A 55,357-nucleotide genomic window follows, 5' to 3' on the forward strand; every position below is an offset into this window, starting at 1 on the left:
CGGCTGCTCGACCTTCCCGGCCGAGGAGATCGTGGAGGCGCACCACGTCGCCGAGCGGCGTGCGCTGGGCCGATTCCGCACCGAGCAGCCGCCGTACTCGATCCTGGCGCGCGGCGTCGAGACGTCGGTGCTGCCGGTGTGCCGCCGCTACCGGATGGGCGTGCTGGTGTGGAGCCCGCTGGCCTCCGGGTTCCTGTCCGGCCGCTACCGGCAGGGGCGGCCCGTCGACCTCGGCGCCGGCCGTCCGGCGCTCACCCCGGCCCGGTTCGACCCGGCGCTGCCGGGCAACGCCGCCAAGTACGCCGCCGTCGAGGAACTGGTCGCGCTCGCCGACGAGGTTGGCTGCACGCTGCCGCAGCTCGCCGTGGCGTTCACCGCCGTGCATCCGGCGGTCACGTCGACCATCATCGGGCCGCGCACGATGGACCAGCTGGACGCGCTGCTCGCCGGGGCGGAGCTGACGCTCGACGACGCGGTGCTGGACCGTATCGACGAGATCGTCCCGCCGGGCACGAACCTCTACCAGCCCGACGGCGCCTGGTCCCCGCCCACGCTGACCGACCCGTCCCACCGCCGCCGCCCCCTCCCAGCCCGAGCCGCTGCCTGACCCGTCCCGCCCACCCGCCCTTTCCCCGTCCCTCCTTCCTCGCCGCCCTCGGCTCCCCGCCCGTCGATCATGAAGTTCCGGCCCCGGCAAACAGCGCGATCCGGACACCCGAGGGGCGGAAACCGCAAGATCGGCGGCGCGGGGGCAAGGCGGGGAGGGCAGGTGGGGAACTGCGTCGACAGGGGGCGAGGGCGGCTCCACACTGGACGGGTGGAACATCGCGATCTTGTTCGGGTGAGCAAGCGGCTGTCGCTGGCGTTGCGGCACCGGCCCGACGCGTACGGCCTGCGGCTCGACCGGGCGGGCTGGGTGCCGGTCGCGGACGTGCTCGCCGGGCTGGGGATCAGCCGCGCCCACCTGGACGCCGTGGTCGCGGGCAACGACAAGCAGCGCTTCGCGGTGGAGACCGGCCCGGACGGGGCCGACCGGATCCGCGCCAACCAGGGGCACTCCGTTCCGGTCGACCTCGGCCTCACCCCGGCCGCGCCGCCGCCCCGGCTGTTCCACGGCACCGGCGAGGCCGTGCTGGACGCGATCCGGGCGCAGGGGCTGCGCCGGGGCGGGCGTCACCACGTACACCTGTCACCTGATGTGGCGACGGCCCGGCGCGTCGGCGCGCGCCGGGGCGGCGCGGTGGTGGTGCTGACCGTGGACGCGGCGGCGATGGCCGAGGCCGGGTACCTGTTCTACCGCTCGGCCAACGGAGTGTGGCTCACCGACACCGTGCCGCCGCCCTACCTCGGCACCACCTGAGCGGGCGTCAGCGGACGGTGACCGGGTGGGCCACCACGGCGTCGAACAGGTACGCGAGGTCGTTCACGGCGGCCCGGTCGGGCTGGACGACGCCGGTGCAGTCGGTGGCCCGGGCACGCAGCGTGTGCCGGCCCGTGGCCGGCGGGCGCCAGCGGACGGTCCAGCGCTGCCAGGCGCCGCCCCGGTCCGCGGTGACCAGGTCGGCCGGGCGCCACCCGTCGCCGGTGTCCACCTCGACGTGCGCGATCGGGCCGTTGCCGGACCAGGAGCGGCCGGTCAGCAGCACCTCCTCACCGGCCGGCAGCCGGGCGTCCCAGGGCAGCTCGAACGCGCTGCGCACCGGCTGGGCGGTGAGCGCGGTGCCGCCGGCGGGGTGGCCGGGGCCGAACATGCGGTAGAACTGCGTGTTCCACGGCGAGAACAGCGGGGTGGTGGAGACCTCGATCGCGCCCACCCACTTGATCGAGGCGATGCCGACCCAGCCGGGCACCACGACCCGCACCGGGAAACCGTGGTCGGCTGGGAGCGGCTCGCCGTTCATCTCGTACGCCAGCAGCACGTCGTCGAGCGCCTTCGCGACCGGCATCGGACGGCGTACCCGGCCGAGGTTGACCCCGCCGGAGACGTAGTCCGGGTCGAGGCCCTCGGGCATCACGTCGACCGCCTCGTCGCGCAGCCCGGCCAGGCGCAGCACCGTGCCGAGCCGCACGCCGCGCCAGCGGGCCACGCCGACGCTGCCCAGCCCCCACGCCACGCCCGGGGCGGGGTCGCCCTGCTGCTCGGCGAAGTAGCGCCGCCCGTTGCCGGCGCACTCCAGCAGTGCCGCGTGCTCCTCGGCGGGCAGCCGGCGCAGCTCGTCGAGGTCGAACTCGACCGCGTCGTCCCGGGTCGGCGCGCCGCGCAGCCCGTCGCCGAACAGGCGCAGCCGCCAGGTGGCCGCGTCCAGGTGCGGCGTGACCGTGTGGTTGCGGACGAAGAAGCGGTCGATCGGGACCACGTACCCCTGACCGGCCATCGACGGCCAGCGCATCTCGGCGTTGGTGTCCAGCGGGCGCAGCAGCTCCGCCGGCAGCGGCTTGACGATCGGCGCGCCGGGGTCGACGCCGACCGGCGCGGACGTCACCGCTACCGGCTCGCGCTCCGCGGCGGCGGCGGTCACCGCAGCCATCGCCGCGCCCACCTCCAGCAGCCGGTCGCGGTCGACGCCCGGCCCGTGTGCCTGCCCGGCGAGCCACTGCCGGCTCCGGTCGGCGTCGTGGACGGCTTCGGCTGAGGACGAGGACTGACTCACGGCTGACCTCCGGGGTGGGCGACGCTGCCTTTCCTATTCAACCAGTAGGACTTCCCGTCGATCCATAGCAGGTCGGCGGCACGGTCACGCCGCGCCGATCAGCGTCACCACCCCGGCCACCACGAGCACGCCGGCCCAGAGCCGGTCGACGTTGAACCAGGCCCGGCGCAGCACACCGACGCCGAGCACCTCGTACACGGCCACGGCCACGGCCAGCGCGACGCCGAGCATGGCGGCGGTGTGCACGGCCGCCGCGAACAGGCCGGTCAGCGCGCCGGCCGGCGCGGCGGCGAGGTGTCCGGCGTGCGGGCCGCCGCCGACCGCCGGTTCGGCGAGCAGCACCGGCAGCAGCATCAGGCCCGCGCCGTGCGCCGCCGACATCAGGAACGACCAGGCGGTGAGCTGCGCGGCCGACAGCCGCATCCCGGCCCACCGGAAGTGCCGGTCGGACAGCAGCCGCCACAGCCCGAACCCGACGAGCAGCACCCCGCCGGTGACCGCGACCGCAGTGCTCGCCGTCACCGACCGGGTGGCGCTGACCAGCGCGGCGACCACCGCCACCGACGCCAGATGACCGGCCGCGATCGGCGGCAGCGCCGCCAGCAGCGCCGCCCGGCGGCGCTCCTGCAGGCCCCGGGCCACCGCGAACAGCCAGCCCATCGCCGGGTTCAGGCCGTGGAACGCGCCGAGGCCGGCCAGCGCCGCCCAGGTCGCGCCGGTCACGGGAAGCAGTACGAGTCGGACGACGCGTCGCCCCCCTGCAACCGGGTCTGGTGCACGCGCAGGCCGCGGAACTCCTCCCCGCGCGGGAAGAACCGCGGATCCGGCACGAGGCCGCCGTGCTCCGGGTCGACGTCGAGCTTCGCCACCCAGGCACCCACCCCGTCGGGGTAGAACTGGTCGTCCCAGGCGCCGTAGAGCGAGTTGCTGACGTAGACGCGGCGGCCGTCGCGGCTGATCTCGACCATCTGCGGGCCGCCGGCCAGCGGCTCGTCCGGGTACGCCGGGTGCGGCGTGCGGTTGACGATGCCGCCCAGGCGCACCGAGCCGACGCGTACCGGGTGGAACGGGTCGCTGACGTCGTAGCGGATCAGCTCTCCGGTGCCCCAGCAGGAGACGTGCAGGAACCTGTCGTCCACTGACAGGTCGATGTCGGTGACCAGCGGCGGCACCGCCCCGAACGGCTTGAGCAGGTCCGGCAGGTCCGCCGGGTCGGCCGGCTCGGCCGGGATGTCGATCACCTTGGTCACGGCCCAGGCGTCGCCGTCGCGGTGCCACAGCCAGATCGAGGCGGACAGGTCCTCGACGCTGATCACCACGCCGACGAAGCCGTACGACTTCGTCGGGTCGTGCGCGGGGCGCAGCTCCAGCGGCATCTGGTACTGGTCGCCGAGGTCGACGCGCTGCACGTGCCGGCGCTTCGCCAGGTCCCAGAAGTGGATCGCGTGCCCGTACTTCCGCCCCAGCAGCAGTTCCCCGACGATGCCGTCCTCGATCATCGACGGCGTGCCCCACTCGCTGGTGACCAGCACGTCCTGCGTGTAGTGCCACCAGAAGTCGTACGCCAGGAACTGCGGCCCCCGGTCGGCCTCCCACGCGCCGCGTACCTCGAACGTGGTGTGGTCGAGCACGGCGATGCCGCCGGGCCCCTCCTGCCCGTCCGCGCCGCCGAGCGCGGAGACGTAGATGCCGTCCGGCCCGCAGTGCACGGTGTGCGGGCGGGAGTATCCGGCGCGCTTGCCGAGTTCCTCCGGGCCGATCACCTTCACCAGTTCGGGGCGGCGCGGGTCGGGCTTGGTTTCGAGCACGTGGATCCGGGACGAGCGCAGGCCCGGCACGATCAGGTAGCGGCGTTCCACGTGCGGGTGCGGCGCGGTGGGGCAGAGCGCGCTGCTGCAGGCGTTCCAGCCGAAGTGGTGCAGCTCGTCGCCGGTGTTCGGCAGCTCGGTCCAGCCCACCACCCGGCCGTACGAGTCGGAGTCCGGGTCGGTGTCGAGCACCGCGATGGCGTCGGGGCGCTGCCCGGCGCGGTCGAACGCGGCGACGTACGCGAGTTTCTCGGCCGGCGCGGTGGCGGCGAGCGCGGGGGAGGGGTAGAAGGTCGGGTCGGGGGTCCAGCGGGTCATCGGTTCTCCCTCGCGGTCAGCCGGCGGGTACGCCGAGGCGGTCGAGCAGGTGGCGGCGCAGCGCGCCGAGGGCCGGGTCGTCGGGGCTCGGGGTGGGGCCGAGGCGTACCGGCACCTCTTCGGCGATCACGCCGTCGTCGAGGAGCAGGACGCGGTCGGCGAGCAGCAGCGCCTCCTCCACGTCGTGGGTGACCAGCAGCGCGGCGAAGCCGTGCTGGGCGCGCAGCCGCCGCAGCAGCCCCTGCATGCGCAGCCGGGTCAGCGCGTCCAGCGCGCCGAACGGTTCGTCCAGCAGCAGCAGGTCCGGTTCGCGGACCAGCGCGCGGGCCACCGCGACCCGCTGCGCCTGCCCGCCGGACAGCTCGGCGGGCCAGGCCCGGCCCCGGTCGGCGAGCCCCACCTCGGCCAGCGCGCGGCCGACCCGGTCGCCCACGTCCGGCCCGGTCAGCCCGAGCGCCACGTTGTCCGCGACCCGCTTCCACGGCAACAGCCGGTGCTCCTGGAACACCACGGCGGCGGTGCCGTGCACCGCGTGCTCGCCGCCCGCGTCGCCGTCGAGCCCGGCGAGCACGCGCAGCAGCGTGCTCTTGCCGGATCCGCTGCCGCCCAGCAGCGCCACCGTCTCCCCGGCGCCGATGGTCAGGTCGACCCCGGCCAGCACCACCGCCGGGCCGAACGATCGGGTCACCGCGCGTGCGGTGAGCACCGGCCCGGTCAGGTCGCGCGCAGTCCGCGTCGCCACGCCAGCGTCCTCCTCTCCGCGTACCGGATGAGCAGGTCGGAGGCGAGCCCCAGCAGCGCGTAGATGAGCAGGCCGAGCACCACCACGTCGGTCTGGCTGAACTCGCGTGCCTCCATCATCAGGAAGCCGACGCCGGTCTGCGCGTTCACCTGCTCGCCGACGACCAGGCTGAGCCAGGCCGCGCCGATGGCCAGCCGCAGCCCGAGGAACAGCGACGGCAGCGCGCCGGGCAGCACCACGTGCCGCAGGCGGGCCGCCGCGCCGAGACCGCAGGTGCGCGCCGCCTCGACCAGGCGTTCGTCGATGTCGCGGATGCCGGCGTACGTGTTGAAGTAGATCGGGAAGAACGCGCCGAGCGCGACGAGCGTGACCTTCAGCGACTCGCCGATGCCGACCCAGATGATCAGCAGCGGGACCAGGCCCAGGTGCGGCAGCATCCGGGCCATCTGCACCGGCGGGTCGACCAGGTCGTCACCGAGGCGCAGCAGCCCCGCCGCCGCGCCGAGCACCAGCGCCAGGCCGCCGCCGATGAGCAGGCCGAGCGCGGCGCGGGTGAGCGAGTCGAGCAGGTGCACGCCGAGCGTCCCGTCGCGCGCCAGCCGCCACCCGGTCGCGAGCACCGCGCTGGGCGCGGGTAGCTTCTCCGCGGCGAGCAGGCCGGTGCGCGCGGCGACCTCCCAGGCGAGCACCAGCACGACCGGGCTCACCGCGCGCCGCCACCGCCGCGAGGCGCGGGCCCGGGACCGCCGCGGCGTCGCCCGATCGGGTACGACAGCGGGGATCGCCTCGGCCAGCGCCGGACCGCTCACTGGAACGCCTCGTTGAACCGGCCGTCCACCCGCCCGGCGATGTCGACCGGTCCGGGCACCAGCTTCAGCTCCACGAAGCTGTCCGCGATGGCCTGCAACTCGGCGCCGATCTCCGGGGTGACCGGGGCGAGCGGCTTGGCGCTGCGGGCCAGCGCCCGGGTGGCCACGTCGAGCGGGATCTTCAGCTCCGGGGCGAGGACGGCGGCCCGCTCGGTCGGGTGGGCGATGCCCCAGTCGGTGGTCTGCCGGTACGTGTCCAGGAACGCGCGTACGTCGGCGGTGCGGTTCTTCACCGCGTCCGGCGCGGCCAGCACGTACTCGCGGTTGCCGGCCAGGCCGGTGGCGTCGGCGAGCACCCGTACGCCGGGCTGCTCGGCCAGCGCGAAGTAGGGATCCCAGATGATCCAGGCGTCGACCTGCCCGTTGTCGAACGCGGGCCGTCCCTCGGCGGGCTTGAGGTACTTCACCTTGATGTCGGCGAGCGTCATCCGGTTCGCCTCCAGCAGCTTGACCAGCAGCCAGTGCACGTTGGAGCCCTTGTTCAGCGCGACCGTCTTCCCGCGCAGGTCGGCGAATCCACGATACGGGCTGCCCGCCTTGACCAGAACCGCCTCGCCCTGCGGGATCGGCTGGGACGTGCCGACCACGGAGAACGGGATCTTGCCGGCGGCGGCGAACACGGGTGGGGCCTCGCCGACCTGGCCGATGTCGATCGAGCCGGCCTTGAGCGCCTCGGTCAGCGCCGGGCCGCTCTCGAACAGCGACCAGGTGACGTTCTTCGCGTCGCCGCGCGCCTTGACCAGGCTGAGCCCGCCGAAGCGCTGGTAGCCGATCCGCAGCGGGCCGTCACTGCCGCCGCCGCTGGCGTCGGCCGCCTCGCCGCCGCAGGCCGTCAGCGCCGTCGCGGCCAGCAGCGCGAGGGTGGTGAGCAGCGCGGCCGCCGGCCGGCGGCGGGTTCTGGGGGTACGCATGGCGACTCCTCGGGGAGGGATGGACCCGGCCATCGACGGGCGACAGCAACCTACCAACCCGATAGGTTTTATGGGTAGTCTGTCGGCGCGGTCGTCCCACCACTCAGGAGACGGCCCGTCCGACGCGCACCGGAGGCCCCCATGTCGCTCACCTTCCACTGGTTCCTGCCGACCTACGGCGACAGCCGGGACATCGTGGGCGGCGGACACGGCGTACCGGTCGGCACGGCCGGTGGCGCGCGACCCGCGAGCGTGGCGTACCTGGGGCAGATCGCCCGCACCGCCGAACAGCTCGGCTTCGCCGGCGCGCTCACCCCCACCGGCGCCTGGTGCGAGGACGCCTGGCTGACCACCGCCATGCTCACCGAGGTCACCGAGCGGCTGAAGTTCCTCGTCGCGTTCCGGCCCGGCCTGCTCTCACCCACCCTCGCCGCGCAGATGGCGTCCACGTTCCAGCGCCTGTCCGGCGGGCGGCTGCTACTGAACGTGGTCACCGGCGGCGAGTCGGCCGAGCAGCGCGCGTACGGCGACTTCCTGGACAAGGACGCCCGCTACGCGCGTACCGACGAGTTCCTGCACGTGGTGCGGGCGCTGTGGCGCGGCGAGACGGTCGACCACGACGGCGCCCACGTGCGGGTCGAGGGCGCCCGGCTCGGCCGGCTGCCCGACCCGGTGCCGCCGGTCTACTTCGGCGGGTCGTCCGGCGCGGCCGGGCCGGTGGCCGTCCGCCACAGCGACGTGTACCTGACCTGGGGCGAACCGCCCGCGCAGGTGGCCGGCAAGCTGGACTGGATCCGCGGGCTCGCCGCCGAGGCCGGTCGCGAGCTGCGGTACGGCATCCGGCTGCACGTGATCAGCCGGGACACCGCCGAGGAGGCGTGGGCCCAGGCCCGCAAGCTGCTCGACGGCATCCCCGAGGCTGACGTGCGCGCCGTGCAGGAAGGGCTGCGGCGCAGCGAGTCCGAGGGGCAGCGGCGGATGCTCGACCTGCACGGCGGCTCCCGCGACGGGCTGGAGGTCTCGCCGAACCTGTGGGCCGGATTCGGGCTGGTACGCGGCGGCGCGGGCACCGCACTCGTCGGCAGCCACACCGAGGTCGCCGACCGGATCGCCGAGTACCACGCGCTCGGCCTGGACGAGTTCATCCTCTCCGGCCACCCGCACCTGGAGGAGGCGTACTGGTTCGGCGAGGGCGTGCTGCCGATCCTGCGGCGGCGCGGGCTGTGGCGGCACCCGGCCGGCGAGCCGGAGATCGAGGCGCCGGCCGCCGTGCCGTTCTCACCCCAGCCGGTTCCGGCCCGCGGCTGACCGCGCCGCACGCTGCCGGGGCCGGTCCGGTCAGAGCGGGCGTTGCCCGGCGAGGAAATCGGCGAGCACCCGGGTGTGCGTGGAGAAGGCCAGCTCGACCGGATCGGTGAGCACCAGCCACTCGGTGGCCTCCTCGGTCGGCGCCGACGGCGGCAGGTCACCGATAGCCCGCTCGGGCAGCACCCCGAAGACCATCATGGTGCCGCCAGCCGGAGCGCCGTGCACCGCGAACAGCCGCGCCTCGCCGGCCTCGGCCAGCAGCCCGGTCTCCTCGCGCAGCTCCCGCACGAGCGCCTCGGACCACTCCTCGCCGTACTCGACGAAGCCACCCGGGAGCGCCAGCAGCCCCCGGGCCGGTTCGATGTCGCGGCGTACCACGACCACGCCGAGCCCCTGCGGCGTGCGGACCGGCAGCACCGCCACCGCGACCGGCAGCGGGTTGCGCCACACCGTCTCGCCGCACGAGGAACAGACCCGCGGCCACCCGGCGCCCGCCGGGTAGGCCGCGCCGCAGAAGGAGCAGTGCGAGTACGGGGTCACGCCGCAGCACGTTACCCGCACCTGCCGCCCGAGGTCAGACGTCACCCCCTCTGGCCGGCGAGCTGGGCGCGCGCCTCCATCAGGGCGAAGCCGAGCAGGTTGTCGCCCCGCCAGGTCGCCGGGTCGGCGGCTCGCGGGTCGTCGGCGGTCAGGCCGATGCCCCAGACCCGGTCCGTCGGGCTGGCCTCGACGAGCACCCGGTCGCCGGTGCCGAGCAGGAACCGCCGCAACGGCTCGTGCTGGGCGAACTTGGCCACGCTGCCGGCCACCACGATCTCGTAGCGGCGGGCCGCCCAGGTCGCCTCGTCGAAGTCGCGCACCTGCCGGCCGAGCGCCTTGGCCCGGTGCGGGTGCCCGGCGGCCAGCACCCGCTCGGCGACCGCCAGGTCACCGAAGAGGGTGGCCTTGTGCCACATCATCCAGTGCTCGGCGGTGGCGAACTCCCGGCCGTCCACTGTGAACGCCGCCGGCCACCACTGGCTCAGGCAACCGGCGCCGACACCGCCGTCGCGCTGCGGCCGGTGCCCCCAGAAGCGCAGATACTTGAACGTCGCGCCGGTGTCGAGCGCGGCGGTCAGGTCGGCGACGGAACGGATCGGCATGCCCCGCAGTCTGCCCCACCCCACCGACATCCCACCGCCGCTTTTCGCCCCCGACAAGGCGCCGTCATCCACGCCGATCACCCGCATCTCCGCCGGGACAACGACGGATGTCCTGCTTGGAGAGGCCTGCTCCACATCACGAGATGCAAAGAGATCTTGGAAGGAAAAGGCTCCTATGGCGACCCTTTCCTTCCAAGATCTCGAAGAGCTCGACCGAGCCCGTCGATCTTGCGATTTGGTGCCCCGCAAACTCCGTCAAACGGACATTCTGAGGGCCCAAACCGCAAGATCGACGAGGAGGGGGAGGGGAGGGCGGGGAGAGGGAGGGAGAGGAGGGTCAGGGCGTGGGGGCGCCTGTGTAGAACGCGGTGACGCGCTCGCCCGCGGCGTGTGCCTCCTCGGCCGGGGTGCCGGCTTCGATGCTTGCCTCCGTCCAGCTCCTGCTGGACTCGGTGACGAAACGGAGGCCCTCGGGTGAGGCCATCCACTCGGCTGCGGCGGCCGGGTCGACGCCCGTGCCGTCGGCCGCGAAGTGGGAGGCCAGCCCGACCAGCGCCAGGTCCCAGCCGATGCCGACCGCGCCCGGGCCGTACTCGGCCCACCGCTGGTCGTCGACGTGTGCGACGTGTTCCAGCTCGAAGCGGGTACGCCCGGGGCCGGCCTCGCGCAGCCGCACCTCGATCCAGCTCACCTCGTCGCCGAACTCCCAGGTGGCGGCGAAGCCGTGCGGCGGGTCGCAGCGTTCGACGGTGCCACCGGCGTTGCCCTCCAGCTGGTAGCGGCCGCCGAGGCTCAGGTCGCCGGAGACGGGCAGGAACCAGCGCGGTATCCGTTCCGGGTTGGTGCAGGCGTCGAAGACGTCGTCCACCGGCGCGTCGTACGTCTGGGCGATGGTGAGCACCCGCGCCTGCCCGGCGGGGAGCGTGCGGTCGCCGATGCGGCGCTCGACGGCGCTGATCTGTCCGGTCACGTCGATCATGGTTCGGTCCTCTCGTCGTCGGTGTCGTCTGCGCGCAGCCGTCGTTCGCGGCGGCCCCGGGCCAGCTCGGTGGCGAGCGCGGCCAGTGGCGGCGTCCAGAAGCGGCGGAACCCGTCCAGCCACGCGTCGATCTCGCGCAGCGGGCCGGGGTCCACGGCGTAGAGCCGGCGGGTGCCGTCGGCGCGCACCGTGGCGAAGCCGTGTTCGCGCAGCACCTTGAGGTGCTGCGAGACGGCGGGCTGGCTGATGCCGAACTCGCGCCGCACGGTCTCGCCGAGCGCCCCGGCGGGCTGCTCACCGTCGGCGAGCAGTTCCAGGATCCGGCGGCGGACCGGGTCGCCGAGAACGTCGAAGGCGTGCACGACCCCTTTGTATCAGACGAGGCTTATATAAGCGAGCGCTGACGCGCTGCGGGACGCCCGTCGCACCCGGGCGTCCCGCGTACCCCCGTGGTCAGCCGCCGAGACGGGCGGCGACGGTACGGCGCAGCTCCGGCAGGCGGTCGTGCAGCAGGCCCGGGCACTGCGTGTCGTTGAAGTCCTTGTGCCCGTAGATCTCGGTGGGCGCGATGCCGTACTGCTGGCAGGTGAACGCGCAGAACGTGACGAGGCTGTTCCAGAGCGCCTGGGGCGGCTGCACATCCAGGTAGATGCCGTCGTTCTCGATGCCGATGGCCTGGCTGTTCTGCCCGACGCAGTGCGCGCCCTGCACCATGGTCTGGCCGTGCAGCAGCGCGTAGAGGCTGCCGTGGCGGCCCTCGGTCAGGTAGCCGCCCCGGCTGTTGGTGAAGTGCTGCCCGGAGTCGAGCCAGCCGTTGCCGTCCATGTGCAGGTTCTGGATGTCGCGGGAGTTCCGGTACGCCTGGGCGAGGCTGTAGTCGGTGGTGTTCGGGAACGCGGTGTGGTGCACGATGATCTTGTTGGGCCGGCTGGCCACCACGCTCACCGGCGACGAGGGCGGGCGGGCGCCCCAGGTCGCACAGTTGGCGATGGTCGGCTGGTCGACACGGGTGGCAGCGGCCCGCGCGTCGGGGCCGGAGCCGATCTGGGTCAGCGCGCCGACGCCGGCGGCGGCGCCGAGCAGGACCGCGCCGCGCAGCACGGTCCGCCGGTGGACGGGAACAGACATCGCAGCCTCCTCGTGGGGTGAGGTGCGGCCGGGCGTGGCGGGACCGGCACCGCCCGCCACGCCCGGGCCGGGGTCAGCAGGGTCCGTTGCAGGCCAGCACGCGCAGCCGGTCCAGCGAGCCGTTCCACACGTTCTGGTCACCGGGGAAGACTCCGGAGGAGGACCACTGCCAGAACGAGTACGTGCCCCAGCCGGCCGGCAGCGCGCCGACGCTGCTGGAGTAGCGGGCGATCCACAGTGGGTTGTTGGCCGCGAACTGCGAGGTGTTGCCGGTACAGGTGCTCCACCAGTCGGTGGTGGTGTAGATGGTGGCCCACCGGCCGGTGCGGGCGTAGTACTGGTTGACGAACGAGGCGATCCAGCTGCGCATCGACGCCTGGCTCAGGCCGTAGCAGGTCGCGCCGTACGGGTTGTACTCGATGTCCAGCGCGCCGGGCAGCGTCCGCCCGTCCTTGGACCAGCCGCCGCCGTGGTCGACGAAGTAGTTGGCCTGGACGGCGCCGCTGGTGGTGTCGGGGCGGGCGAAGTGGTACGAGCCGCGGATCATCCCGACGTTGTAGGAGCCGTTGTACTGCTGGGCGAAGTACGGGTTGGTGTAGTACGTGCCCTCGGTCGCCTTGACGTAGGCGAACCGGGCGCCGTTGGCCCACGCCCCGGACCAGTTCACGTTGCCCTGGTAGCTGGAGACGTCCATGCCGGGTAGTCCGGCCGGGGCGGCGGAGGCGGGTGCCGCTGCGGACAGGACCGCGGCGGCGACGGTGACGGTGGCGAGCAGCGCGGCTCCGGCCGCGCGCAGCGCCGATCGGATCGAACTGTGCATCTGTCCTCCCTGGGGGTTGCCGCGCTCCGGCGGCGGGAGTATGACGAAAGGAACTGTCGTCATTAGTGCACAGGGCGGAGAAACTTTTCAATAGAACGCATCGAAGAATCTCACTGAATTGGGTGCTCAGCCGAGCTGGGCGAGCGCCTCGGCGGCGGCGCGCTCGCCGGCGGTCACCGCGCCCTCCAGGTAGCCGCTCCACCGGGTCGCGGTCTCCGTGCCGGCCCAGTGCACCCGGCCCACCGGCGTGCGCAGTTCCGGGCCGTACGCGCACCACGCGCCGGTCGGCAGGACGCCGCAGAAGCAGCCGCGCGTCCACTCGTCGGCAGACCAGTCGTACTCGACGAGGTCGTCGGGGCGCGCGGCGGCCGGGCCGAAGATCGCGGCCAGCGCCTCGCACAGCGCGTCCCGGCGCGCGCCCTCCGGCAGCCGGCGCAGCGCCCGGGCCTGCGCGCCGTAGCTGAACGCGGTGAGGATCCCACCGGGTACGTCCGGCAGCGAGTTGTCCACCGTCTCGGTGAGCGGCCCGGTGTCGGTGCTGGACACGCCGGAGCGGCCGTCGGCCCGCCAGAACGGCTCCGGATAGAGCGCGTGGACCTTGAGCGCCGCGCCCATCGGCATCCGCTGGGTCAGCCCGTCGCGCAGCGGCGGCAGCGGCGGGTCGTACCGGATGCGCCCGGCCAGCGTCGGCGCCAGCGCGACCACCACCGCGTCGCCGCGGTACGTCTCGCCGCCGCAGCGCACCCGCACCCCGTCGCGGTCCTGCGCGACGCCGTCCACCGGCGCGCGCAGGCGCAGGCTCCCCGGAGGCAGCGCGGCGGCCATCCGCTCGGCCAGCGCGGCCGGGCCGCCGGCGATCCGGTCCTGCTGGGCGCCACCGGCCATGCGCAGCAGCGACCCGGTGCCGCCGCCGCTGCGCAGGTAGAACAGCATGTGCAGCAGCGAGACCTCGTCCGGCGAGGCGGCCAGCAGGCCACCGGCGAGCATCCGGCCGGCGTACCCGGCGGTGACCGGGTCGGCCCCGCTCGCGTCGAGCCAGCCGCCGAACGTGACCCGGTCCCACAGTGCCGCCTCGGCGGCCCGCCACGGCGCGGCCGGGTCGAGCCCGGCCGCCATTTCGTCGAGCGTGCCCAGCAGCGCGGACAGCCCCGGCGGCTCGCCGGTGGCCGGGCGTGCGCCGAGCAGCAGCGTCGCCGCGCCGTGCGCGGGGGAGGGGAACGCGGCCAGGCCGTACGCGGCGGCGAGCGCGTACATCCGGTCCTGGGTGGGGCCGATCCACTGCGCGCCGAGATCGAGCCAGCCGCCGCCTGGTAGCGGTCGGCTGAGCGTGCGGCCGCCCACCCGGTCCCGGGCCTCCAGCACCCGCACCTGCGCGCCCGCCGCGTCCAGCGCGAGCGCGCAGGCCAGACCGGAGAACCCGGCGCCCACGACGACGACCCGGTGGCGGCGCACGCGGCGGCGTACCCCGCTCCCGGCCGGATTCACCCGGCCCGGCGTGTCGAAACCGGCGCCAGCCGTTCGTGTGGAGGGTGAAGGGGCGGCGCGGGGCCGTCCGGTGACGAGGAGAAGCCGATGAAGCAGTACCTGATCAGCATGTACCAGCCGGCCGGCCAGGGACGCCCGGACCCGGAGTTCCTGGCCGGGGTGATGCGCGAGGTCGAGGCCATCGGCCGGGACCTGCGGGAGGCGGGGTGCTGGGTGTTCGGCAACGGCCTGCACGACCCGCAGACCGCCACCGTGCTGCGCCCGGCCGGTGACGAGGTGCTGGTCACCGACGGGCCGTTCGCCGAGGGCAAGGAGTACCTGGGCGGCGTCACCATCATCCGGGCGCCCGACCTGGACGCCGCGCTGGACTGGGGCCGCCGGTACGCGCTGGCGACCACGCTGCCGATCGAGGTCCGCCCGTTCCAGGGCGAGGGATGACCGACGTCGAACGGGTCTTCCGGGCCGAGTACGGCCGCGCGGTAGCCGTCCTGGTCCGTCTCCTCGGCGACATCGACCTCGCCGAGGAGGCGGTCCAGGAGGCGTTCGCGATCGCGGTGACGCGCTGGGCCGCCGACGGGCCGCCGCCCAGCCCGGCCGGCTGGATCATCACCACCGCCCGGAACCGGGCGATCGACAGGTTGCGCCGCGAGTCCACCCGGGCCGCCCGGCACGCCGAGGCCGCCCTGCTGCACGCCGCCGACCCGCCCGCCGAGGAGGGGCCCGTGCCCGACGACCGCCTGCGCCTGATCTTCACCTGCTGCCACCCGGCGCTCGCCGCGCCCGCCCGGGTGGCGTTGACGCTGCGCCTGCTCGGCGGCCTGAGCACCGCCGAGATCGCGCGCGCCTTCCTGGTGCCGGAGCGGACGATGGCCCAGCGCCTGGTCCGGGCCAAGGCGAAGATCCGCGACGCCGGTATCCCGTACCGGGTGCCGCGCGACGCGGACCTGCCGGACCGGCTGCGCGGGGTCCTCGCGGTGGTCTACCTGATCTTCAACGAGGGGCACACGGCCAGCGCGGGGGAGCGGCTGGGCCGCGCCGAGCTGGGCGCCGAGGCGATCCGGCTGGGCCGGCTGCTGGTGACGCTGATGCCGGACGAGCCGGAGGCGCTCGGCCTGCTCGCGCTGATGCTGCTCACCGAGGCGCGCCGGGACGCCCGGACCGGGCCGGACGGGGCGCCGGTGTCGCTGTCCGAGCAGGACCGTGGCCGGTGGGACCGGGAGCTGATCGCCGAGGGCCAGGAACTGGTCCGCCGGTGCCTGCGGCGGGGCCGGCCCGGCCCGTACCAGCTCCAGGCCGCGATCGGCGCGGTGCACGCGGACGCGCCGACCGCCGCCGCGACCGACTGGGGACAGATCCTCGCGCTCTACGACCAGTTGGCGGCCGTCGCGCCGGGACCGGTGGTGGCGCTGAACCGGGCGGTCGCGCTGGCCGAGGTACGCGGACCGGCGGCCGCTCTGGCCGAAGTGGACCGACTGGACCTGACCGGATACCACGTGTGGCACGCGATCCGGGCCGACCTGTTGCGCCGCCTCGACCGTCCGGCGCAGGCCCGGATCGCGTACGACGCGGCGATCGCCGGCACCGGCAACGCGGCGGAGCAGACGTTCCTGCGCCGCGCCCGCGACCGGATGGCGGGATGATCACACCGACAGTGCATGTTGGAGGCCGATAACCCCGGGAAATGAACCGTGATCGTCTGGGCATTGACGCGGCGGCAGAGAAAAGTACACTCCCGGTGTAATTAGTTTTTCCGCGCTCCGTCGACCGGCACGAGGTGACGATGAGCCCACCGGCCACCCCCGCCGACGATCAGGGTCTGGCGCTGCACCACGTCGGCGTACGCTTCGGCGGCCTGGTCGCCCTCGACGACGTCTCGCTGCGCGTACCGCCCGGCCGGGTCGTCGGCGTGATCGGGCCCAACGGCGCCGGCAAGACCACGCTGTTCAACGTGGTCTGCGGCTTCGTCCGACCCACCGAGGGCTCGCTCACGCTCGACGGCCGGCCGTTCCGGCCCCGCCCGCACGCCCTCACCCGGCTCGGCATCGCCCGTACGCTGCAGGGCGTCGGCCTGTTCGCCGGGCTGACCGTGCTGGAGAACGTGGTGGCCGGCGCGAGCCACACCGCCCGCGCCGGTTTCGCCGCCGCGCTGTTCGGCCTGCCGCGCAGCGACAACGACGAGCGCCGGCTGCGCGCCCAGGCCCTGGACCTGCTCGCCGAGCTGGGCATCGACGGGCACGCCGACGCCGCGCCGGGCACCCTGCCCTATGCGGTACGCAAGCGGGTCGCGCTGGCCCGCGCGCTGATCGCCCGCCCCCGGCTGCTGCTGCTCGACGAGCCGGCCGGCGGTCTCGGCGCCGACGACGTGGCCGAGCTGGCCGACCTGGTCCGCGCCCTGCCCGACCGGGCCGACGGCTGCGCCGTGCTGCTCGTCGAGCACCACATGGACCTGGTCATGTCCGTCTGCCACGACCTCGTGGTGCTCGACTTCGGCAAGGTGATCGCCGCCGGGGCGCCGGAGAGCATCCGCGACGACCCAAGGGTCACCGAGGCCTACCTGGGCGCCGACGTGCCGGTCGAGGGGAGCACGCCGTGACCGCCGTGCTGGAGGTGGAGGCGCTCAGCAGCGGCTACGGCCCGGTGCCGGTGCTGCGCGACGTCGCGTTCACCGTCCCGGCCGGCACCGTCACCGCCGTGCTCGGCGCCAACGGCGCGGGCAAGACCACGCTGCTGCGTACCCTCTCGGGCCTGCTGCGGCCCACCGGCGGCCGGATCCGGTACGCGGGCGAGGACCTGCGCGGCGTCCGGGTGGAACACCTGGTCCGGCGCGGGCTGGCGCACGTGCCGGAGGGGCGCGGCGTGGTGACCGAGCTGACCGTGGCGGAGAACCTGCGCCTGGGCGGGCTGTGGCGGCGTGACCGGGCCGACGCCCGGCGCGCGCAGGACGAGGTGTACGAGCTGTTCCCCGCGCTGGCCCGCCGCCGCGACCACGCCGGACACCAGCTCTCCGGCGGCGAACGGCAGATGCTCGCGATCGGCCGCGCGCTGATCGCCCGGCCCCGGCTGCTGCTGCTCGACGAGCCGTCGCTCGGGCTGGCGCCCAAGGTCACCGCGCAGATCATGGCGCTGCTGCGGCGGCTGCGCGACGAACGGGGGCTCACCGTGCTGCTGGTCGAGCAGAACGTACGCAGCGCGCTCTCCGTCGCCGACCAGGGCATCGTCATGTCGCTCGGGCGCGTGGTGACCGCCGCGCCGGCCGCCCGGCTGCGCGACGACGACCAGCTCCGGCACGCGTACCTCGGATTCTAGGAAGGGGTCGCGGATGGAGCGGTTCTGGTTCCTCACCTTCGACGGGCTCGCCGCCGGGGCGGTCTACGCGGCGTTCGCGCTCGCGCTGGTGCTCATCTGGCGCGCCGCCCGGGTGGTCAACTTCGCCCAGGGCGCGATGGCCGTGGCCACCGCCTACGTCGGCTACGCGGTCGTCTCCGCCACCGGCTCGTACTGGCTCGGCCTGGCCGCCGCGATCCTGTCCGGACTGGCCCTGGGCGCGCTGGTGGAGCGGGTGCTGATGCGGTTCGCCGGACCCGGCGGGCCGCTCAACCAGGTGATCGTCGCGCTCGGCCTGGTGCTCGTCATCCAGGCGGTGCTCGGCATGATCTTCGGCAACGAGTACCGTCCCGCCCCGGCGCCGTTCGACACCGACGCGCTCACCATCGCCGGGGTGGCCGCGCTGTCCCCGTACGACCTCTGGGTGCTCGGCGCGGCGCTCACGGTGGTGGCGCTGCTCGCGGTGCTGTTCACCCGCACCCCGATCGGATTGCGGATGCGGGCTGCCGCGTTCGCCCCCGAGGTGTCCCGGCTGCTCGGCGTCAGCGTCGGCCGGATGCTCACGCTCGGCTGGGCGCTCGCCGCCGCCGTCGGCGCGCTGGCCGGGATGCTCGTCGTCCCCACCGGACTCGGCCTGCACTCGCACGCCATGGACCTGGTCTTCGTGATCGCGTTCACCGCCGCCGTGGTCGGCGGCCTGGACAGCCCGGTCGGCGCTGTCGTCGGCGGCCTGCTGGTCGGGCTGATCCTGTCCTACGTCACCGGCTACCTCGGACCTGACACCACCCCGCTGGCTGTCCTGGTGCTGCTGCTGGCCGTCCTGCTGGTCCGCCCCGGCGGGCTCTTCTCCGCGGCGAGAGCGAGGCACGTGTGACGACCACCCCGACCGAGACCGCGCCCGCCACGGCGTCCCCGCTGCGCCGGCTGCTGCCCGGCGCGCCGGCCGGACGCGATCCGCGCGGCTCCACGCTGCTGCGCCACCTGGCCGTGGCCGTGTTCGCCGGCACGCTCGTCGTGYTGGTCACCAACCAGCTCGCGCCGTACCAGAACCTCCAGGTGGCGCGCGTCTGCGCGTTCCTCTGCGTCACCGCCGGGCACACCGTGCTGGTCGGGCTCAACGGCCAGCTCTCGCTCGGGCACGGCGCGCTGATGGCCACCGGCGCGTACACCGTGGCGCTGACCCAGCAGGCCCTCGACGAGCGGGCCGTACGCGGGTGGTGGACGCTGCCGGCGTCGCTGCTCGCGGGGGTCGCGGTGACCGCGCTCGGCGGACTCGTCGTCGGGCTGGCCGCGGCCCGGCTGCGCGGCCCCTACCTGGCCGGCGTGACCCTCGCCGTGGCGACGCTCGTCCCGGCGGTCACCACGATCTTCACCGGCGTGTTCAACGGCGAGCAGGGGCTGTCGTTCCCGGCGCAGACGCCACCGGCCGCGCTCGGCGCCTACTTCCAGCCCGAGCGCTGGCTGGCCTGGATCGCGCTGGCCGCCGCGCTGCTCACCATGCTGCTGCTGGCCAACCTGGTGCGCAGCCGTTTCGGCCGGTCGCTGCGGGCGGTCCGCGACGACGAGGTCGCGGCCCGGCTCGCCGGCATCCCGGTGGCCCGTACGCAGGTGCTCGCGTTCGTGGTCAGCGCCGCCTGCGCCGGGCTGGGCGGCGGCGTGTACGCCATGCTCACCGCCACCGTCGCGCCCGGCAAGTTCCCGCTGGACCTGTCGCTGTTCCTGCTCATGGCGATCGTCATCGGCGGGCTGGGCAGCCTGGCCGGCGCGGTCTGGGGCGCGGTGCTGCTGGTCGCGCTCCAGGACCTGCCCGGCCTGCTCACCGAACACCTCAGCCTCTCCGCCGGGCTGGCCCAGCGGCTGGAGGGCAACCTCGCGCTGGCCGTGTTCGGCCTGGTCCTCATCGTCGTCATGCTCGCCGCCCCGGGCGGCCTGCAGGGCGGCGTGCGTGCCCTCACCGCCCGCCTGCGCGGGGCCGTCCGCCGCCGTCCCGCCACCCCCCGGCCGCCGGACCGCTGACCTCACCGGTTCCACCCACACCGTTCGCACCGTCGCACCGGAATGGAGAACCATGCGCACCACCACCCGCCGCGTTCTCGCGGCCGCCGCCGGCCTGGCCCTGCTGGCCGCGCTGCCGGCCTGCGCCGACGACGAGAAGCAGGCCGCCGAGAACGTTCCCGGCGTCAGCGACTCCGAGGTCGTCATCGGCACCCACCAACCGCTCACCGGACCGGCCGCGCCCGGCTACTCGAAGATCTCCGCCGCCACCAAGGCGTACTTCGAGCACGTCAACGCCAAGGGCGGCGTGCACGGCCGGAAGATCGTCTACAAGGTCATGGACGACGGCTACAACCCCGCCAACACCGAGAACGTGGTCCGCAAGCTGGTGCTCGACGACAAGGTCTTCGCGCTGCTCGGCGGCCTAGGCACGCCCACGCACACGAACGTGCTGGAGTTCGTCAAGACGCAGAAGGTGCCGGACCTGTTCGTCGCCTCCGGCAGCCGCAACTGGAACGAGCCGGACAAGTACCCGACGACGTTCGGCTGGCAGCCCGACTACACGGTCGAGGGCAAGATCCTGGCCAGCTACGTCAAGCGGGAGTTCCCCGGCGCGAAGGTCTGCCACTTCGGGCAGAACGACGACTTCGGGCGGGACTCGCTGGTCGGCGTCGAGCAGGTCCTCGGCCCGGTCGCGGCGAAGCAGACGTACACCACCACCAACCAGCAGGTCGGCCCGGCGATCGGGGCGCTGCGCGCGGCCGGCTGCCAGGTGGTCATCTCGGCGACCATCCCGGGCTTCACCGCGCTGGCCATGGGCCAGGCCGCCGGGCAGGGCTTCAAGGCGCAGTGGGTGGTGTCCAACGTGGGCGCCGACTACACCACGCTGGCCGCCCAGCTCGGCGATAAGAAGGTGATCCTCGAGGGCATGGTGGCCGACAACTACCTGCCGAACGTGGCCGACACCGCGAACCCGTGGATCCAGGAGTTCACCAAGATCCACCAGAAGTACAACGCGGGCAACCCGGTCGACGGCAACGCCATCTACGGCTACTCGATGGCGTACACGTTCGTCCAGGCGATGCTCGCCGCCGGGCCCGACCCCACCCGGGAGAAGCTGGTCGAGGCCGTGCGCAAGGGCGGCTTCCGCGGGCCCGGCCTGGTCCCCTTCCGGTACGCCGACGGCGTGCACGCCGGCTACGGCGGCGTCCGGCTCACCAAGGTGAGCAACGGCGTGCAGGAGTACTTCGGTCCCGCGTACACCACGGACGACGGCGACGGCGCGGTCACCGAGTTCACCGAGCCGCCGACGAACCCGCCCGCCGACGCGGTGCCGACCGCCTGAGGCGTCCCGCCGGGCGGCCGGGTGCCGGTCGCCCGGCGGCACGCACGTAAAGTTGCCGCCGGTACCCGAGCAACAGGAGATCCGTACCCATGATCGAGGTGGAGGCCGACCCGCCGGAGCGGGTGGACGGCCGGGCGGCGCGAGCCGAGCGGACCCGGGCCGCGATCGTGGAGGCGCACCTGGCCCTGATCGACTCCGGTGACCTGCGCCCCACCGGGGAACGGATCGCCGAGCGGGCCGGGGTGTCGCTGCGCACGCTCTGGACCAACTTCAAGGACATGGAGACGCTGTTCGCCGCGACCGGGCGGCGGGTCGGCGAGCGGCAGGCCGCGCTCTGGCGGCCGGTGTCGCCGGAACTGCCGCTGACCGCCCGGATCGCCGCGTTCTGCGACCAGCGCGCCCGGCTGCTGGAGGTGCTGGCGCCCTCGGCCCGCGCGTCGGCGCTGCGGGAGCCGTTCTCCCCGCAGTTGCGCCGCAACCGGGAGGCGGCCGTCGCCCGCGTCCGGCACGAGATCGAGGCGGTGTTCGCCCCGGAGCTGGCGCACGCCGGTCCGGGCCGCGCGCAGTTGCTGGACGCGCTGACGGTGGCCGGCACCTGGTCGTCCTGGTCGATGATGCGCGACTCGATGGGCCTCGACGTGGACGCCGCCCGAGCCGTGATGGCCCGGATGCTCGGCGCGCTGCTGGTCGACGCGATCGCCGCCGGCCTGCGCTGAGCGCCCCGGCGGCCGGTCAGGCGATCTCGCCGGTGGTGGCGATCTCGCCGAGCTGGCCCAGCGTGCTCAGGTACGCCTCGTGCAGCTCGTCGGTGGCCGCCGTGCACGCGTCGGAGACGGTGACGATGCGGTACCCGTTGTCGACCGCCTGGTAGGCGGTGGCGGCGACGGCCAGGTTCGTCGCGACGCCGGTGAACACCACGGTCCGCACGCCCCGGCCGCGCAGGATCAGGTCCAGTTCGGTGCCGGAGAATCCGCCGAGCCGGGTGCCGGTGACCACGACGTCGCCGGGCTGTCGCCCGACCTCGTCGACGATGCGGGTCTTCGGGTCGTCCTCCAGGAACGCCCCGCGTTCGGCGATCATCGCGAAGCTCGGGGTGTTGGTGATCAGGTCCGGGTAGCCGGGCCGGTAGGCGACCCGGGTGAAGACCACGAGGCCGCCCGCTGCCCGCGCGGCGGCGGCGACCCGTGCCGCGTTCGCCGCCACGCCGTGCCGGGCCACCTGGTCGGCGAAGAACGGGCCGAAGACGCCGTCGGGGCTGACCACCTCGGGTTGCCAGTGGACGCCCACGACCGCGGTGTGCTCCCAGTCGATGCGCTGCATGTCGATCCCGTCACGGTGCGGAGAGCTGCTGTGGCGCCAGCTCGTAACGGCTCAGGCCGCCGGCGGCGGTGCTCCTGCCGAAGGCGTCCAGCCGCCCCCAACGACCGGGGATGTCGAGCAACGCCACGTAGTCGAGGCTAGCAGGCAGAGCCGGCCGGGCCACGAGATCGTCGCCGACCGGCCGCAGGCCGAGCATCGTCCGCAGGAGCAGCAGCGGCGCTCCGGCCGACCACGCCTGCGGGCTGCACGCGGTCGGATACCGGATCGGGTAGCGGGTCTCGGACCGGTCGTGCCCGGCGAACGCCTCCGGCAGCCGGCCGTCGTAGAAGGCCGCCGCGTCCAGGATGCCGGCCGCGACGCGGGCCGCCTCCTCGGCGTACCCGTAGCGCCGCAGTCCCCAGGCGATGAACGAGTTGTCGAACGGCCAGATGGTCCCGACGTGGTAGCCCACCGGGTTGTAGCGGGCCTCGCCCTCGGCCAGCGTGCGGACACCCCAGCCGCTGAACATCGCCGGTGACATCAGGTGCCGCACCAGGGCCTCGGCCTTCGGCTCCTCGACGATGCCGCTCCACAGCAGGTGGCCGATGTTCGACGACAGGGCGTCCACCTTGCTGCCGTCGCCGTCCAGCGCCAGCGCCATGTACTCGCCGTCGTCGATCCAGAAGTCGTGGTTGAAGCGGCGCTTGAGGTCGGCGGCGTCCCGCTCCAGCCGGTCCGCGTACGCCGCGTCGTGCCAGATCTCGCGGGCCAGCCGGGCGGTGCGCACCTTCGCGTCGTACGCGTACCCCTGGAGTTCGCAGGTGGCGCGCGGGAAGCCCGGCAGCCGGCCGTCGCGGTAGGAGATGCTGTCCCAGGAGTCCTTCCAGCACTGGTTCTCCAGGCCGTTCACCGGGTTGCGCCGCTCGTAGGAGACGTAACCGTTGCCGGCCCGGTCGGCGTAGTGGTCGATCCAGTCGACGGCCGCCCGCGCCTCCTGCTCCACCGCGCGCACGAGGGCGGCGTCGCCGGTCCACCGCTCGTACTCGTCGAGCAGCACGAGGAACAGGGGAGTGGCGTCCGCGCTGCCGAAGTAGGGGCTGTGCGGCGTCTCGTCGAAGACGGTCAGCTCGCCGTAGCGCATCTCGTGCAGGATCCGGCCCGGCTCCTCCTCCCGGAAGTCGTCGATCCGGCTGCCCTGGCGGAAGGCGAGCACGGTGAGCGTGGTGGCGGCGAGCTCCGGTGCGAACGGCAGCGCCTGGAGGCTGGTGAGGATGCTGTCGCGGCCGAACAGGCTCATGAACCAGGGCAGCCCGGCGGCCAGCACGCACCCGGTCCCGGCGAGGAACGGGCTGAACCGCAGCGCGGCCAGGTCGATGAGGCTCTGCCGGTAGGTGTTCTGCAACGGACCCCAGCTGGTCTCCAGTCGCGGCGCCCGGTCCAGCCACTCCCGTAGCTCGGCGGGCTTGTCCCGGGCGTTGCCCTCGACCCGTCCGGGCAGGCTGAGCCGTTCCAGTCCGCGGGGCAGGGGGAGGTCCGGCTCGGCGGTCAGCCGGGTCTGCCACCGGCCGTGCGGTTCGATGTGCACGCGCAGCGTCAGGCCGTTCTCGTCCACCTCCGCCGGAGCCGTCGCCGACACGATCGTCTCGCGGCGGTAGCGTTCGCGCTGGTAACCCAGGACGAGTCGCGGGCCGTCGACCCGCCGGTAGTGCCGCCCCTCCCGGTTCGTCGTGCCCTCCTTGACCGCGAAGAGGTCCGCGAAGTCCGCGTCCACCTCGATCCGTACGGTCAGGTCGACGGCTCGCCGGTCGTTGTTGACCAGGACCAGTTCCTCGTGGAGTCCGCTGTTCAGCCTGTGGGTGCGGCGCACCTCGAGCGTGCTGTTGACGTAGACGTCCTGCGCGCCCGGGACCAGGTAGAACCGGTTCTCGAAGTACTGGATGTCGTCGATGGACAGCGTGCTGAGCCGCTCGCCGTCGATGGTGAGCTGCCACCGGGACAGCAGGCGGGTGTCGTGGGCGAACAGGCCGTGGGTGCCGTCGGCCGCCGGGACGATGTCGCCGGCCCGGTCGCAGACCAGGAAGATCGTCCCGTCGAAGATGCCGACGTGGTCGTCACCCATGATCGTCTCCCCGGTGTCCTTCCGGGCGCGAGCCGGGCGGGGAGGGGAACAGCCGGCGTACGGTCGCGAACAGCCGGGGGCTACCCTCCACCTCCGCCTCGCCGCGCAGGACGGTGGTCAGGAAGTACGCCTCGCCCCGGGCGATCCGGTCGAAGACGGCCCGGTCCGCCCGGACGACCGCGTCCCCGCCGGTGGCCTGCCGTGCCGCGGTGACCTCGCCCCGGGCGATGGAGACCAGCCAGTGGTCGACCGACCCGTCACCGGCGATGTCGAACCGGACGCTGCCCTCGTGGAGCGCTGTCAGCCCGCGCTGCCGGCGCTGCCCCAGGCTCCGGAAGAACTCTTCGGTGGCGTCGACCATCGGCCCTCCTCCCGATGGCGCTATTCCCCGCCACGGGGCCTGTCGCCTCACCCGGATCGGGTGAAACCGCTGATCTAGTCCTCGCGCAGGCGGCGCAGGATGCGGGTCAGCTCGGCCCGGTCCTCCGGCGGGAGCGCGCCGAAGAACCGTTCCGCCTCGGTGGCCCGCGCCTGCCGGATCGCGGCGCCCACCCGCTCGCCCTCGGCGGTGGGCGCGACCAGCGTGGCCCGCCGGTCGGCCGGGTCGGGCCGGCGTTCGACCAGCCCGCGCTCCTGCAACCCGTCGATCACCTCGGTGGCCGATCGCGGCGCGATGCGCAGGTGCTCGGCGAGCGCGCCGGGACGCAGCGCGCCGTGACGCATCAGCACGCCCAGCGCCCGCGCCTGCCCGGGGCTGATCTCCCACGGCGCAAGCGCGCGCTTGGTCTGGTGCCGCAGCCGGCGGGTCACCGCCCAGAACGTCTCGGCCAGGCTCTCGTCGCTGCCGTCCACGGGGAATACGGTAACAGGCTTTCGTGTTGTTCCCTCATGTTGAGGTAACCTCAGCATTGTTGGTAGTTCGGCATTCGTCCCCCACATGAGGAGCACCCTTGGATCGCATCCCCGAAGGCCGTCGCGACGGCCGAACCGTCTCCCCGGCCGAGAAGGCCCAGGCCCGCGACGTGTCCCTGCGCCGGATCGGCCGCCTGTTCACCGCCCACCGCGGCCCGCTCGCCACCGTGGTGGCGATCATCGTGGCGTCCTCGATCATCGCGATGGCCACGCCGTTCCTGCTGCGTACCGTGATCGACAGGGCCCTGCCCGAGCGTGACCTGACCCTGCTGGCCTGGCTGGTCGCGGGCATGGTCGCGGTCGCCGCCGTCACCGCCGTGCTCGGCGTCGCCCAGACCTGGATCTCCACCCGCGTCGGCCAGCAGGTCATGCACCGGCTGCGCGCCGACGTCTTCGCCCACCTCCAGCGGCAGTCGATCGGCTTCTTCGTGCGCACCCGCACCGGCGAGGTCCAGTCGCGCATCACCAACGACATCGGCGGCATGCAGGCGGTCGTCACCTCCACCGCCACCTCGATCGCCGCCAACCTCACCACAGTGGTCGCCACCACCATCGCCATGCTGGCGCTGAGCTGGCGCCTCACGCTCGTCTCGGCGGTCGTGCTGCCGCCCGCGCTGTGGCTCACCCGCCGCGTCGCCCGGCTGCGCCGGGAGATCACCGCCCAGCGCCAGCGCGAGCTGGCCGACCTCGCGGTGACCATCGAGGAGGGGCTGTCGGTCAGTGGCGTCCGGCTGGCCAAGACGCTCGGCACCGGCCCGGCCCTGGTCGACCGGTTCACCGCGTCCTCGGCCCGCCTGGTCGACCTGGAACTGCGCTCCGAGCTGGCCGGACGCTGGCGGATGGCCGCCATGAGCATCGTCTTCGCTGCCATCCCCGCGGTGATCTACCTCGGCGCCGGGCTGCCCGGCACCGCCGGCACGCTCACCATCGGCACGCTCGTCGCGTTCACCGCCCTGCAGGGCAACCTGTTCCGGCCGCTGATGGGCCTGCTCAACGTGGGCGTCACGCTCACCGCGTCGCTCGCGCTGTTCGCCCGCATCTTCGAATACCTCGACCTGCCCGTCGAGGTCGCCGAGCCGGCCCGCCCGGTCCCGCTCGACCCGGCCACCGCCCGCGGCCACCTCCGGATCGAGGACGTCACCTTCAGCTACCCGGGCAGCGACACCGCCGCCCTCGCCGGCGTCAGCCTGGACGTCCCGGCCGGCACCAGCCTCGCCCTGGTGGGGGAGACCGGCTCCGGCAAGAGTACGCTCGCCGCGCTGATCAGCCGGCTGCACGACCCGGACGCCGGCCGCATCACCGTCGACGGGATCGACCTGCGCGACCTGCGCCCGGCCGACCTGGCCGCCGTCGTGGGCGTGGTCAGCCAGGAGACGTACCTGCTGCACGGCACCGTGCGGGACAACCTCCGGTACGCGCGTCCGGACGCCACCGACGCCGACATCGAGGCCGCCGCCCGCGCCGCCCGCATCCACGACCTCATCGCCGCGCTGCCCGACCGGTACGACACCATGGTCGGCTCGCGCGGCCACCGGTTCTCCGGCGGCGAGCAGCAGCGCCTGGCGATCGCCCGGACCCTGCTGCGCGACCCGCGGATCCTGGTGCTGGACGAGGCGACCAGCGCGCTGGACACCGAGACCGAACGCGCGGTCCAGCGGGCGCTGGACGAGCTGGCCCGGGGCCGCACCGTGGTGACCATCGCGCACCGGCTCTCCACCGTGCGCGACGCCGACCGGATCGCGGTGCTCGACCACGGCCGGATCGTCGAGTCCGGCACCCACGACGCGCTGCTGGACCGGCGCGGCCGCTACGCCGCCCTGGTCGGCTGACCGTAGGAAAGTTTTGATCGAGCATTCATCCGTGTAGCTATTTACCCGGCCTCCGCGCGGCCCATAGCATCGACCTGGATCACTCGATGCGAGGAGGGGAACGATGTCGCTGATGACCACCGCCGCCCGGTGGCGCGTGCCGGCGCTGCTCACGACCGCCGTCGTCGCGGGCGCGATGCTCGGCGTGCAGCCCGCGCAGGCCGCCCGGCCGGGCTTCCGGATGCCGTTCCTGTGCGGCCAGACCTGGCAGGGCAACAACTGGAACGGGCACAGCCCGGCTCACGCCATCGACTGGAACCACTACGACGCCAACGGCAGCCCGGACGACCTCAACCGCCGGACGGTCGCCAGCGCCGCCGGCACCGTGCTGGAGTCGTACTACTCCACCACCTCCGGCTACGGGAACACCATCGTCATCGGGCACGGCGACGGCTGGCGCACCCGGTACGCCCACCTCAACTCGCGCGCCGTGGCCACTGGCGACACCGTGAAGCGCGGCGACGTCATCGGCCGGGTCGGCGCGACCTCGGCGAAGTACGACCTCAGCCCGCACCTGCACTACGAGCAGATCCACAACGGCAGCGTCGTGGTAGCCGTCGTGCAGGGCGTGACCTGGTCAGACGGGCTGAAGCGCAACCAGAAGAGCACCAACGGCTGCTGATCGGCCTCGCCGCGTACCTGACCGCCCACCGGACCCGGCCGGACGAGGCGGCCGTAGCGGGCTGACCACCGCCGTCCGCCCGTGCGGCGCGTCAGACTGCCGGTGGCTGCGGCTCGCCGGGACGCGGTCGCTGCCCCGGAGCCGGGCGCGGCGCGGGCGGGGGGAGCAGCGGCTCCAACGGGAACAGGTCCGGCGGCCCGTCGGCGTCCGGCGCTCGCGGCGCGGGCCTCGCGCCCGTCGCCTCCGGCTGCCGGTCGCGCCGGTCCCGCTCGTCGGCGTACTCGGCGCGGCGGCGGGCCAGGTCGCGCTCGCACTCCAGCGCGATGCGCTGCTCCCAGTACGGCTGGAGCAGCCGGCGCACCCGCTCGTCCAGATGCACCGTGACGTCCGGCTCGCAGGCGAACGTCACCTCCCCGCGCGCGTACGTCCAGGGCGGTGGATCGTCCTCGGCCAGCGCCGCCGTCAGCGCGGCGTGCAGGTCACGCGGCCGGTGCGGCGGCACCTCCACCGCGTAGCGGACGGCCAGCCGGTGCAGCCGCTGCGTGGCCTGCGCCTGGAAGTAGTCGACGTACCAGCCGAACAGCTCCGGCCGCGCGGTCTCCGACGACCAGGTGTAGGTGGCCCGCACCAGGAACACGTACACCTGGCCCTGCGCCGGCACCACGAGCGGCTCCGGGGCGCGCCGGTCGACGGTGGTCACCGGCGTCTCCGGCTCCTCGGTCCACCAGAGCCGCCGCAGCGTGGGCTGCGCGCCGTCCCAGAAACGCCGGGTCCGCAGGCGCGCCGCGTCGCCGAGCGCCCGCGCCCGTACCCGCCAGCCGTTGCGCGGCGCGGGCCGCTGGTCGGCCGGCCCCGGATCCTCCGGCACCGCGGTCATCGCACCCCCTCCCTGCCGGATCGCGGCACCGCGCCCCGCGGCGTCGCCGGGACGCGCGGGCCGTCGGGTGAGGGGTGGCCGGACCGCCGTGGCGGTCCGCGATCCACGCTAACAACAGCGACCGGTGTACGCGCGCAGCCGCGCGGACGGCTCCGCCCCGCCGGTTGACCGATCGGACGAGCCGTTCCGTAGTCCTATCCGTGGGACTCGGGGCGGGTTCGGTCCCGTTCACGAGACCGACCATCCAAACTCGATCGGCATGCCTTGATCTGTTATCGAAGCGCTTCGTAGCGTGAGGCTCCGCGATGCTTCGGGGGAGGACCAGAACGCATGGGCGTAGACGCTCGCCACGCCGCCGGCCAGACCGTGACGTACGTGCGGTCCCGGGCGGAGCGGCAGTACGACCGGGTCTGGACTCCGGACTTCCTGCACCTCACCCCCGACGTACAGGGCTTCGCCGTCTTCCACCGCGGTGGCCTGGTGCTGGTCTACGGCGCGGTGTCGCCGGAGGACCCGGCCCGCTGGGTCTTCCGGATGGCCTGCGCGGCCGGCGCCGACGTGCCGGACATCTCCGGGGCCATGGCCTGGGCGAACATCCGCAACCGGCTGGCCGAGGAGGGGCGTTACTACTGCGTCGTCAAGGCCGACCAGAGCGCCTGCCACGTGGTGTTCGCGCTGGACGTCCGCAGCCCGCTGCTCGACGACGCCACCGCGCCCGACGCGCAGGCGCTGCGCGAACTGCTGCACTTCTCGCTCGCGGTGTGCGTGCACAACGCCGTGGCGGACTTCCGCGACCTGGCGTCCTACCTGCCGGCGCGGCCCCTCGCGCCGACCGAGATCGACGCCTGGACGCTGTTCGCCGGCACCCAGGACTGATCGCGCGGCAACGGTTCGCCGGCCCGGCGCAGCCCGGCGAGCTGCACGAAGATCTCCCGCTTCGCGGTCGCGGTGCCTCGACGGTCGAGCACGTAGCCGGTCAGCCAGATCCAGCCGGTGTGCGTCACCTCGGCGCCGACCGACGCGACCCGGAACGTGAGCGCCCGGTCGCCGCCGAAATGCACGGACGCTCGGCCGTCGACTCGCAGCAGGTCACCGGGTTGCGGGCGCACCGCTACCAGTGGCCGTCGTTCGGCGGGCGGCACTCGCGGGCGTGCATGGTCTGCCAGTCCCGCAGGGCGCGCTTCAGCCTGTCGTTCTCCTGCGCGAGCAGGCGTACCTGTCGGTGCAGCTCGGTCAGCTCGTCGGCGACCCGGGCCTGGAACTCGCGTACCTGATCGGGGTCGACGCCGCGCCTGCGGGCGTCGAAGGCGCGGATGCGCACCTCGTGCGGGGTCAGCCGGGCCGGTGGGGCGGTCAGGTAGAGCCGACCGGATCGATGCGGCGTCATATCGGTCCTTCCAGGAGCGGGGGACAGGTGCGGTGGGTCTGGAAGGGCGGGCCGTCCGCACGGCGGCCGCGGGCGGCCCGCCCGCTCCGCCGCCGCAGCCCGGATCGGCGGTACGGAGGCGGAGCAGTCCGGAGGGTCGGGACGGGTACGCGCACCCGCCCCGACCGGGGGATGAGCCGAACTCGTTGCCACGCGAGGAGCGGCCCGGAATCAACATATCTAGACATGTCAGATGAGTCAACGCTGCTTGTTAGGCGAGTCGCGGTGTGATCGAATCGGATCGCCACGCGAGGAGTGCCATGCGAGAAGTGCCGGATTACTGGCGCATCGCCGATGATGTGATCGCCGACGTCAGAGGAAAGAAGCTGAAGCCGGGGGACAAGCTGCCCTCAATCGCTGAGCTGCGCGATCGCTACGACGTCAGTCATGGGACCGTGCAGATGGCGTATGCGCGGCTGGAAGCGTTGCGGGTGATCCGACGACAGCAGGGCAAGGGCGTCTTCGTGACCGATCCGAAGACCTGGATGAGAGAGCCGTAACCGGCGTCAGCCCAGCAAGCCCTCATCGGCCGGCGCGCGACTCGCCATACTGTCGGCGATGACTGGGGATGTGCGTACCGAAGACGGCTGTCGCCTGTGGGCAGACCAGGCCGGCGTCGGAGCGCCGCTGGTGCTCTGTCACGGCGGTCCGGGCATGTGGGACTACCTCGGCCCGGTCGCTCGGCTGCTCGACCGGCACGCCCGCGTCATCCGGTGGGACCAGCGTGGTTGCGGGCGCTCCGAGCGGCGCGGTCCGTACTCGATCGGCCGCTTCGTCGCCGACCTCGACGCGGTACGCGAACGCCTGGCCGGGCCGCGAACGGCGGTGCTGGGCCACTCGTGGGGCGCGCACCTGGCGCTGCGGTACGCGATCGACCACCCGGAACGGGTCAGTCACCTGATCTACGTGTCCGGCACCGGCATCGACCCCGATCGCGGCTGGCACCCGCACTACGAACGGAATCTCCGGCGGCGGCTCGGGCCGCACCTGGATCGGTGGGAGGCGCTTGGCGCACGGGACCGCACCCCGGCCGAGGATCGGGAGCGGGCGGTCCTGCAGTGGTCGGCCGACTTCGCCGACCCCGACGACGCCGTGCGGCACGCCGAGGAGATGGCCACGCCGTGGCTCGGTGTCAACAGCGACTGCAACCGGGCGATCAACGCCGAGGTCAAGCAGGAACTCCGCATCCGCGACCTCGTGGCGCGGTGCCGGACGCTCGACCTGCCCGTGCTGATCATCGACGGACCCGAGGACATCCGTCCCCGATGGGGCGTCGACTCGCTGGAGAAGGCGCTGCCGAACTGCCAGCGGGTCAGTCTCCCCGGATCCGGTCATCTGCCGTGGGTCGAGAATCCGCACGGCTTCCGCCGGGCGGTGACCACCTTCCTCGACGCCCGGCGTGAGCCGGCGTCCGGAACCTGAAAGCGGGAGCCATCGGTAGCGGCCTGTCGCGGAGATCGATACGTACGGGTACACCCGTCCCGTCGGTGGGACGGCTAGAGTCCCAAGGCCACAGCGAACAGAGCGGACAGGGTCGCTCTCCCCTCCCAGCTGTCAGGAGCCGGCAATGGGTAACGAGATTCAGCTGATCAGCGACGGCGACGGACTGGCGGTCATCGGAGATCCGAGGGCTGTCGAACGTTTCCTCGTCTCCGAGGGCCTGCCGTCGAAGGACCTCGGGCTGCCTCGGCTCGGGTCTGTGCTCACGGTGGGGACGGCAGCGGCTCAGGCCGGTTCCGAGATCGCCGCCAACTCGGGTCGCTGGGTGCAGCTGACGAAGGAATCGGCCCATCTCATGCACAAACACGGGCTGATGCCGACCAAGACTCCAGGTGTCAGCCACGCGATGGTCGGCGATCCGGGCTCGATCCACAAATGGCTCCAAATCGACAAAGCATCGATGGTCGGCAACCCGGCGCTGCTGGCCGGCGCCGCCGGACTCATGGCGCAGCTCGCGATGCAGCAGAGCATGAAGGAGATCACCGACTATCTCGCCACCATCGACGAGAAGGTCGACGATGTGCTCCGCGCCCAGAAGGACGCGGTGCTGGCCCGCATGATCGGCGTGGGCTTCGTCATCGAGGAGTCCATGACCATCCGCGAGCAGCGCGGTCGAGTCGACGAAGTGACGTGGTCGAAGGTGCAGGGCGCGCCGGCGACGATCGCGGAAACCCAGGCGTACGCGTTGCGTCAACTCGACGCGCTCGCCGAGAAGTTGGAGCGCAAGAGCGCGATCGGTGACCTCGCCAGGGCGGCCAGGGAGGCGGAGTCGAAGGCGCAGGAGTGGCTTGTCGTCCTGGCCCGCTGCTTCCAACTGCAGGACGCCGTCGCGGTGCTCGAACTCGACCGGGTACTGGACGCGTCGCCGGACGAGTTGGACGGGCACCGCGTCGGACTGAGGAACGCCCGGCAGAACCGGCTCGAACTCATCTCCCGGTGCACCGAGCGCCTGCTGGGCCGTATGGAAGCGGCTGTCGGCAGGGCAAACGCCAAGGTGTTGCTGAACCCGATGGACTCACCGGCGGTGGTGAGGTCGAGCAACCACGTATCGGCAGCAATCGTCGACTTCCACGGGCGGCTCGGTATCGAGGGCGATCGGCAGTCGTCGGAGGCGAGGCGATGGACCGACGCGGCCATGGAGGCGCGGGACAAGGCACTCGAGACGGGGGCAGAGGGCGTGGACGCCGCCCGGCGCCTCGGCAACGACACCTTCGACCGGGCGAAATGGGCGACGGGCAAGCTCTCCGGCCGGGTCGGCGGGTGGTCACTGCGTCGGCGCGGGGAGAACGACGAACTCAAGGAGAAGAAGGGTGGCGAGGCTTGCTCAGGAGAGAACGTGCCGTGAATCGCCACCTGTCCGCGTCTGGTCTGGTGGAGGACTGACCGAAATCCGCTGTTTGCGTCTTCGTACGGACCCGACGACGTGGATGAGCGAACCCTGACTGGTCGGGTTCGTGACGTCGGTAGGGGTAGCGACTGCTGAGTCTTCTCCGCTGCTGACGCTGTGGAGATCTTGGTACGAAAGGGCCCTCATAGGGGCCGTTTCGTACCAAGATCTATCCGCGTCTCGACTGGTGAGAAGCGAGTCTCGAAACTGCTCGGCCAGGGGTGCCTGTGGGTGCCATCGAGAAATCGACGCAACAACATTTATGGATGTTCGGATGGTGTCGGCGCGTCGATCGTGCTGGTCGGATGGCGGAACGGACATCGCCGTTCGACGATGACAGGAGGGACCGTGCGCACACCATCCCGTGCGTTGACGGGGACCACCGCGCTGCTGCTGGCAGCCGGTCTGGTCCTGACCGCCGCTGGCGGCGGCCAGGCGGCACCCCGGGAACAGACCCGTACCCAGGCGCCACCCGACCACCTGCCGGGCGACCGGCACGACACCAAGGCCACCGACAACCGCAAGGGCCGCGTCGCCGCCACCGAGCGGCAGCGGGACCGGGCCGCCGCGCTCGGCGCGCGCGTGCGCTGGACCGACTTCGGTACGCCCGCCACGCTCACCTCCACCGGCAAGCCCCTGGCCACCGGCCTGCCCGCCGACCCGGTCGCCGCCGCGCGCGCGTACGTGGCCGCCAACCGGGACGTGCTGGGCCTGACCGCCGAGGGCGCCGCCGCGCTGGAACTGCTGACCGTGGCGCCGATGGGGCAGGGCGCGACGGTGCTGCTCCGGCAGCGCTTCGGTGACCTGCCGGCCGCCGTCGACGGCATGCTGTCGGTCGGCGTACGCGACAAAGCGGTGTGGCACGTCAGCTCCTCGCTCGCCCGCGACGCCGGTACGCCGGCCCCGGCCACGATCAGCGCCGAGCAGGCCCGCAAGGCGGCGATCGCCGACGCCGGCCGCGGCGACGCGCAGGTCATGCGTACCTCATTGGTCGCGGTGCCCACCGCGGACCGTGGGCCGCGCGCGGCGTGGGAGGTGGTCCTCGGCGCGGACACCACCGGCGCGGACCCGGCCGCCTACTCCACCTACGTGGACGCCCGCGACGGCGCCGTGCTGGTCCGCGAGGACCTGATCGACCACGCCTCGGACCACCCGTCCTGGGAGGTCTTCCCGAACTCGCCCCGGGTCGACAGGTCCTCCGTCGACACCCGTAAGCGGTGGTGCGCCGTGCCGGCGCGCGGCTGCGCCGAGGTGGTCGGGGTGCCCGGGCACCCGGCCTGGGACGTGGACCCGGCGACCGGCGAGTCCACCACCACGACCAAGGGCAACAACGCGATAGCCGTGCAGAACTGGTTCAGCAACGACGCGTTCAGCGTCGGCACGGAGACCGCCACGCCCCGCCCGGACCGCAAATACGCGTACCCGTGGACGAACCAGTGGCAGGAGCAGCGCTGCAACCCGGAGGTGTTCACCTCGCCGCGCGCCAACGACATCGACGCGGCCCGGGCGAACCTGTTCGCGATGCACAACCGGATGCACGACTGGACGTACCACCTCGGGTTCACCGAGGAGACCTGGAACATGCAGCAGGACAACCTCGGCCGCGGTGGTCTCGGTAACGACCCCGAGCAGGGCAACGCCCAGGCCGGTGGCGTCAGCGGCGGCCCGCCGACGTTCCCGGCCCGCAACAACGCCAACCAGATCACCCCGCCGGACGGCGTCGCCCCGACCACCAACATGTACCTGTGGCAGCCCACCGCCGGCTCGTTCTACGCACCCTGCGTCGACGGCGACTTCGACATGTCGGTGATCGCCCACGAGTACGGTCACGCGGTCACCAACCGCATGATCGCCGGCCCGAGCGCCGGGGTCAGCACGCCGCAGGGCATGAGCGAGAGCTGGTCCGACCAGCTCGCGATGGAGTACCTCTTCGAGCACGGGTACGCCGCGCCCGGCCGGCGCGGTTTCACCATCGGCGAGTACACCACGCAGGACCCGAACGCGGGCATCCGCAACTACAACATGAGCGACAGCCCGCTGAACTACAGCTCGCTGGACTACGACTTCGTCGGCCTGCAGGTGCACGCCTCCGGCGAGGTGTGGAGCGCCACCAACACCGACATCCGCGCGGCCATGATGCGCCGCTGGGGCAGCGGCACCCCGGCGATCCAGAAGGCGTGCGCGACCGGCGCTCGCGACGTGACCGCCTGCCCCGGCAACCGGCGCTGGATCCAGCTGGTCTTCGACTCGTTCCTGCTGATGGCGGTCAGCCAGGTCAGCATGGTCGACGCCCGGGACGCGATGCTCGCCGCCGACCGGATCCGTTTCGGCGGGGCCAACCAGGACCTGCTCTGGAACGCGTTCGCCAAGCGCGGCCTGGGGGAGGGCGCGGTCAGCGTCGGCCACACCGACCCCGACCCCACGCCGGGCTTCACCTCCCCGTACGCCCGGGAGGGCTCGCTGCGGCTCCTGCCGGTGGGCGAGCGCGGGCCGGTGGCCGGTGCGCAGCTGTTCGTCGGGCGCTACCAGGCGCGGGCCGTGCCGGTCGCGGACACCGACGCGGCGACCCCGCTGACCGACCGGGTGGACCTGGTGCCCGGCACGTACGAGTTCGTGGTGCGGGCCCCCGGCTACGGGCACACCCGGATCGGCCCGGTGACGATCAAGGCGGGCCAGAACCGGACGCTGCCGGTGAAGCTGCGACCCAACCTGGCCTCGGCGACCACCGGCGCGACAGTGGCCGGTGACGGGATCAACCTGCCGCAGATCGTCGACGACGACGAGGCCACCAACTGGGCCTCGCTCGGCGCGCCGGTCGCCGGCCGGCAGGTCACCGTCGACCTGGCCGGCGGCGTCCAGCAGGTACGCCGGGTGCAGGTCAGCGCGATGCTGCGCCCGCCCGTCACCGGTGACGCGGACGCCGGCACCCAGAGCCGGTACTCCGCGCTGCGGCAGTTCCGGGTGCTGGCGTGCACCGCGCAGGGGCCGGTGACGTGCGCCGACGCGGCGGACTTCCGGCCGGTCTACACCAGCAAGCCGGACGCCTTCCCGTCGGTGGCGCCGCGTCCCCGGGCGCCGGAGCTGATCATGCGGTCGTTCGGCATCCCGCGCACCACTGCCACGCACCTGCGCGTCGAGGTGCTGACCAACCAGTGCACCGGCGCGCCGGACTACGCCGGTGAGCAGGACGACGACCCGCGGGCGGCGACCGACTGCGCCACCGCCAGCCCGCAGGCGCAGAACGTGCGGATCGCCGAGTTCCAGGCGTTCTCGCACTAGCTCCGCGCGGCGGGTGCGGACGGGCGGCTCCTGTCGTCCGTCCGCACCCGCCGCCGTGTGTTCACGCGCGGTTCGGGGCGTCGTCGCCGGATCGGGGCTGTACCGCGGGCAGGATCCCGGACAGACTGAGCGTCGACCGGTCATCAACGCCGGTCGATGCGATGTCGTCCCGTTCAAGGAGGATCCCTTGACCCCGTTCCGCGCCGCCGTCACCCGCGTACGCCGCGCCCTCGCCGCGTCCGCCCTGGTCGCCGCCGTGGCCGCCGCCGCGCTCGTCGCCCCCGCCACGGTCTCCACCCGGCTCGCCGAACCGGCCGCTGCCGCCGTCTACGGCTCCTGCACCCAGTCCCGCTGCGCCGACGCGCGCACCGCGCGGTCCGGCTGGTCCGCGAAGAGCTTCCCGACCAGCCGCGGCTGGTACTCGTGGAGCGGCGGCCAGTGCAACTTCGCCGGCGGCCGGTTCTACAACTACGAGGGACAGCTGCCCTCCGGCGCCACCTACTACGAGTACGACGTCTACCCGCGCGCCTGCAACGCCTCCCGGGACGCGTACCGGATCGTGGTCAACAAGAGCACCGGGGCGACCTGGTTCTCACCCGACCACTACGCCAACTTCTACCGGCTCTGAGCAGCCTCGACGCCGGCCGGGCTCCCGACGCCCGGCCGGCGCCGTCGGGAAAGGACGGATCATGGGTACGCGGTTGCCGGCCTGGCTCGGGTACGACTTTGCGCCGTCCGAGCCGGACGGTGTGCCGGTCTCCGGCGTGGCCGGCCGCACCCGGGCCGGGCTGCACGAGACGCTGGCCGGTGCGCTGGACCTGCCCGACTGGTACGGCCGTAACTGGGACGCCCTGGCCGACGCGCTCGCCGACCGCCTCGACGCCGGTCCGCTGACAGTGGTCGTGACCGACGCGGCGTACCTGCTCGCCGACGAGCCGCCCGCGCAGCTCGGCACGCTGCTCGACGTGCTCGGCGCGGTCGCCGCCGGTGGCCACGAGACGCTGCGGGTGGTGCTGCACGACCACCCGGACCGGCTGCCCGCCCTGCGCGACCGCGTCGCCGCCGTGCTCGGCGGACGGCTCGCCGGCCCACCCGCCACCGGCTGATCCCACCACCCGCACCCGTCACCCTCACCCGGCCTGCCGACCGGGGCGGTGATCAAGGAGTTTGTGTCCGAATCAGGCCGCCGGAGCGACCCAAACTCCTTGATCAACGCCGCGAGGGCGGGTGGGGGTCAGGTGGGGTGGTCGAGGATGGCGCTGAAGCGTTCCTCGGCCAGGTCGAGCTGGGCCAGGATGTGCTCCTTGACCGGTGGCGACAACGGTGTGTCCGGGCGGGCGACCAGGTCGCGGAAGACCGGCACCAGCGGGCGGTACTTCGCGGCGGCGCGGGCCACCTTCGGCCCGACCGTGTGGATCACACCCACACCGTTGTCGGTGAAGTCGGACACCTTGATCACCCGAGCCCAGGGCTCCCGTTCCAGGCTGGCCGCCACGTGCTCCCGGTACTGCTCGTCGCGGTCCCGCCCCGGGTCGTACTCGGGGTTGGTGACCGCCGCGACCAGCCGGGCGACCCGCGACCCGAACCGGCCGGACAGCGCGGCGAGCGCCGCCGAGGTCACGTCGGGCCCGGTGGCCGAAGGGTCGAGCCCGGCCAGCTCGGCGGGGTGGTCCTCGACCGCGTCGTGCAGCAGCCCCGCGACGATCACGTCCACGTCCCGCACCTGGTAGTGGTGCATCAGCCGGATCGACACCCGCAGCAGGTGGTTGAGGTACGGCTCGCGTACCCGCCGGTCGTCGCGGTGCAGGTCGGCGGCCAGGTCGAGCGCCTCGGTCAGCCGGTCGCGGTCGGCCTCGTCAAACGCCTCGATCTCCAGCCGGAACCGGGCCAGCAGGCCGGGCTCACCGTGGATCTCGGTGATCGCGTGCATCGGCATGGTGGCGAGGTACGCGGGGAACTCCATGCGTCCCTTATAGCTGATCTTCGCTAGATCCGGTGCCCGCCGGGCCGCTCACGTCGCCGGTCAGGCGCTTGACCAGGCGTACGCAGGTGCCCTCCGGCGTGCCGACGATGGTTGCCTCGTCCATCACCCGCGCCATGATCAGCCGCCCGCGTCCCCGGTCGCCGCTCTCGTCGCCGTCGGCTGGCCGCCAGCCGCCCTGGTCGCGTACCTCGATCTCCAACCGGTCGCCGCGCAGCTCGGCCCGCAGCGTGGTGATCCCCTCCGGTGCGAAGCGGTACCCGTGCTCGATCGCGTTGGCGCACGCCTCGCCGGTGGCGATGAGGACGGTTTCGACGTCCCACTCGCTGACGCCCCGGGCGTGCAGCCAGCCGCGTAGCCGCTCGCGGGTGGCGGCGAGCCGGCCCGGGTCGGCCGGCAGCTCGATGGTGAGGACCGGGCCGACGTCCGCGGATGTCCCACCCGTCACGTCCGGCCCTCCGTCCCGTGCCCGTCCCCGGACCTGGGCGCCCACTCGCGCTGTCACCGCCCGATTCTCACCCTGTTGTCCCCGGTGACCGCCGATTCATTCCCCCGGCGGCGCTGTCCGTCAAACGTGATCATTGCGCATCGGGGGCGGCGTGTCAGCCGGCGGCCCGGCAGGGCGGCAACGGCGGCGGGCCGGCGCCCCCCGGAGGGGACGCCGGCGCGGGATGAGCGGACGGTCACGCCGGCGGCGTCGAGGCGGTACGCGTGCGGGCTCAGGCGCAGGTCAGAGCGGCAGCCGCCCGGCGCCGGCGAAGGCGTCGACGACGAGCGGGACCAGCGGGGCGGGCATCGGCCGGGCGGCGCGCAGCGTCGGCGTCCATCCGGCGTCGCCGCCGAGGTCCGGGTCGTGGACGGCGTTGTACGCGGCGAGCAGGCTCACCGGCCGGGGCAGGCGGTCACCCTGGCGCACCCAGCTGCCGCGCTCGGTGAGCGCGGTGCCGCCCCAGTCGTACAGCAGGTCTGCGGGGCCGGCGTCGCCGGTGAGCGTGAAGAAGTTGTTCTCCGCGTACAGCGCGGACTGCACGCCGACGCCGAGGGCGTACTCGAAGCCGGGCCCGCCGAGCCGGTAGTGGTTCTCGTGCACGTCGACCTGGCCGAACCGTACCCGGGGCAGCCGTTGCAGCGTGCCGTCGAACAGGTTGTGCCGCACGGTGACGGCGAGCCGGCCCACGTCCGGCCCGACGGTGTTGGACGAGCCGATCAGCATCACCTTGTCCCGGCCGGTGAACCGGTTCCAGGAGACGGTGACCAGGCTGGCGGTGTGCGTGACGTCCAGCGAGCCGTCGTGTACCTGCCAGGGCCGGCCGAAGTAGACGGGCTGCGTGCTGTCCGGGTTGTCGCCGTCGGTGAACGTGTTGTGGTCGATCCAGACGTGTTCGCTGCGCCGTACCGAGATCTGGTCGTACTGGGAGTTCCAGTTGCCGGTGTCGCCGTCGGTGGGGGACCAGGCGGGGAAGCAGTCCCGGATGTCGACGAACTCGATGTTGCGCACGATCACGTTGTCGACCCGGTCGATCATCAGCGTCAGGCCGGTGAGCCGGGCGCCGCGCAGGCCGATGATCGTGGTGTTGGAGCCGACGTTGATCTGGGTCTGCCGGGTCTGGGCGGCCACCGACCGCACCCGGGCGGCCTCCAGCGGCCCGCTCGGGTTCGTCCGCCCCCAGGTCGCCGGGTCGTACGCGGCCAGGTAGGCGGGCAGCGAGTACTCCGGGTCGGCCAGGTCGGCGCAGTCCAGCGGCGTGCCGTCCGGACCTTCGAAACCGTCGACGGTTCCGGCCACGTACACAATCTTGGAGGTGGCGTCGGTGGCGTTCGTGGCGTTGTCGCCGCCGAGCGCGGCGACCAGTTCGGCCCGGGTACGCACGACGCGCACCCGCTCCGGCGTGGCGGCCGACCCGCCGGTGGTGCCGGTGCCGGCGGCGGCCCAGCCGTCGTTCGCGGCGAGGGCCTGGCGGCCGATCAGCTCGGCGGCCCGGGACGGCTCACCAGGTGCGGCCGGCGCGGGCGCGGCGGTGGTGAGGACGAGCGCGGCGGTCAGCGCCGCGACGGCTGCGGTTCGGGTACGCATGACTCGTTCCGTTCTCCTGGAGGGACATTCACTGCGCGGGCAGGTCCACCACGTACGGCGTGACCGCCCACGGCACGCCCGCCTCGGACGGCAGCGCGCCGGTCTGCGCGGCGGTCCGCAGCACCGCGCCGACGCCCCGCACCATCCGCACCCGCTGCGGGCCGTCGCCCGCCACGCGCACCAGGTCCCCGTCGAGCAGCGTCGGAACGGGCGCGTCCCGCAGCGCGTCCAGCACCGCGGTGAACGGTTCGGTACGCGCCAGCGGCGCGATCAGCGGCGTGCCGTCGGCGCGGTGGTCGAGCAGGTTCGCCAGCAGCCCGCGGCGGCCGGGCACCGGGCGTGGCGTGTCGTCGCCGGGTAGCCGCAGCCGGTCGGTGGGGTACTCCAGCACCGCCCGGCCCCGCTCGCCGGTGACCAGCACCTCCCCGGGTACGTGTTCCTCGGCGGCGAGGGTGAGCGCGGCCAGCACGGGCGGCCCGGCGTGCGGGGTCAGTCGCAGCACTGTGGTGTCGTCCACCTCGATCGGGCGCACCCGGTAGCGCTCCACGGCGATCCGGGCGGGGCGGACGGGTGCGCCGGTGACCGATTCGGCGACGGCGAGGCACTGCATGAGCGCGTGGGCGAGCGGGTTGGCGAGCGCTCCGTCCAGCGCCGGGCGGCCGTCGACGGTTCGTCGCCCGGCCCACGGGGAGCGGGCGTAGTAGGCGTCCGGGCGTTGCCAGGCGGCGAGTGTGGCGATGCCGGTGACCGGGCCGAGCCGCCCGAGCGCGCCGGTCAGTTCGGTCAGCGCGGCCGAGCCGAGCGCCTGGAAGTTGACCTGCACGGCCCGGCCGGCGGCGTGCGCGGCGGCGGTGAGCGTCAGGTGTTCGGCGAGGTCGAGCACCGGCGGCTTCTCCAGCAGCAGGTCCGCCCCGGCGGCGAGCGCGTCGAGCGCGATCGGCAGGTGTGTGTGCGGCGGCGTGCAGATCACCACCACGTCGGGCCGGGACTCGGCGAGCATGGCCCGGTGGTCGGTGAAAACGGCCGCCTCCGGCGGGACCGGCACGTCCGGTTCGGCATCCAGCGGCCGCACGTCGACCAGCGCCACCAGGCGCGCCCGCCCGGCCGCGTGCAGCTCCGCGATGGTCCGGCGGTGCCAGCGGCCGTGCCCGTTCGCCCCGATCAACGCCACCCGTGGCGGCCCGCCGGCGCTCACCGGGCGCCGCCCGGCGTGCTCCCGGTCACCGGGCGTCCGCCAGCGTGGCCCGGACGCCGTGGCGTTCCAGCGCGGTGAGCCAGCCGGTCACGTCGGCGCGGAACTCGTCGTCGGCGGCCAGGTCGGGCGGGAACACCTCGCGCAGCGCGAAGACCGCGTCCACCACCCCGGCCGGGGTGTGCGCTCCGGCGGCGAGGGCGGCGCGCAGCCGGTCGGCGAGCGGGTCATCCAGCGGCAGCGGCCGGCCGTCGTCGGCGTACCCGAGCAGGAACCGCAGCCAGGCCGCCACCACGAGCGCGCTCCACCGCGCCGACCGGCCGGCCGCCCGCAGGTCGGCGACGGTGTGCAGCACCCGCTGCGGCAGCTTCTGCGAGCCGTCCATGGCGACCTGCGTGGTCCGGTACCGGATCGCGGGGTTGGCGAAGCGGGCGAGCACCTGCTCGCCGTAGGCGCTCACGTCGACGCCGGCCGGCGGGGTGAAGCTCGGCGTGATGTCCTCGGCGACCAGCCGCCGCAGCACCGCCTCCAGGTGCGGCAGCGCCAGCGCCTCGGCCACCGTCTCCGCGCCGGCGAGCGCGCCCAGGTACGCGGTGGCCGAGTGCACGCCGTTGAGGGCCCGCAGTTTCAGCCGCTCCCACGGGCCGGCGTCGTCGGTGAGCACCGCGCCGGACCGCTCCCAGGCCGGGCGGCCGCCGGGGAAGTCGTCCTCGATCACCCACTGCGACCACGGTTCGGCGGCGATCGCCGCCAGGTCGGTCACGCCCAGCGCCCGGCGCGCGGTGTCCCGGGTCTCGTCGGTGGCGGCCGGCACGATCCGGTCGACCATGGTGCCGGGGCAGGTGACGGCGGTGAGCACCCGTTCGGCGCTCGCGTCCGGCACCCGGGCCAGCGCGAGGCACTGCTCCACCAGCCCGCGCAGACGGCGTCCGTTGGCGGGCAGGTTGTCGCAGCTCACCAGCGCGATCGGCCCGGCGTCGGCGGCGGCGCGGGCGAGCAGCCCGCGCACCAGCAGACCGGGCACGGTACGCGGGGGACGGCCGGTGGTGAGGTCGGCGGTCAGGTCCGCGTCCACTGTGAGCGCTGCGGTCACCGGGTCCAGCCGGTACGCCTTCTCGGTCACCGTCAGCGTGACCACCCGGATCGCCGGGTCGGCGAGCAGGCCGACCACCGCGTCCGGGTCACTCGCGGCGTGCCGTACCCCGGCGAGCGCGCCGACCACCCGGGTGGCCGCGGCGTCGGGGGCGAGCGTGGTGACGCTGAACAGGCAGTCCTGCGCGGCCAGGGCGTCGACCACGTCGGTGCTGCGCGGCGCGACGCCGATGATGCCCCAGTCGCCGCCGGCCGCGCCGACCGCCGCCTCGGTGTGCACCGCCTGGTGGGCGCGGTGGAACGCGCCGACGCCGAGGTGGACGATGCCGGCCGGCACGGTGCCGGGGCGCAGCAGCGGCCGGGACTCCGGCGGCAGGTGGCGTAGCGTGGCCAGGCCGAGCCGGTCGGGGGTCAGCGCCATGCCGGGCCGTCCGGGAAGCGGAACCGCGCGATCGACTCCGGGCGCATGGTGGCGCTGTAGCCGGGCACGGTGGGCACCAGGTAGCGCCCGTCCCGGGTGCGGACCGGGTCGGTGAAGTGTTCGTGCAGGTGGTCGACGTACTCGACCATGCGGCCGTCCAGGCTCGTGCCGACGCGCAGGTGGTCGAAGATCGCGAGGTGCTGCACGTACTCGCACAGGCCCACGCCGCCCGCGTGCGGGCAGACCGGCACGCCGAACTTCGCGGCCAGCAGCAGCTCGGCGAGCACCTCGTCCACGCCGCCGACGCGGCAGGCGTCGATCTGCATCACGCCGATCGCCTCGGCCTGGAGCAGTTGCTTGAAGATGACCTTGTTGGCGGCGACCTCGCCGGTGGCGACCCGGCAGCGTCCGCCGGTCAGCTCGGTGACCGCGCGGGCGATCCGGGCGTGGCCGAGCACGTCGTCGGCGTGCGTGGGCTCCTCGATCCAGTACGGGTCGACCTCGGCGAGCACGCCCATCGCGGCGATCGCCTCGTCCACGTCCCACACCTGGTTGGCGTCCATCATCAGCAGCGCGTCCGGGCCGATCTCGGCCCTGATGATCCGGGCCCGCCGCAGGTCGTCCTCGATCCGCCCGCCGACCTTCATCTTCATCGCGCGCCACCCGGCGGCGTACGCGTCGCGGGTCAGCGCGCGCACCTGCTCGTCCGGGTAGCCGAGCCAGCCGACCGACGTGGTGTACGAGGGGAACCCGTCGCGTTCCAGCCCGGCGAGCCGGTCGGCCAGGCCGTCGCGTCCCTTGTCGAGGATGGCCGCCGCCTCGTCCGGGGTGAGCGCGTCGGTGATGTGGTGGAAGTCGACAGTCGCGACCAGCTCGTCGGTGGGCATCTCGGCGAGGAGGCGCCACATCGGCTTGCCGGCGAGCTTGGCGCGCAGGTCCCAGACCGCGTTGACGAGCGCGCCGGTGGCCATGTGGATCACGCCCTTCTCCGGGCCCAGCCAGCGCAGCTGCACGTCGGCGGCCAGGGAGCGCCAGAACGCGACGGGTTCGGCGGCGATCTCGGCGACGGTGCGTCCGCGTACGTGGTGGGCGAGCGCGCGGACCGCCGCGCAGGTGATCTCGTTGCCCCGGCCGTTGGTGAACGTGAACCCGGTGCCGGTGGGCCCGCCGTCGGTGGTCAGCTCCACGTACGTGGCCGAGTAGTCGCCCCGGTTTATCGCGTCCGAGCCGTCGCCGCTGGCGGCGGTGGGGAAGCGCACGTCGTGCACCTCGACGTCGACGATTGTGGTCATGACGGCCCACCTCCGAACTTGAAGACCTGCTTCGGCAGCCGGTACGCCAGGTCGACGATCGTCTCGGCGGCCTCGTCCCCGGTCATCCGGTGCTCGGCGACGAGGCGGGCGAGGAATCCGGCGTCGACCCGGCGGGCCACGTCGTGGCGTACCGGGATGGAGCAGAACGCGCGGGTGTCGTCGACGAACCCGGCGGTGTTGTAGAAGCCGGCCGTCTCGGTGACCGCCTCGCGGAACCGGCGCAGCACCTCGGGGGAGTCCAGGAACCACCAGGGCGCGCCGAGGCGCAGCGCCGCGTAGCCGCCGGCCAGGGGGGCGAGTTCCCTGGTGAACGTGTCCTCGTCGAGCGTGTAGAGCACCACTGTGAGCCGCGGGTCGTTGCCGTGCGCGTCCAGCAGCGGCGCGAGGGCGTGCACGTACTCGGTGGCCTGCGGCACGTCCCCGCCCACGTCGCGGCCGTGCCGGGCGTGCAGCCACCGGTTGTGGTTGCGCACCGCACCGGGGTGCAGCTGCATGACCAGGCCGTCGTCGAGCGACATCCGGGCGAACTCCAGCAGCATGTGCGCCCGGAACGCCTCCGCGTCGCCCGTGTCGGCCAGGCCGCGCCGGCCCCTGTCGTAGAGCGCGGCGGCCTGCGCCGGACTGAGGTCGAGGGTACGGGCGGTCGGGTGCCCGTGGTCGGTGGAGGTGGCCCCGGCGGCGGCGAACGCCTCCCGCCGGGCCCGCAGCGCGGCCAGGTATCCGGCGTACGTGCCGGTGTCCTCGCCGGAGACCTCGGCGAGCCGGTCCACGTTTGCCGCCCAGTTGCCGAACTCCATGTCCACCACGTCGTCGGGGCGGAACGTGGTGACCACCCGCCCGCCCGGCCCGCCCCAGCCGTCGGCGGCGAGCTTGGCGTGCCGGCCGAGGTCGTCCAGCGGCGACTCGGTGGTGGCGAGCACCTCGATGCCGAAGCGCTCGAACAGCGCCCGGGGCCGGAATCCCGGTTCGGCCAGGCGCGCGGCGAGCGCGTCGTAGACGGTGTCGGCGGTGGCCGGGCTCAGCGGCGTGTCGACGTCGAACACGTTGCGGAACGTCTGCTCCAGCCACAGGCGGGACGGGGTGCCGCGGAACAGGTGCCAGTGCGCGGCGAAGCGCCGCCAGATGGTCCGCCCGTCGGTCTCCACCGGGCTGCCGTCGACGCTGGGCACGCCCAGGTCGGCCGGGGGTACGCCCTGGCTGAGCAGCATCCGGGTCAGGTAGTGGTCGGGTACGACGAGCAGCCGGGCCGGGTCGGGGAACGGCTGGTCGTCGGCCAGCAGCCCGGGGTCGACGTGCCCGTGCGGGGAGATGATCGGTTGCTGCGCGGCGAGCGCGTACAGCTCGCGGGCCAGGGCGCGCAGGCCGGGCTCGGCGGGCAGCAGCAGATCGCTGGGGGAGATGATCGGCACGGGGGCGGGCTCCTCGGTCAGGGCAGGGTGAGCAGGTCGGCGACGCGGGTGGGGGCGCCGGTCTCCAGCGAGCGGTTGGCGGCCAGGCCGGTGAGCAGCGCGAGCGCGCCGTCGCGGGCGGTGGCGGCCCGGCCGAGCGGGTCGGGTTCGCCGCCGAGCAGCACCCGGGTCATCCGGGTGTCCGCGCCGCCGTGCCCGCGCCGGGTCCAGCCCTCGACCGGGATCTGGACCGGTGGCGCCCAGAACGGGCGCAGCGTGAGCCGGGCCGCGCCCCGCTCGACGGCGGCCTCGTCGCCGTGCAGCGCCGCGCCTTTCAGTGCACCGGCGACGGACGGGCTGACGTGGTCGCTCTCGGTCACCTCCAGCTCCAGGCGGCCCCGGCTGCCGTTGACCATCACCCGGTAGCCCTCCCAGGGGGCGTACGCGGTCAGGTGGTAGGTCATGGTCGCGCCGGTGTCGTAGCGGGCGAGCACCGCGAGGTCGTCCTCGATGGTCACGCCGGGGGCGAAGACGTTGCGGTCGCGGTGGTAGCCGTCCTCGGCCTCGGCGTCGAGGTACAGCTCGCGCAGTCGCGGGTGGTCGGCCAGGCGCAGCGCGAACGGGTCGCCGTCGGCGGCGGGGGAGCCGTGCGCCCGGTCGTAGTCGCGGGCGTAGCCGTGCCGGCGGCCGTGGGCGCCGTAGAAGAACAACCTGCCGTACGCGTGCACCTCGACCGGGCGCGCGTCCAGCCACCAGTTGACCAGGTCGAAGTGGTGGCCGGACTTGTGCACCAGCAGCCCGCCGGAGACGGACTTGTCGCGGTGCCAGCGGCGGAAGTAGTCGGCGCCGTGGCGCACGTCGAGCAGCCACTCGAAGTGCACCGACCCGATCTCGCCCACCGCGCCGTCGGCGAGCAGTCGCCGGACCTGCTCGTGCAGCGGGTTGTAGCGGTAGTTGAACGCGACTGTGACGCGGCGGCCGGTCTCGGCGACCGCGTCCAGGATGCGGCGGCACCGTTCCGCGTCGACCGTCATGGGCTTCTCGACGATCACGTCGCAGCCGGCGCGCAGCGCCGCCGTCACGTACTCGTCGTGGGTGGCGTCCACGCTGGTCACCAGCGCCACGTCGACGCGTTCCTTGGCGAGCATGGTGGTGAAATCGGCGGCGGCGTACGTGGGCACCGGCGACCGGCCCAGCTCGGCCAGCCAGCGGTTGTGCGCGTCCATCCTCGTCTGGTTGACGTCGGCGAACGCGACCAGCTCGGCGGTGTCGGCGTGGTCGAGCGCCAGGGCGCGGACGAACATCTCGGCGCGCGCCCCGGCGCCGACCAGGGCGTGGCGGACCCGTTCCCGGGCCGGTGGTGACATGACGTCGGCCTCCCCGGCAGTCGGCTGCAAAGGTTTGCAGCCGAAGAAACCACGACGATGGATACGTCGTCAACGGATGGCGGTCAAGCCGCCCTATCCATCCGCATTGATGAGGTTTCGCGCGCCCACCGGGACCGTCGCCGCAATCGAGCCGCAACAATGGACCGTTGACACCGGCGCAACCGTTTGCATTAATGGGCGGCACCCGTGACCCCCACCACATCGGACGAGGGAGCCCGCCGTGCCAGCCACCATCCGGGACGTCGCCCGCGCCTCCGGTGTGCACATCTCCACCGTGTCCCGGACGTTCTCGGCCCCGCACCTGGTCAACCCGGAGACCCGGGTCCGGGTGCTGGCCTGCGCGGAGGACCTCGGCTACCGGCCCAACCGGGCCGCCCGGGCCCTCATCACCGGCCGTACGCACAACATCGGCCTGATCGTGGCCGACATCGCCAACCCGTTCTTCCCGCCGCTGATCAAGGCGGCGGAGGGGCAGGCCCGGCACCGCGACTACCACGTGTTCGTCGCCGACACCAACGAGGACCCGGTCGCCGAGGAGGACCTGGTCCACGCGCTGGCCAAGCAGGTCGACGGCGTGCTGCTGTGCAGCCCCCGGATGAGCAACAGCCTGATCGAGCAGGTCAGCCGCGAGGTCCCGGTGGTGGTGATAAACCGCCAGGTCGCCGGCCTGCCCTGCGTGATGATGGACGTCGGGCAGGGCGCCCGGGCCGCGATCGAGCACCTGCTCGGGCTCGGCCACCGCCGGATCGCGCTGCTCGGCGGCCCACGCGGCTCGTGGACCGCCCGGGAGATGCGCCGCGCCGCTACCGCCGCCGCCCGCAGCGGCTCAGCGGAGCTGACCGTCCTCGGACCCAACCAGCCCACCGAGACCGGCGGCGGCGCCCTGGCCGAACAGGTACGCCGCAGCGGCGTCACCGCCGTGCTGGCCTACAACGACCTGATGGCGATCGGCCTGATCGAAGGGCTGGACGCGCTCGGGACGCGGGTGCCGCACGACGTGAGCGTCGTCGGCGTCGACGACATCGCGCTGAGCCGGCTCACCCGCCCCAAGTTGACGACGGTGGCCACGCCGACCGCGGCCGCCGGCCGGACGGCCGTCGACATGCTGCTGCAACTCGACTCCGACGCGCCACGCGGCGCCCGGGGCCGGGGCGCGGCGGCCGGCGACCGTCGCACCACCGCACAGGTAATGCTCCAGACCGAACTGGTCGTCCGCGACTCGACCGGGCCCGTCCCCGCGCCCGGCCGGGACGGCACCGGGGCCTGAGCAGGTGGCCCGGGCCCGCACAGCACTGCGGACCCGGGCGGCCCGTGGACGGCCGCCGGTGACGTCGTCGCCTCCCACAGCCGAGGAGTGAGCGCAGATGCACCCCGCAACGTCCCCCACCGCCGGCGCACCCGCCGGGCGGCATCACCGTACCCCTCTGACCCGACGTCGACTCGTGCGCGGCCTGGCCGCCGTCGCGCTCGCCGTGCCCCTCGCCCTGGGCGCGGCCGGCTGCGGCGACGACGACGCCGGCGGCGACGGCGGCCCGGTCAAACTCTCCGTCTTCTGGTGGGGCGGTGAGGCCCGGGCCAAGCTCACCGAGGACGCCCTGGCCCTCTACACCAAGAAGCACCCGGACGTGACGTTCGAGAAGACCTGGCAGGCCAACCAGGGCTACTTCGACAAGCTCGCCACGCTCACCGCCGGCGGCAACCCGCCGGACCTGTTCCAGATCGACGACAACTACCTGGCCGAGTACGCCGGCCGCAGCACCACGCTCGACCTGGGCAGCTACCAGGACTCCGGCAAGCTCGACGTGTCGAAGTTCCCCAAGAGCCTGCTGGAGTACGGCGTGGTCGACGGCAAGCTCGCCGGGGTGGCCGCCGGGGAGAACACCCAGGGCCTGGTCTACAACAAGACGCTGCTGCAAAAGAACGGGCTGCCCGAGCCGACCACCGGGATGAGCTGGGAGGAGCACATCGCCTGGGCCGAGCAGGTGGCGAAGAAGACGAAGGTGCCCGGCACCCAGGATCCGAGCGCAGACTACAAGGCGCTCTGGGTGTGGCTGCGCCAGCAGGGCAAGGACCTGTACAACGGCAAGGAGCTCGGCTTCACCGCCGAGGACGTGACGAAGTGGTTCGAGCTGTGGAAGGGCGCGCGGGACCGGGGCGCCACCCCGAAGCCTGACGTCATCCACGAGGGCAACTCCAGCGACATCACCAAGCAGCTGGTGGTCACCGGCAAGTCGGCCACCTCCTGGGTGTGGGTCAACCAGATGCCGGACCTGAAGAAGAACACCAAGGACGAGCTGGGCGTGGTCGCGTACCCGGGTGACCCGAGCGGGCAGTGGGCGCGCGCCTCGATGTACTGGTCGGTGTTCAAGGGCAGCAAGCACAAGGACGTCGCCGTCGACGTGATCAACTTCCTGAACAACGACCCGGAGGCGGTGGCGCTGCTCGGCACCGACCGCGGTCTGCCGTCGAACATGGATCTGCGCGCCAAGGTCAGCGAGACCGCCACCGACCCGGCCATGAAGCAGTCCATCCAGGTCGAGTCCGACCTGGCGCAGAAGTTCGGCGCCTCGCCCCAGGTGCCGATCAAGGGGCACAGCAAGGTCAAGTCCGAGCTGGTCAAGGCCGCCGAGAACGCCCAGTACGGCCGCGCCACCCCGGCTCAGGCGGCCGAGCAGTTCGTCACCGCCTGCAAGTCCGCGATCGCCTGACCCCACGAAAGGACCGGTCCCGTGGCTGTCACCACGGCGCCCGGCCGGACCCCGCGCACCGGACCGGCCGGCCCTCGCCCCACGCGGCGTCGGGCCGGCCGGGCCCGGCTCGGCGAGGGCCTGGCGGGGTACGTCTTCCTCTCGCCCTGGCTCATCGGACTGATGGGCGTCACGGCGATCCCCATGCTGCTGTCGCTCTGGCTGAGCTTCACCGACTACGACATCCTCACGCCGCTGTCCGAGGTGCGGTGGGTGGGGCTGGCCAACTACGAGCGGATGTTCACCGCCGACCCGTCGTACTGGCACGCGGTGCGGGTCACGCTGACGTTCGCGCTGATCGCGGTGCCGCTGAAGCTGGCCGCCGCGCTCGGCGTGGCGCTGCTGCTCAACCGGGCCTGGCGCGGCGTCGGGCTGTTCCGCAGCCTGTTCTACCTGCCGTCGCTGCTCGGCGGCAGCGTCGCGCTGGCCATCGTCTGGGTCAACATGTTCAACCGGGACGGCGCGTTCAACTCGTTCCTCGCCCTGTTCGGCGTCGAGGGGCTGCCCTGGGTCAGCGACCCGGACTGGGCGCTGGAGACGCTGATGGTGCTGGCCATCTGGCAGTTCGGCGCGCCCATGGTGATCTTCCTGGCCGGGCTCAAGCAGGTGCCCACCGAGCTGTACGAGGCGGCGGCGGTGGACGGCGCCGGGGCGTGGCGGCGCTTCCGCGCGGTCACCCTGCCCATGCTCTCCCCGGTGATCTTCTTCAACCTGGTGCTGGAGACCATCAACGGCTTCCAGGGCTTCACCGCCGCGTTCGTGCTCAGCAACGGCACCGGCGGCCCGGTCGACTCCACCCTGATGTACACGCTGAAGCTCTACATCTCCGGCTTCACCGACCTGGAGATGGGCTACGCGTCGGCGATGGCGTGGGTGTTCCTGGTGGCGATCGGCGTGGTCACCGCCGTCTTCTTCAGCACCGGCCGGTTCTGGGTGCACTACTCGGACGGAGACGACTCATGACGGCGCTTCCTGTCGCCCGCCGCCGGCCGGGCAGCGGCCGCAACGTCCTGCGGCTGGTCGTGCTCGTGGCGATCGTCGCGGTGGTGCTCTACCCGCTGTTCTGGATGCTCGGCACGTCGGTCAAGTCGCAGGCCGAGATCGTCAACAACGTCGGCCTGCTGCCGGAGGTGTTCACCCCCGGCAACTACGTCGACGGCTGGACCAACTTCGACATCAGCTTCGGCCGGTTCTTCCTCAACAGCGCAGTGGTCAGCGCGCTCACCGTCGTCGGCAACGCGCTGTCCTGCCTGCTCGCCGCGTACGCCCTGGGCCGGCTGCGGTTCCGGCTGCGCAAGCTGTGGTTCACCGTGATGATCGGCACGCTGCTGCTGCCCGGGCACGTGCTGATCGTGCCGCAGTACATCCTGTTCCGCAGCCTCGGACTGGTCGGCGGCGACTGGCCGTACCTGCCGCTGCTGGTGCCGCAGTTCCTGGCCACCGAGGCGTTCTTCGTCTTCCTCATGGTGCAGTTCATGCGCGGCATCCCGCGCGAGCTGGACGAGGCGGCCACCATCGACGGCGCGTCCCCGTACGGCGTGTTCCGGCACGTCATCCTGCCGCTGAGCCGCCCGGCGCTGGTCACCACCGCGATCTTCTCGTTCATCTGGACCTGGAACGACTTCTTCCGGCAACTGGTGTTCCTGTCCAGCCTGGAGGACTACACGGTCCCGGTGGCGCTGACGCTGTTCATCGACTCGACAAGCCAGAGCGCCGTCGGCCCGATGTTCGCCATGTCGGTGCTGTCGCTGCTGCCGGTGTTCCTGTTCTTCCTGGCCTTCCAGCGGATGCTCGTCGAGGGCATCAACACCAGCGGGCTGAAGGGATGACCGCCGTGCCTGCCCGTGGCGACTGGCGGGACACGCTGCGCGAGGCGACCGATCTGGCGCTGCTCGGCTTCGCCGTGGCGCTGGCCGCGCTGCCGGTGCTCACGCTCGCCCCGGCGCTCGCCACTGCCAGTGCCGCGCTGCACGACAGGTCGGTCACCGGTTCCTGGCCCGACGCGCGGACCAGCCTGGCCCGGTTCGGCCGCGCGCTGCCCGCCGGGCTGGCGGTCAGCGCCGTCGCCCTGGCCGCCGTCGCGCTGCTCGCCGCCGACCTGCTCGCGCTCGCCACCGGCCGGGTTCCCGGCGGCGGGCCCGCGCTCGCGCTCACCGCCGTCGTGGTCGCGGTCCTGCTCGGGTACGCGGGCCTGGTCACCGTCGCGGTCGGGCGCAGCGGCGGCCGGGGCTGGCGGACGGCGGCGCGTGAGGTGGCCCGCACCTGCCCGCAGCGCCCCGGCGTGCGGGCCGCCGCCTCCGGCATCTGCGCCCTCGCGGTGCTGCTGGGCGTGCTGGTCACGCCGGTCGCGGTGCCGATCCTCGGCGGGTACGCCCTCGCGGCGCTGCACGCGCTCGACGCCCGCCGCCCGGTCCCCGCCCCGGACCCGACGTGACCGCCGAACCCCGGCTGGTGGTGGACGGCGCCGAGGTGGCCCGGTACCTGGTCCGGCCGGAGCTGGACCCGCGCCACGGGCCCCGGCCCTACCTGCATCCGGTGCGGACCCGGGCCGGCACGCCGGTCACCGACGCGCTCCCGGCCGACCACGTCTGGCACCTCGGCGCGTCACTGGCCGTGCAGGACGTGGACGGCGTCAACCTGTGGGGCGGCCGGACGTACGTGCGCGGCACCGGCTACACCTGGCGCGACGACCACGGCGTCATCGCGCACACCGGCTGGCGCGAGCGGACCGCCGACCGGCTCGACCACGACCTGGAATGGCGGGACCGGCACGGCCGGGTGCTGCTGCGCGAGCACCGGCGGATCACCGCCACCCCGGCCGGGGAGGACGCCTGGTGGCTGGACCTGTCCGCCACGCTCACCTCCGCCACCGGCGCCGACGTGCGCCTGGGCAGCCCGGCCACGAACGGCCGCCCGGGCGGCGCCGGCTACGGCGGATTCTTCTGGCGTGCCGTGGCCGACGGGGAAGCGCGGGTGCGCACCGCCGAGGCGGTGGGCGAGGAGGCGGTGAACGGCTCGGCCGCGCCCTGGCTGGCGTTGTCCGCCTCCGCGCTTGGCGGTGGCGCGTACACGCTGGTGTTCACCGGTCTGGGGCCGGGTGACAGGTGGTTCGTGCGCACCGCGATGTACCCGGGCGTCTGCGTCGCGTACGCGTTCGACACCCCGGCGGTGGTCGCGGCCAGCCGGCCCCGGCACAACCGGCACCGGGTGCTGGTCGCCGACGGCCACCTCGACCCGGACGACGTGGCGGCCCGCCTGGGGGTGACGCCGTGAGCCCGGCGGGCGGGCCGGAGGTGGTCTGCGTGGGCGAGACGATGGTGGTGCTCGCCCCCGATGACGGCGGGTCGCTGGAGCGCGCGGCGCGGCTGACCGTCGGCGTGGGCGGCGCGGAGTCGAACGTGGCGGCCGGACTGGCCCGGCTCGGGCACCGCGCGGCGTGGGTCAGCCGGGTCGGCGACGACCCGTTCGGGCGGCGGGTGGTGGCCGAGGTCGCCGCCGCGGGCGTGGACGTCAGCCTGGTCATCGTGGATCCGGACGCGCCGACCGGGCTCTACCTGAAGGATCCGACCCCGGTCGGCACCCGCGTGCACTACCACCGTGCCGGGTCGGCCGCGAGCCGCCTCGGTGCCGCCGACCTCACGCGTTCCGGGCTGGCCGGGGCACGCCTGCTGCACCTGTCCGGCATCACCGCGGCGCTCTCCGGCACCTGCCGTGACCTGCTCGTATCAGCGCTGGACGGGCGCGCGCTACCGGGTGCCCGGGTCAGCTTCGACGTGAACCACCGCCCGGCGCTCTGGCCCGCCGACCGGGCCGCCCCGGTCCTGCACGGCCTGGCCGACCGCGCCGACGTGGTGCTGGTCGGGCTGGACGAGGCGGCCGGACTGTGGGCTGCGGACGATCCGGCCGACGTTCGTGCCCTGCTGCCCGGCCCGGAACTGGTGGTGGTCAAGGACGGGCCGGTCGGCGCGACGGCGCTGCCGCGTACCGGGCCGGCGGTGTTCGTGCCGGCGCTGCCGGTGGACGTGGTGGAGCCGGTCGGCGCGGGTGACGCGTTCGCCGCCGGGTTCCTGTCCGGGCTGCTGCGCGGCCTGGACCTGCGCGCCTGTCTGCGGCTGGGGCACCTGACCGCCGCGCCGGTGCTGGTCGTGCCGGGCGACACCGCGCCGCCGCCTGATCCGGAGACGATCGCGCGGGCGCTGGCGCTGCCGGAGACGATGTGGACCGCGCAGGTCAGGGGAGGGAGCGGGAGATGAGCGGGCACGACTTCGAGGCACTGTTCGGCGACGCGCGGGTGATGGTGATCCTGCGCGACCTGCCTGTCGACGAGACGGTCCGGCTGGCGGAACTGGCCTGGGATCTCGGCATCGCCGTGGTGGAGGTGCCCATCCGTACCCCGGAAGCGGTGCCGGCGCTGCGCGCCGCGGTGACGGCCGGGCGGCGGCGGGACCGGATCGTCGGCGCGGGCACCGTGCGTACCCCGGCGCAGGTCCACGACGCGGTGGCCGCCGGGGCGGCGTTCACGGTGGCGCCCGGCCTGGACCTGGCGGTGGCCGACGCGGCGGCCGGTCTCGGCGTGCCGCACCTGCCCGGCGTGGCCACCCCGACCGAGGCGCAGCGGGCGCTCGACCACGGCCTGGTGTGGCTCAAGGCGTTCCCGGCGGTCAGCCTCGGCCCGGCCTGGTTCCGGGCGGTGGCCGGGCCGCTGCCGGAGGCCCGGTTCGTCGCCACCGGCGGCGTCGACGCCGGCAACGCGGAAGACTTCCTCGCCGCCGGGGCGCGCGTGGTGGCGGTCGGGTCGGCGCTCACCGACCCTGAGCAACTGCCGCGCCTGGCCACGCTCGCGGCCGGCGGCGCGGTCAGGTGACGGTACGGCCGGACGTGGTGGCGGTGGTCCGGATCGCCTTCACGATCGCCGGGATCGACCCGATCAGCAGCACCAGCGCCCAGATCAGCGCCACCACCGCGAACACCACGGCGCCCAGGTCGTCCAGGATGCTGACCAGGATCACCGGCACCAGGCCGTGCAGGAACTGCAGCACCACTGTGCACAGCAGCGTGGTCAGCATCAGCGCGACGAGGCCCTTGTTACGCAGGAACCGGGGCTGGGCGGCGAGCAGCAGCCCGGCCCAGACCAGTTTGAGCAGCAGCGCCAGCCCGAGCAGCACCGCCGCGTCGCCGACCGGGAAGAACCCCCACACCGCGAGGTACGCCAGCGTGCCGAACGGCGGCGCCAGGACCAGCGACACCATCACCGTCAGCTCGACGAACGCGACGATCAGCAGGACCAGCGACACCAGCAGCAGCACGATCGAGAAGACGAGCGTGGCCACGCCCTGCACCCGGCCCTGCACCCGGTCCGGCAGCACCAGGCTCAGGCAGAACAGCCCGGTCGTCCAGAGCGCCACCACGTCGATCAGCGCGAGGTAGCCGATGCCCCGCCCGGACGGCTCGGACACCGCGCCGACGTCGCCCAGCTCGACGCCGAGCTGCCCGGCGCGCTCCCGCAGCGCGCCGCTCGCGTCGCCGCCGCCGGTCAGCGCCGCCGCGCCCAGCTCCACGCCGACCACGAGCGCCACCGCGAGCAACGCCAGCAGCAGGAACGGCTTGCGCAACTCACCCATGCCGCGTCTCCGTCCCGGTCAGGACC

58 protein-coding genes (2 of these 58 only partly in view) are annotated in these 55,357 nt (G+C 73.5%); 28 read left to right on the top strand and 30 right to left on the bottom strand.

Annotated features, from left to right (window positions below; translation table 11 throughout):
* On the top strand, positions 1-607 hold the 3' portion of the coding sequence (locus A8711_RS14515) for an aldo/keto reductase (RefSeq protein WP_069088498.1). The gene continues 443 nt to the left of window position 1, outside the view; only the last 607 of its 1,050 coding nucleotides appear in the window; its start codon lies off the left edge, out of view; it ends in the stop codon at positions 605-607.
* Between the two features lie 210 nt (positions 608-817).
* A complete protein-coding gene (locus A8711_RS14520) occupies positions 818-1,360 on the top strand; it encodes an RNA 2'-phosphotransferase (protein WP_069088499.1) in 543 nt (180 codons plus the stop codon).
* 7 nt (positions 1,361-1,367) lie between these two features.
* On the opposite strand, the gene A8711_RS14525 is transcribed toward A8711_RS14520, so the two are convergent.
* From A8711_RS14525 to A8711_RS14550, 6 genes are all read right to left on the bottom strand, one after another.
* Positions 1,368-2,651, bottom strand: a complete 1,284-nt coding sequence (locus A8711_RS14525) for a sulfite oxidase (protein ID WP_069088500.1) — start codon at positions 2,649-2,651, stop codon at positions 1,368-1,370.
* Between the two features lie 84 nt (positions 2,652-2,735).
* Entirely contained in the window at positions 2,736-3,374 is a 639-nt protein-coding gene (locus tag A8711_RS14530) for a hypothetical protein (protein WP_064445696.1), read from the bottom strand.
* Positions 3,371-4,777: a selenium-binding family protein gene (locus A8711_RS14535; RefSeq protein WP_069088501.1), complete on the bottom strand. Its 1,407-nt coding sequence runs from the start codon at positions 4,775-4,777 to the stop codon at positions 3,371-3,373. The genes A8711_RS14530 and A8711_RS14535 overlap by 4 nt, the downstream gene beginning before the upstream one ends.
* Before the next feature lie 16 nt (positions 4,778-4,793).
* Positions 4,794-5,519, bottom strand: a complete 726-nt coding sequence (locus A8711_RS14540) for an ABC transporter ATP-binding protein (protein WP_069088502.1) — start codon at positions 5,517-5,519, stop codon at positions 4,794-4,796.
* Positions 5,492-6,328, bottom strand: a complete 837-nt coding sequence (locus tag A8711_RS14545; protein ID WP_043323484.1) for an ABC transporter permease — start codon at positions 6,326-6,328, stop codon at positions 5,492-5,494. Before A8711_RS14545 ends, A8711_RS14540 begins: the two co-directional genes overlap by 28 nt.
* Positions 6,325-7,299: a sulfonate ABC transporter substrate-binding protein gene (locus A8711_RS14550; RefSeq protein WP_069088503.1), complete on the bottom strand. Its 975-nt coding sequence runs from the start codon at positions 7,297-7,299 to the stop codon at positions 6,325-6,327. Before A8711_RS14550 ends, A8711_RS14545 begins: the two co-directional genes overlap by 4 nt.
* Before the next feature lie 141 nt (positions 7,300-7,440).
* On the opposite strand from A8711_RS14550, the gene A8711_RS14555 reads away from it, so the two are divergent.
* Positions 7,441-8,607, top strand: coding sequence for an LLM class flavin-dependent oxidoreductase (locus A8711_RS14555; RefSeq protein ID WP_069088504.1), 1,167 nt, complete (start codon positions 7,441-7,443; stop codon positions 8,605-8,607).
* A 30-nt stretch (positions 8,608-8,637) separates the two neighbouring features.
* Here A8711_RS14555 and A8711_RS14560 read toward each other — a convergent pair whose 3' ends face one another.
* The 7 genes from A8711_RS14560 to A8711_RS14590 form a co-directional block, all read right to left on the bottom strand.
* On the bottom strand, positions 8,638-9,147 hold the full coding sequence (locus A8711_RS14560) for an NUDIX domain-containing protein (RefSeq protein WP_064445701.1): 510 nt from the start codon (positions 9,145-9,147) through the stop codon (positions 8,638-8,640).
* Positions 9,148-9,188: 41 nt separating this feature from the next.
* On the bottom strand, positions 9,189-9,779 hold the full coding sequence (locus A8711_RS14565; protein ID WP_069088505.1) for an NADAR family protein: 591 nt from the start codon (positions 9,777-9,779) through the stop codon (positions 9,189-9,191).
* Between the two features lie 307 nt (positions 9,780-10,086).
* Complete coding sequence (locus A8711_RS14570; protein ID WP_069088506.1) at positions 10,087-10,728, bottom strand: SRPBCC family protein; 642 nt, start codon at positions 10,726-10,728, stop codon at positions 10,087-10,089.
* Complete coding sequence (locus A8711_RS14575; protein WP_069088507.1) at positions 10,725-11,090, bottom strand: helix-turn-helix transcriptional regulator; 366 nt, start codon at positions 11,088-11,090, stop codon at positions 10,725-10,727. Before A8711_RS14575 ends, A8711_RS14570 begins: the two co-directional genes overlap by 4 nt.
* A 91-nt stretch (positions 11,091-11,181) precedes the next feature.
* Positions 11,182-11,856, bottom strand: coding sequence for a peptidoglycan recognition family protein (locus A8711_RS14580; protein WP_069088508.1), 675 nt, complete (start codon positions 11,854-11,856; stop codon positions 11,182-11,184).
* A 73-nt stretch (positions 11,857-11,929) separates the two neighbouring features.
* A complete protein-coding gene (locus tag A8711_RS14585) occupies positions 11,930-12,676 on the bottom strand; it encodes a lysozyme (protein WP_069088509.1) in 747 nt (248 codons plus the stop codon).
* A 126-nt stretch (positions 12,677-12,802) separates the two neighbouring features.
* Entirely contained in the window at positions 12,803-14,290 is a 1,488-nt protein-coding gene (locus tag A8711_RS14590; protein WP_255365628.1) for an NAD(P)/FAD-dependent oxidoreductase, read from the bottom strand.
* On the opposite strand from A8711_RS14590, the gene A8711_RS14595 reads away from it, so the two are divergent.
* The 8 genes from A8711_RS14595 to A8711_RS14630 all read left to right on the top strand — a co-directional run bounded on the left by A8711_RS14595 (position 14,249) and on the right by A8711_RS14630 (position 21,541).
* Entirely contained in the window at positions 14,249-14,599 is a 351-nt protein-coding gene (locus A8711_RS14595) for a YciI family protein (protein ID WP_064445706.1), read from the top strand. The two genes, A8711_RS14590 and A8711_RS14595, sit on opposite strands and share 42 nt — an antisense overlap.
* Entirely contained in the window at positions 14,596-15,801 is a 1,206-nt protein-coding gene (locus A8711_RS14600) for an RNA polymerase sigma factor (RefSeq protein WP_069088510.1), read from the top strand. Before A8711_RS14595 ends, A8711_RS14600 begins: the two co-directional genes overlap by 4 nt.
* A 140-nt stretch (positions 15,802-15,941) precedes the next feature.
* Positions 15,942-16,754 (top strand): ABC transporter ATP-binding protein, encoded by an 813-nt coding sequence (locus A8711_RS14605; RefSeq protein WP_069088682.1) that lies wholly within the window; start codon positions 15,942-15,944, stop codon positions 16,752-16,754.
* Positions 16,751-17,467: an ABC transporter ATP-binding protein gene (locus A8711_RS14610; protein WP_043323500.1), complete on the top strand. Its 717-nt coding sequence runs from the start codon at positions 16,751-16,753 to the stop codon at positions 17,465-17,467. The genes A8711_RS14605 and A8711_RS14610 overlap by 4 nt, the downstream gene beginning before the upstream one ends.
* Positions 17,468-17,480: 13 nt before the next feature.
* Positions 17,481-18,359, top strand: a complete 879-nt coding sequence (locus A8711_RS14615) for a branched-chain amino acid ABC transporter permease (RefSeq protein ID WP_043323502.1) — start codon at positions 17,481-17,483, stop codon at positions 18,357-18,359.
* Entirely contained in the window at positions 18,356-19,501 is a 1,146-nt protein-coding gene (locus A8711_RS14620) for a branched-chain amino acid ABC transporter permease (RefSeq protein ID WP_069088511.1), read from the top strand. The genes A8711_RS14615 and A8711_RS14620 overlap by 4 nt, the downstream gene beginning before the upstream one ends.
* Positions 19,502-19,553: 52 nt before the next feature.
* Complete coding sequence (locus tag A8711_RS14625; RefSeq protein ID WP_064445709.1) at positions 19,554-20,825, top strand: ABC transporter substrate-binding protein; 1,272 nt, start codon at positions 19,554-19,556, stop codon at positions 20,823-20,825.
* A gap of 89 nt (positions 20,826-20,914) precedes the next feature.
* Positions 20,915-21,541, top strand: a complete 627-nt coding sequence (locus A8711_RS14630; RefSeq protein ID WP_064445710.1) for a TetR/AcrR family transcriptional regulator — start codon at positions 20,915-20,917, stop codon at positions 21,539-21,541.
* A 16-nt stretch (positions 21,542-21,557) separates the two neighbouring features.
* Here the strand turns inward: A8711_RS14630 and A8711_RS14635 are convergent, their stop codons facing one another.
* The 4 genes from A8711_RS14635 to A8711_RS14650 all read right to left on the bottom strand — a co-directional run bounded on the left by A8711_RS14635 (position 21,558) and on the right by A8711_RS14650 (position 25,095).
* On the bottom strand, positions 21,558-22,145 hold the full coding sequence (locus A8711_RS14635; protein ID WP_069088512.1) for a cysteine hydrolase family protein: 588 nt from the start codon (positions 22,143-22,145) through the stop codon (positions 21,558-21,560).
* A 10-nt stretch (positions 22,146-22,155) separates the two neighbouring features.
* Complete coding sequence (locus tag A8711_RS14640) at positions 22,156-24,243, bottom strand: glycogen debranching N-terminal domain-containing protein (protein ID WP_043323511.1); 2,088 nt, start codon at positions 24,241-24,243, stop codon at positions 22,156-22,158.
* Positions 24,236-24,604 (bottom strand): SCP2 sterol-binding domain-containing protein, encoded by a 369-nt coding sequence (locus A8711_RS14645; RefSeq protein ID WP_064445712.1) that lies wholly within the window; start codon positions 24,602-24,604, stop codon positions 24,236-24,238. Before A8711_RS14645 ends, A8711_RS14640 begins: the two co-directional genes overlap by 8 nt.
* A gap of 74 nt (positions 24,605-24,678) precedes the next feature.
* The gene (locus tag A8711_RS14650; protein ID WP_043323514.1) at positions 24,679-25,095 is read right to left on the bottom strand and encodes a MarR family winged helix-turn-helix transcriptional regulator; all 417 of its coding nucleotides are present in this window, start codon (positions 25,093-25,095) and stop codon (positions 24,679-24,681) included.
* Positions 25,096-25,202: 107 nt separating this feature from the next.
* On the opposite strand from A8711_RS14650, the gene A8711_RS14655 reads away from it, so the two are divergent.
* Both A8711_RS14655 and A8711_RS14660 read left to right on the top strand, forming a co-directional pair.
* Positions 25,203-26,984 (top strand): ABC transporter ATP-binding protein, encoded by a 1,782-nt coding sequence (locus A8711_RS14655; RefSeq protein WP_369830114.1) that lies wholly within the window; start codon positions 25,203-25,205, stop codon positions 26,982-26,984.
* A gap of 103 nt (positions 26,985-27,087) precedes the next feature.
* Positions 27,088-27,645, top strand: coding sequence for a M23 family metallopeptidase (locus A8711_RS14660; protein WP_083297014.1), 558 nt, complete (start codon positions 27,088-27,090; stop codon positions 27,643-27,645).
* Between the two features lie 91 nt (positions 27,646-27,736).
* Here A8711_RS14660 and A8711_RS14665 read toward each other — a convergent pair whose 3' ends face one another.
* Positions 27,737-28,522 carry a hypothetical protein gene (locus tag A8711_RS14665; RefSeq protein ID WP_069088514.1) on the bottom strand — a complete coding sequence of 262 codons (786 nt, stop codon included), beginning with the start codon at positions 28,520-28,522 and terminating at the stop codon, positions 27,737-27,739.
* Positions 28,523-28,852: 330 nt separating this feature from the next.
* Between A8711_RS14665 and A8711_RS14670 the strand changes: the two genes are divergently transcribed.
* Entirely contained in the window at positions 28,853-29,398 is a 546-nt protein-coding gene (locus A8711_RS14670; protein ID WP_069088515.1) for a hypothetical protein, read from the top strand.
* On the opposite strand, the gene A8711_RS14675 is transcribed toward A8711_RS14670, so the two are convergent.
* Both A8711_RS14675 and A8711_RS14680 read right to left on the bottom strand, forming a co-directional pair.
* Positions 29,326-29,631 carry a hypothetical protein gene (locus A8711_RS14675; RefSeq protein ID WP_069088516.1) on the bottom strand — a complete coding sequence of 102 codons (306 nt, stop codon included), beginning with the start codon at positions 29,629-29,631 and terminating at the stop codon, positions 29,326-29,328. The two genes, A8711_RS14670 and A8711_RS14675, sit on opposite strands and share 73 nt — an antisense overlap.
* Positions 29,632-29,633: 2 nt before the next feature.
* Positions 29,634-29,909: a DivIVA domain-containing protein gene (locus A8711_RS14680; RefSeq protein ID WP_069088517.1), complete on the bottom strand. Its 276-nt coding sequence runs from the start codon at positions 29,907-29,909 to the stop codon at positions 29,634-29,636.
* Positions 29,910-30,208: 299 nt separating this feature from the next.
* On the opposite strand from A8711_RS14680, the gene A8711_RS14685 reads away from it, so the two are divergent.
* The 6 genes from A8711_RS14685 to A8711_RS14710 all read left to right on the top strand — a co-directional run bounded on the left by A8711_RS14685 (position 30,209) and on the right by A8711_RS14710 (position 37,220).
* The gene (locus A8711_RS14685) at positions 30,209-30,448 is read left to right on the top strand and encodes a winged helix-turn-helix domain-containing protein (RefSeq protein ID WP_064445718.1); all 240 of its coding nucleotides are present in this window, start codon (positions 30,209-30,211) and stop codon (positions 30,446-30,448) included.
* 58 nt (positions 30,449-30,506) lie between these two features.
* Complete coding sequence (locus A8711_RS14690) at positions 30,507-31,370, top strand: alpha/beta fold hydrolase (RefSeq protein WP_069088518.1); 864 nt, start codon at positions 30,507-30,509, stop codon at positions 31,368-31,370.
* A gap of 145 nt (positions 31,371-31,515) precedes the next feature.
* Positions 31,516-32,793 (top strand): hypothetical protein, encoded by a 1,278-nt coding sequence (locus tag A8711_RS14695; protein ID WP_069088519.1) that lies wholly within the window; start codon positions 31,516-31,518, stop codon positions 32,791-32,793.
* Between the two features lie 411 nt (positions 32,794-33,204).
* Positions 33,205-36,114, top strand: a complete 2,910-nt coding sequence (locus A8711_RS14700) for a M36 family metallopeptidase (protein ID WP_255365624.1) — start codon at positions 33,205-33,207, stop codon at positions 36,112-36,114.
* A gap of 187 nt (positions 36,115-36,301) precedes the next feature.
* Entirely contained in the window at positions 36,302-36,742 is a 441-nt protein-coding gene (locus A8711_RS14705) for a ribonuclease domain-containing protein (RefSeq protein WP_030499301.1), read from the top strand.
* Between the two features lie 61 nt (positions 36,743-36,803).
* Entirely contained in the window at positions 36,804-37,220 is a 417-nt protein-coding gene (locus tag A8711_RS14710) for a barstar family protein (RefSeq protein ID WP_064445722.1), read from the top strand.
* Between the two features lie 128 nt (positions 37,221-37,348).
* Here A8711_RS14710 and A8711_RS14715 read toward each other — a convergent pair whose 3' ends face one another.
* The 8 genes from A8711_RS14715 to A8711_RS14750 form a co-directional block, all read right to left on the bottom strand.
* Complete coding sequence (locus A8711_RS14715; protein WP_064445723.1) at positions 37,349-38,077, bottom strand: HD domain-containing protein; 729 nt, start codon at positions 38,075-38,077, stop codon at positions 37,349-37,351.
* Between the two features lie 7 nt (positions 38,078-38,084).
* Positions 38,085-38,543 (bottom strand): ATP-binding protein, encoded by a 459-nt coding sequence (locus tag A8711_RS14720; RefSeq protein WP_064445724.1) that lies wholly within the window; start codon positions 38,541-38,543, stop codon positions 38,085-38,087.
* Between the two features lie 282 nt (positions 38,544-38,825).
* Complete coding sequence (locus A8711_RS14725) at positions 38,826-40,169, bottom strand: polysaccharide lyase family 1 protein (protein ID WP_069088521.1); 1,344 nt, start codon at positions 40,167-40,169, stop codon at positions 38,826-38,828.
* A gap of 28 nt (positions 40,170-40,197) precedes the next feature.
* The gene (locus A8711_RS14730) at positions 40,198-41,364 is read right to left on the bottom strand and encodes a Gfo/Idh/MocA family protein (RefSeq protein ID WP_064445726.1); all 1,167 of its coding nucleotides are present in this window, start codon (positions 41,362-41,364) and stop codon (positions 40,198-40,200) included.
* Between the two features lie 25 nt (positions 41,365-41,389).
* Complete coding sequence (locus A8711_RS14735) at positions 41,390-42,874, bottom strand: mannitol dehydrogenase family protein (RefSeq protein ID WP_069088522.1); 1,485 nt, start codon at positions 42,872-42,874, stop codon at positions 41,390-41,392.
* Positions 42,865-44,166, bottom strand: coding sequence for an enolase C-terminal domain-like protein (locus A8711_RS14740; protein WP_069088523.1), 1,302 nt, complete (start codon positions 44,164-44,166; stop codon positions 42,865-42,867). Before A8711_RS14740 ends, A8711_RS14735 begins: the two co-directional genes overlap by 10 nt.
* Complete coding sequence (gene uxaC, locus A8711_RS14745; protein WP_069088524.1) at positions 44,163-45,596, bottom strand: glucuronate isomerase; 1,434 nt, start codon at positions 45,594-45,596, stop codon at positions 44,163-44,165. Before uxaC ends, A8711_RS14740 begins: the two co-directional genes overlap by 4 nt.
* A 17-nt stretch (positions 45,597-45,613) precedes the next feature.
* Positions 45,614-46,942: a Gfo/Idh/MocA family protein gene (locus tag A8711_RS14750; protein WP_064445730.1), complete on the bottom strand. Its 1,329-nt coding sequence runs from the start codon at positions 46,940-46,942 to the stop codon at positions 45,614-45,616.
* Positions 46,943-47,183: 241 nt separating this feature from the next.
* Here A8711_RS14750 and A8711_RS14755 point away from each other — a divergent pair, with 241 nt between their 5' ends.
* From A8711_RS14755 to A8711_RS14790, 8 genes are all read left to right on the top strand, one after another.
* Entirely contained in the window at positions 47,184-48,230 is a 1,047-nt protein-coding gene (locus A8711_RS14755; RefSeq protein WP_043323558.1) for a LacI family DNA-binding transcriptional regulator, read from the top strand.
* A 97-nt stretch (positions 48,231-48,327) separates the two neighbouring features.
* A complete protein-coding gene (locus A8711_RS14760; protein ID WP_043323559.1) occupies positions 48,328-49,671 on the top strand; it encodes an ABC transporter substrate-binding protein in 1,344 nt (447 codons plus the stop codon).
* 21 nt (positions 49,672-49,692) lie between these two features.
* Positions 49,693-50,673, top strand: a complete 981-nt coding sequence (locus tag A8711_RS14765) for a carbohydrate ABC transporter permease (protein WP_064445732.1) — start codon at positions 49,693-49,695, stop codon at positions 50,671-50,673.
* Positions 50,670-51,539, top strand: a complete 870-nt coding sequence (locus A8711_RS14770; RefSeq protein ID WP_043323561.1) for a carbohydrate ABC transporter permease — start codon at positions 50,670-50,672, stop codon at positions 51,537-51,539. Before A8711_RS14765 ends, A8711_RS14770 begins: the two co-directional genes overlap by 4 nt.
* A complete protein-coding gene (locus tag A8711_RS14775) occupies positions 51,536-52,144 on the top strand; it encodes a hypothetical protein (RefSeq protein ID WP_069088525.1) in 609 nt (202 codons plus the stop codon). Before A8711_RS14770 ends, A8711_RS14775 begins: the two co-directional genes overlap by 4 nt.
* On the top strand, positions 52,141-52,983 hold the full coding sequence (locus tag A8711_RS14780; RefSeq protein WP_069088526.1) for a PmoA family protein: 843 nt from the start codon (positions 52,141-52,143) through the stop codon (positions 52,981-52,983). The genes A8711_RS14775 and A8711_RS14780 overlap by 4 nt, the downstream gene beginning before the upstream one ends.
* A gap of 29 nt (positions 52,984-53,012) precedes the next feature.
* Complete coding sequence (locus A8711_RS14785) at positions 53,013-53,963, top strand: sugar kinase (protein WP_255365625.1); 951 nt, start codon at positions 53,013-53,015, stop codon at positions 53,961-53,963.
* Positions 53,960-54,574, top strand: a complete 615-nt coding sequence (locus A8711_RS14790; protein WP_069088527.1) for a bifunctional 4-hydroxy-2-oxoglutarate aldolase/2-dehydro-3-deoxy-phosphogluconate aldolase — start codon at positions 53,960-53,962, stop codon at positions 54,572-54,574. Before A8711_RS14785 ends, A8711_RS14790 begins: the two co-directional genes overlap by 4 nt.
* On the opposite strand, the gene A8711_RS14795 is transcribed toward A8711_RS14790, so the two are convergent.
* A complete protein-coding gene (locus A8711_RS14795; protein WP_069088528.1) occupies positions 54,567-55,331 on the bottom strand; it encodes a hypothetical protein in 765 nt (254 codons plus the stop codon). The two genes, A8711_RS14790 and A8711_RS14795, sit on opposite strands and share 8 nt — an antisense overlap.
* A gap of 18 nt (positions 55,332-55,349) precedes the next feature.
* A protein-coding gene (locus A8711_RS14800; protein ID WP_069088529.1) for a hypothetical protein crosses the window boundary here: on the bottom strand, positions 55,350-55,357 show its 3' portion. The gene runs 469 nt beyond the window's last position; 8 of the gene's 477 nt are visible here — the last part of the coding sequence; its start codon lies off the right edge, out of view; the stop codon is at positions 55,350-55,352.

Source organism: Micromonospora sp. II (assembly GCF_001709195.1).
Lineage (GTDB): Bacteria > Actinomycetota > Actinomycetes > Mycobacteriales > Micromonosporaceae > Micromonospora > Micromonospora chalcea.

Bases quoted from the DNA above. Each gene is read 5' to 3' on its own strand.
- A8711_RS14660 (WP_083297014.1), top strand. From the start codon at position 27,088: ATGTCGCTGATGACCACCGCCGCCCGGTGGCGCGTGCCGGCGCTGCTC.
- A8711_RS14595 (WP_064445706.1), top strand. From the start codon at position 14,249: ATGAAGCAGTACCTGATCAGCATGTACCAGCCGGCCGGCCAGGGACGC.
- A8711_RS14580 (WP_069088508.1), bottom strand. From the start codon at position 11,856: ATGTCTGTTCCCGTCCACCGGCGGACCGTGCTGCGCGGCGCGGTCCTG.
- A8711_RS14670 (WP_069088515.1), top strand. From the start codon at position 28,853: ATGGGCGTAGACGCTCGCCACGCCGCCGGCCAGACCGTGACGTACGTG.
- A8711_RS14760 (WP_043323559.1), top strand. From the start codon at position 48,328: ATGCACCCCGCAACGTCCCCCACCGCCGGCGCACCCGCCGGGCGGCAT.
- A8711_RS14750 (WP_064445730.1), bottom strand. From the start codon at position 46,942: ATGTCACCACCGGCCCGGGAACGGGTCCGCCACGCCCTGGTCGGCGCC.
- A8711_RS14535 (WP_069088501.1), bottom strand. From the start codon at position 4,777: ATGACCCGCTGGACCCCCGACCCGACCTTCTACCCCTCCCCCGCGCTC.
- A8711_RS14635 (WP_069088512.1), bottom strand. From the start codon at position 22,145: ATGCAGCGCATCGACTGGGAGCACACCGCGGTCGTGGGCGTCCACTGG.
- A8711_RS14775 (WP_069088525.1), top strand. From the start codon at position 51,536: ATGACCGCCGTGCCTGCCCGTGGCGACTGGCGGGACACGCTGCGCGAG.
- A8711_RS14685 (WP_064445718.1), top strand. From the start codon at position 30,209: ATGCGAGAAGTGCCGGATTACTGGCGCATCGCCGATGATGTGATCGCC.
- A8711_RS14710 (WP_064445722.1), top strand. From the start codon at position 36,804: ATGGGTACGCGGTTGCCGGCCTGGCTCGGGTACGACTTTGCGCCGTCC.
- A8711_RS14605 (WP_069088682.1), top strand. From the start codon at position 15,942: ATGAGCCCACCGGCCACCCCCGCCGACGATCAGGGTCTGGCGCTGCAC.
- A8711_RS14645 (WP_064445712.1), bottom strand. From the start codon at position 24,604: ATGGTCGACGCCACCGAAGAGTTCTTCCGGAGCCTGGGGCAGCGCCGG.
- A8711_RS14665 (WP_069088514.1), bottom strand. From the start codon at position 28,522: ATGACCGCGGTGCCGGAGGATCCGGGGCCGGCCGACCAGCGGCCCGCG.
- A8711_RS14555 (WP_069088504.1), top strand. From the start codon at position 7,441: ATGTCGCTCACCTTCCACTGGTTCCTGCCGACCTACGGCGACAGCCGG.
- A8711_RS14740 (WP_069088523.1), bottom strand. From the start codon at position 44,166: ATGACCACAATCGTCGACGTCGAGGTGCACGACGTGCGCTTCCCCACC.
- A8711_RS14735 (WP_069088522.1), bottom strand. From the start codon at position 42,874: ATGGCGCTGACCCCCGACCGGCTCGGCCTGGCCACGCTACGCCACCTG.
- A8711_RS14790 (WP_069088527.1), top strand. From the start codon at position 53,960: ATGAGCGGGCACGACTTCGAGGCACTGTTCGGCGACGCGCGGGTGATG.
- A8711_RS14715 (WP_064445723.1), bottom strand. From the start codon at position 38,077: ATGGAGTTCCCCGCGTACCTCGCCACCATGCCGATGCACGCGATCACC.
- A8711_RS14570 (WP_069088506.1), bottom strand. From the start codon at position 10,728: ATGATCGACGTGACCGGACAGATCAGCGCCGTCGAGCGCCGCATCGGC.
- A8711_RS14690 (WP_069088518.1), top strand. From the start codon at position 30,507: ATGACTGGGGATGTGCGTACCGAAGACGGCTGTCGCCTGTGGGCAGAC.
- A8711_RS14725 (WP_069088521.1), bottom strand. From the start codon at position 40,169: ATGCGTACCCGAACCGCAGCCGTCGCGGCGCTGACCGCCGCGCTCGTC.
- A8711_RS14770 (WP_043323561.1), top strand. From the start codon at position 50,670: ATGACGGCGCTTCCTGTCGCCCGCCGCCGGCCGGGCAGCGGCCGCAAC.
- A8711_RS14565 (WP_069088505.1), bottom strand. From the start codon at position 9,779: ATGTCGGTGGGGTGGGGCAGACTGCGGGGCATGCCGATCCGTTCCGTC.
- A8711_RS14625 (WP_064445709.1), top strand. From the start codon at position 19,554: ATGCGCACCACCACCCGCCGCGTTCTCGCGGCCGCCGCCGGCCTGGCC.
- A8711_RS14630 (WP_064445710.1), top strand. From the start codon at position 20,915: ATGATCGAGGTGGAGGCCGACCCGCCGGAGCGGGTGGACGGCCGGGCG.
- A8711_RS14680 (WP_069088517.1), bottom strand. From the start codon at position 29,909: ATGACGCCGCATCGATCCGGTCGGCTCTACCTGACCGCCCCACCGGCC.
- A8711_RS14550 (WP_069088503.1), bottom strand. From the start codon at position 7,299: ATGCGTACCCCCAGAACCCGCCGCCGGCCGGCGGCCGCGCTGCTCACC.
- A8711_RS14695 (WP_069088519.1), top strand. From the start codon at position 31,516: ATGGGTAACGAGATTCAGCTGATCAGCGACGGCGACGGACTGGCGGTC.
- A8711_RS14585 (WP_069088509.1), bottom strand. From the start codon at position 12,676: ATGCACAGTTCGATCCGATCGGCGCTGCGCGCGGCCGGAGCCGCGCTG.
- A8711_RS14600 (WP_069088510.1), top strand. From the start codon at position 14,596: ATGACCGACGTCGAACGGGTCTTCCGGGCCGAGTACGGCCGCGCGGTA.
- A8711_RS14795 (WP_069088528.1), bottom strand. From the start codon at position 55,331: ATGGGTGAGTTGCGCAAGCCGTTCCTGCTGCTGGCGTTGCTCGCGGTG.
- A8711_RS14615 (WP_043323502.1), top strand. From the start codon at position 17,481: ATGGAGCGGTTCTGGTTCCTCACCTTCGACGGGCTCGCCGCCGGGGCG.
- A8711_RS14640 (WP_043323511.1), bottom strand. From the start codon at position 24,243: ATGGGTGACGACCACGTCGGCATCTTCGACGGGACGATCTTCCTGGTC.